Raw genomic sequence first — 46,183 nt, 5'->3', positions numbered from 1 at the left:
ATTTAAGTAATTTTAAGTGATTTAGTATGCTTAGTAGAGAATTAATAGAAAAAAATGTTGATATTGTTTTACAGATGCCAAGCCTTTTTGATAAAGTAGAGCAATGTTTAACTACTGGAGATTTGGTTGCAGCAAGTGCTATTTTGGAAAACACGGCTTCGTTTAGGGTCTATTTTGAATCTGTCTTTAAACGTATTAAGCTTGAAATTTCTTATGATGGCAAAGATATAACAGTAGCAGCAAATATGCTAGGTATCGATCTTTTTAGATCGATCGTGCTTTCTTATTTTATATTTTTAAAATCTCCTAAAACTTACAGGGTATTTAATTTAAAAATTATTGATTTAATCGAGTTTAACTCTAAAATTTTATCTGATTGGATAAGGATAATAAATACTTTTGACGATAAATATCGTAGCTATCTGCCATTCGCTTCTTATTCTTTAGCCTGCTTGATAATTTGCGAAAAAATCTTCTCGATGTATCCATATCCTGTTTCTGATATAGTTTTATATTCTGATGTAAGTTACAATAAAATTTTACAAAAAAGGTATGGCTTTAGCCTTTGGGAGATCATACTAAAAGCGATGAATATGGAGCGAAATTCACTTAGTGAAGATGATCGAAAAATGCTTTACTATTTTAAAATTTTACTTTCTTATGAAGCCAGCAGACCTGAGTTTTATGAGCTTGGCATTGATAAAATTTTAGATGTTAGTGTTCATGCAGATATGCAAAGCATCATATTTATAAAAAAAGCGCTACAAAAATGAAGCTGACATTTAACGGCTCAATAGCCATTGTGAGGCCATTTGGATTTTTAGAAGTAAATATGGCTCCGTTAAAACTAAGCGATGAGCATATTAGTCAAATATCTTCGCGCAATGTTGATACTATATTGCTTTCTTTAAAAAATGTTACTTTTTTTAGCCCTCTTTGGCTTAGCGGAGCTATTGAAAATTTAAGCGAAGAAGCGCAGAAACTTGGTATTACACTTGCTATTTGCGATTACAATGAGATTTTTTACGAGCTAATGATCAAAACTGTAAAAAATATCCTAAACATTTCACTTTTTGAAAGCGAGCTAATTGCTGATTTGTTTCTAAATAAATTTATAAGTGAGATAAATTCTCAAGTGCTTGTTTATAATCCAACTGAGCAGTATAGACACTATCTGGCAGAATATTTAAAAGACCGCACATATGATGTAGTGGAAGCAAAAGATATTAACGAATTTAATAGTAAAAAAAGTTCGTTTACTTGTGTGGTATCGCCACTAACCCATGTTAAACTAAGCCAAAAGCGAATAGATACATTTATAAAAGGCGGGATTGTAATTTACTCTGTACGAGGATTTATCGATTCAGACTTTGTAGAGAATTTTGATCTAGAAATGCATAACATAATGTTAAGAATAGGATATAAATTTTTTATCTTATGGGTAAATATCGCATGTGCTTTAAATATAAGAGGTGCAAATTTTTTAATCAACCTTGCAAATACTGCTCAAAAAAATGGTGCTTTTATATCACTTTGTGGTGTCAATGAAGCAAATTTGTCAAACGAATTGACAACAAATTTGAAGGGCTCAAACATATTAATATATAAAAATTTATATGATTTTTATAAAGATAATTCTGTTTTATATCTTAAAAAGAGAACTTTTGATATAGAGCCAGTAAATATAAGTAAAGCAGCTACACAAATTTCACCTTATGTTATACAATGCGTGAGTAAGACGATTTCGTCTTTGGTTGAACAAGACACTTTGTGCGTAGATACAAAAGCCGGCACCTTTGATATAGAAGACGAGTGCGAATTCTTGCGTGTTTGTGTCCAATTTTATGGCGATATTAATATGAGAATATTGTTTGGAGTAAAAAAACAAAGGCTAGACAAAATTTGTTCTATATTTATGTCAGATAAAGATGATTTAGATGGTTATTTAAGCGGATATTCTCAAATTTTTAGTATCATTACAAATAAAATTTTAGCCCAACTCTGGCAAAAAGAGATAGAAGTAAAAGTTAGCCTACCTAAGTTTCTGACTGATGAAATGTTTTTTGATCGCAGTAGTGTAGGGATTATAACCAGACTAAATGTAAAAGATGGGGAGACGGGCTTTATATTTATAAGCAAATAAGGATTTAAAATGTACGTTGCACCTAGTATTTTGTCGGCTGATTTCGGAAATTTGGCAGCTGAGATAAGAGCCATTTGCGAGGCTGGGTGTGATCTGGTGCATGTTGATGTTATGGATGGGCATTTTGTGCCGAATTTAACCATCGGACCAGTCGTGGTAAATGCTGTTGCAAAGGCTGCTACAAAGCCACTTGATATACATCTAATGGTTGAAAATAACTCATTTTTTGCTGATCTTTTTTTGCCGCTAAAACCAAAATTTCTAACCTTTCACATCGAAGAAGAGAAGCATCCGATGAGACTAATAGATCACATCAGAAAAAACGGCGTTGGCCCTGGTATCGTGCTAAATCCACACACGTCAGTTAGCGCGATCGAGCATATCATAGATGAAGTCGATATGGTGCTATTAATGAGCGTAAATCCTGGCTTTGGCGGTCAGAAATTTATGCCAGTCGTACTTGAGAAAACAAGGGCGCTAAGAGAGCTAATAGAGCGCAAAAACGCCAAGTGTCTCATCGAAGTAGATGGTGGCGTAAATGGACTAAATGCGCCTGATCTTGAAGAGGCCGGGGCTGATGTTTTGGTGGCTGGCAGCTATATCTTTTCATCAAATTCATACGAACAAGCCATTCGCGCCATAAAGCTTGAGTTTTGAAACCAAAAAAACAGCGTTTAGAAAATAGCATTGAAATTTTAGCTAGGCAAAATTTAGGCTATCACGAGTTTATTTTAAAATTTAGCGATATTGAGGAAATTTCATCGCTCATCGACGTGCGTGATCTTGATATGTGGCGAACTCTCGGGCTTGATATCACTAGAAATGAAAGTAACGAGATCGAGCTTGGCACGAGATTTAGAGATATTAGCGAGCAGGAATTTTGCGTCGTAGATATCGAAACGACTGGTGGTACGACAAATGGTCAGATAATAGAAATTGGTGCTATAAAAATGAAAAATGGTGCTGAAATAGGGCGCTTTGAAAGCTTTATAGCAGCTCCTGTGGTACCCGAAAATATCACCGAGCTAACTGGCATAAGAGCGAGCGATCTAGTTGGTGCGCCAAATTTACTAAACGTGCTTGAGCGGTTTAAGATTTTTCTTGGAACTAGCGTCTTTATCGCACACAACGTAAATTTTGACTACGGATTTATCTCACACAGCCTAAATGAGATCGGCCTTGGTATACTGCTAAACAGAAAACTCTGCACCATCGATCTCAGTCGCCGAACCATCGCATCGCAAAAATATGGCCTTGGCTCGCTAAAAGAGCTTCTTGGCATAAACAACACTCACCACAGAGCCCTAAATGACGCAATAGCAGCGGCTAAAATTTTCAAAGTCTGCCTAACTCGCCTACCTTTTAGTATCCAAACTACAGAGGATCTCATAAGCTTTAGTAAAAATGCCCCAAGCGTAAAGCTAAAACCAGAGCCAGTTTTAAAAGCTTTGGAGTAGGGCGGTTTTAAATTTAAGCCACTTGAGTGGAAATTTAGAAATTTGATTTGGCCGAGGACGTTTTAAAAGAAACTATCTATCTTAGCACGGTTTGCAATCATCGTGCTTTAAAAAACGGCGCGATCTATCCGCGCACACGCCGATCTTTACAAAATCCATAAAACAACTTTGCCATTGTGGATAAATTTCTCGTGTTTGCCAGTTTTTGTATGCGCATAGCCAAGCCGTCGCCACCTATGATGCAGTTTTGCTAGGCGGGTTGCTTTTGTGGCAAATTTAGAGCTTGTGTCAATGTGAAAATTTACTTTGGCAAAAACTTTGCAGTAAATTTGGAGTTAAATTTACCCCTGATATTTTAAGCGACGAAGAGCTTTTGGCTAAATTTCAAAGCGTTGTGCCAAATGTTAAGAAAATCCATACATGCTGCTTTGGCGTGTGACAAACAATATAGATGCCTTGCGTGATATCTATATCGATGGCGAAAATTTCTGCGTGGATGCGACGAGCAAGGACGAGCTAGAGAACTATATGCGTGGCTAGCCTATGCAAACTGACTGTTAGCACGAAGTGGTGGCTGAGTTTATTAGGCGTGGCGTGGTAAAAGATGAGCCAGAGCTATTTCATAAATTTGAGATATTTGGGTAGGTTTTTGACTTCTGTAACGTTATAAATTTAAAATTAGGCAAGCATATAGCTTGCCTATACTATAAAAGTTTTTTGATCGCTTCGACTATGAGGTTGCACTTTTTAACAACCGAGTTTATCTCTAGATATTCGTTTTTCGTATGCATGTTGCCGCCAGTTGGACCAAGCCCATCTATCGTAGGACATCCTGCCGATGCGCTGATATTGCCATCACTTAGTCCGCCAGCATCGACCCAAGTGACCTTTGTGCCAGTGGCCTTCGCAGCCTCGTCAAAGACCTTTTTGATATTTGGTAAATTTAGCTCGTCTATCATTGGCCCTTCTTCGTTTATGAGGATGCGCTCACAGCTCACTTCTGGCACTATCGGATGAGATAAAATTTCGTCCATTTTCTTATGTAAAAACTCCACCGAACTAGCGTGGCGATATCTCATCTCAAATGTCACGCTAGCAAAGTCTGGCACGACATTTTGGGCGTGGCCACCTTTTGTCATTATGCTATTAAATGTATGACCTGCCTTAAAATCAGTGAGTTTTGAGAGCTCAACGATGAAATTTGCAGCCTCCACGACAGCCGAACGTCCGCGCTCTGGGTGGTTGCCAGCGTGCGCGCTAACGCCACGGAAATTTAGCACATAAGAGATCACGCCTTTTCTAGTGGCTACCATCGAGCCATCTTCTCTTGCAGGCTCGACAACTAGGGCGTAGCGAGACTTTTTCGCTAGCTCTCTTATTGCGTCTTTGGCGAAATTTGAGCCAGTCTCTTCGTGTGAGTTTAAAAAGAGGCCGATCTTTAGCTTGCTTAAATCAAGCTCTTTGATGACGTAGAGCGAGAGCAGACTGCCGCCTTTATCGTCGATTGCGCCAAGTGCATTTATGCGCTCATCTATCTTGCTAAATGGCACATCAGCCTTTGTACCCACAGGAAAAACGGTGTCCATGTGTCCGATAAATAAAAAGTCGTAGCTTTTTGCCTCAAGATCGTTTGAGATAAAAAGGCAAGGAGCGACCTTGTCGGTGTCAAGCTCTATACTCCTGCTTTTTAATCCTAAAATTTCAGCTCTTTTTTTAAACCAAGCTGCAACTTCATTTACGCCGTTGATGCTCGAAGTTGGGCTTTCGATGTCGGTTAGCTCTTTTAAGTCAGCTAAATATTCATTTATTTCACTATCTTTCATCTTTTATCCTTATACGAGTAAGCTCATCACAAACATCGCTAAATAGGCATTTAGGATGCAAATTCCAAAAAGTACGAGATAGTGTCTGCCTGGTACTTCAAGCACGCCTAAAACTCGTCCCATGTACTGCACAGTCGAGCCAACTAGCGCCATGCCAGGAAGCAAGACAGCGATATCGTTTGCGTTTAGCGTACCATCTCCCACAAGCGCAACCAGCACGCCTGCTGAACCGCCCCAGCTCAAAAATGCAGCCATGAAAACGGCTATCGATTCACCTGGAAGACCAAGTGGGAGCATGATAAATCCTAGAAATTTGCCTATCACGCTAAGTGCGCCAGATACTTTTAAGATATGGATGATGACAAAGGCCATAAGCACGTTTGGGATGGTGTTTTTTACGGCGATGTCCCAGCCTTTTCTAGCGCCCTCTACAAATACGTCGGTTATTAGTTTATTTTCAGTCATCTCTTACTCCTCGTTCTCTTTGACAAATTTTTTGACATAAAGTCTCATCAAATTTGCTCCAAAAACCTTAAATATAAAGACTATGCCAAGCACCATAGCTATGGTAGCAGGGGCTGTGTTGCCAGCTTTGTCGGTAACTAGTAAAACAGGTGCAAATGAAGATAAGAAATTTGTGATCATCGCACCAGCGCTAAACTGAAACGCTGCAAAGATGAGAAGCTCTTTGTGCGTGATGAGGCCATCTTGGCGCAAAAATTTAGCCGTAGAGCTGCCTGCGTCGGTGCTTTGTGTGCTTGCTATCAAAGAGATAGAGCAACATCCTGGTATGCCAATAAGTGGCTTTAAAACAGGCGTTAGCAGTCTTGAAGCTGCGTAAAGCGCATGGTATTTCTCAAAAATAGCGACAAAACCAAGCGCGAGCATGACGGCAGGAGCAAGGCTAAGGGCAAATAAAAAGCCGCCTTTTGCGCTAGTGCCACTTCCTGTTTTAAACCATTCTGGAAATTGACCTGCTAGTTTGCTAAAGTCAAAGATGCCACCATAGGTGTTTTGTAAAAAACCTCCAAAGAAAACGATCGCAATTGCAAGCGTGATCGTACCGATGACGAGTTTTTTAGTATCACTACTCTCTTTCATAAAGCCTCCTTTGATTTGGAATTTGTTTAAATATTATAACGCCTATGCTTATGTAATATTTAAAATATAAAAATACTTACTTGATTGTAACTTTTGTTACCAAATTTACCCATATTAGGTCTTTTGAAGTAATCGAAATAATAAAATTTATTATTAAAATTTGTAATTTTTAGTAGAAATTTGTAGGAAAATGGCTCTTAAACTTAAATTTTAAATTTAAAAGCCATTTGTTTTTAGCTCTCTTTTAAAAGCTTGCTCGCAAGCATATCTGCTTTTGCTTTGTCGGTATCTTTTTTGACGGATTTATAAATTTTAGAGATGTAGTTTTCTAAAACTTCGTGGCAAGAGATCACTTTTTCGCCCTCGCGTCTAGCTACTTTTGCGTATTCGCCGCTGCTTTGTAGCTCAAATGCTAGGTCGTTATCGCTTAGCTGAAGCTCTAAAATTTCAAGTAGTCTCTCTTGAAGTCTTGGCTCAAAAATAGGTGTCATGAGCTCCAAGCGGCGCTCCAAATTTCGTGGCATCCAGTCAGCACTTGAGATGTAAATTTTTGGATCGGCGTGTTTAAAATATAAAATTCTAGCATGCTCTAAGTATTTGCCGATGATCGAGCGAACTCTTATGTTTTCGCTTTTGCCTTTTACACCTGGCCTTAGTCCGCATACACCGCGAACGATGAGATCGATCTTTACGCCTGCGTTTGAGGCGCGGCTAAGCTCGTTTATCACGTCTTCGTCTATTAGTGCGTTCATCTTAGCGATGATCCTGCCCTCACTGCCCTTGCTGGCCTCCACTCTTATCTTTTCGATGATGCGCTCTTTTATCTGAAAGGGCGACATGCTAAGGGCGTTTAGACGGCGGTTTTTGTTATATCCTGATAGGATGTGAAAAAATGAGGTCGTATCTTGGCTAAATTCCTCTTTGCTCGTAAATAGGCTCACGTCAGTGTAAATTTTTGCCGAGCTACCATTGTAGTTGCCAGTGCCAAAGTGCATGTAAAATTTGAGTTTATCGCCGATCTGGCGGATCACTTGGCTAACTTTCGCATGGACTTTAAAGCCTGTGATGCCATATATCACGTGTGCGCCAGCATCTTCAAGCGCCTTTGCCCAGTGCAAGTTATTTTCTTCGTCAAACCTTGCTTTTAGCTCGACCATTACAGTTACTTGTTTGCCGTCGCTTGCAGCGTCTATTAGGCTTTGAATGATCGGCGAGTTTTTATCGACTCTGTAAAGCGTCATGCGTATAGAGATCACCTTTGGATCTTTGCTCGCTTCTCTTATAAAGCTAACGACTGGATCAAAGCTCTCAAATGGATGAACTAGTAGCACGTCCTCTTTGTCTATGGCATCAAAAATCGAGACGCCGTTGCCAAATGGAGGCAGGGTTTTTGGGGCGTAGGGTGGGTTTGCTAGGTGGCTAAAATTTTTACTCCCAGCTATCTCCCAAAGAGAGCTAAGTGTGAGCGGGATGCTTGAAAAGTAGATATCTTTGTGAAAAATTTTCATGTGAAAATTTAAAAACTCTAAGATATCAGCGTCAGCGTCTTTGTCTATCTGCATACGCACAAAAGCCCCTTTTCTACGAAGCTTTAGCCCTTGCTCAAGTATCATCATAAAATCATCCGCCTCTTCTTCTTCGATGACGATATCAGCGTTTCTTGTCACTCTAAAGGCAGCTGAGCTAATGAGCTTATATCCTGGGAAAATTTCTTCTGCGTGGCGGTGAACGATAGTCTCTATTGGCACGAAGACGTTACTGCTTGGCTGGGTAAATCTTGGCAAAACTCTTGAAATTCTTATCATGCCGTATTTTAAAATTTCAGGATGCTCGATGTCAGCAAGCTTAACGGCAAGCGAGAAGCTAAGATTATTTAGGTGCGGAAATGGATGGGTCGCATCAACAGCGATAGGCACGATAACTGGCAGGATGTTTGAGAAAAAGTATTCGTCGCATTTTTGCTTTAAGCTATCATCAAGCTCGTCGTAGTTTTTGATAAAAAGACCCTCTTTACTAAGCGCATCTACAGTGCTTTTGTAGTGGCTTTCAACTAAAATTTGCTCATCTTGAAGATATTTTCTGATCTCTCTTAGCTGATCAAGTGGGCTCATGCCGTCGCTGCTACTTGTAGTCACGCCAGCTGCAAAAAGCTGTTTTAGACCAGCCACCCTTATCATATAAAATTCATCAAGATTTGTCATATAAATGGCTATAAATTTTAACTTTTCAAGTAAAGGTATATCCTTTTCACACTGAGCGAGCACCCTTGAGTTAAAGCGTAGCCAGCTTAATTCGCGGTTGATAAAAAGAGTTTCGTTTTCGCTCATCATTTTCTCCTTATGATTTTTGATTATTTTATGATATGTGCGGTTATAAAGTTCTTATTTTGTTAAAAATTTAGTTACAATAGTGCAAATTTTAAACGTAAAGGTTTTTTATGTCGGATTACATTATATTAGTTGGCATTTTTGTTGTGGCGGTTGTTGTCTTTGCGCTTATCAAAAAGGTCTCTTTTTAGCCTTTAAATTTCTCCCACCACAAGTAAGCAAAGATGAGCCCAAAGCCCTTGACCTTGCTCTCGTCAAAGGCAAATTTCATCATATCTTCTCGTTTTATAAAAACTAGCTCGATATCTTCGCCGTCAATGCCGCCACCTGCATTTACCTTCATGCTCTCATCGATCTTTGCGTAAAACATTGTTTGCATGTTGCCACCAAAGCCAAAAGCGCCATACGTCATCGTGATGCGCTCCATCTCTTTTAGCTCGTATCCGACCTCTTCGACTGCCTCTTCTCTAGCGGTTTGCTCCTCGCTTAGCCCCTTATCCATAAGCCCTGCGCAAAGCTCATAAGTAAAGCCTTGCTCGTTTGTTTTGATGCCTTCTTTTTCTTGCGAGTACCAGACAGCTGGGCGAAACTGCTTGACAAACAAAAATGCATCTTTTTGCTCGTGATATAAAAATATACTAACGCTATTCATCACCTTGACGCAGTCCCAGTCCCTTTGCAGGCCATTTTGTTTAAATTTCATCTTAAATGGCTTTAGATATTTTGACTCACCAAGAGGTAAAATTTCTAAATTTGTTATAGTAGTATCCATTTTGCAAGTCCTAAAAAGCTAAAAAATCCTATCGCATCAGTAAATGTAGTAAGAATGACCGCCGAGCCAACAGCAGGATCGATGTTAAAGCGCCTTAGCGTCAAAGGTATGATCGTGCCAAAAAAGCCAGCGAAGAATAAATTTGTAACCATACTAAGGCTAATGACTACGCCAAGCATGCCTTTGTCAAACCAAACAGCGGCGATTACGCCCATGATAGCGCCAAAGATGAGGCCATTTACGAGTGAGATCGTCACCTCACGCTTTAAAACGCTCTTTGCATCTTTAAATTCTATCTCGCCAAGTGCCAAACGACGAACCGTAACAGCAAGTGCTTGCGTGCCAGTGTTACCACCCATTGAAGCAACTATTGGCATAAGCACGGCAAGTGCGACGTAAGCTGCGATCGTCTCGTCAAAAAGTCCGATGATAGATGAGCTAAAAAGGGCTGTTAGCAAATTTATACCAAGCCAAACCGCACGGCCACGACCCGCTTTAAATAGCGTATCATCCTCTTCTGACTCGTCATCAACGCCGGCTAGGTTATAAATTTGCTCTGTTGCGCTCTCTTGAATGTAGTCGTGGATATCATCATATGTGATACGACCTAGCAAAATTCCAGTGCTACTTGTAACTGCGATAACGTTTAGATCGTATTCTTGAAACATATCAGCGACATCTTGCATGAGATCCATATCGTTTGCCATGTGAGGCTTGTAGTGGTCGATCTGGGTTGATTCGATATTTTGTTTTAGCGTCTTTGTGAAGTCAAAGAGGATGAGATCTTCAAGCGGGATGGCGTATTGCAAGACGCTATTTTTATCGATGATGAAAAGCTGTGAGACGTTTTCTAGTTTGCCTTCTTGCTTCTCTTGTCTTAGTCTTGCAACTGCGCTGCCAAGCTTCTCTTCAAGATGAGCTGAAAATAGCTCTGTTTGCATGTGCGCACCAGCTCTATCCTCATCGTAGCTTCTAAGTCTTAAAATTTCATTTTGATTTTCTTTATCTAGCTCGTTAAAAAGCTCTCTAGCTTTGTCCTCATCGATATCTTCGATGTATTGGAGTAGGTCGGTCGCATCGTCACTCTCTAGCTCTTCGAGCGCTTCTACGATCTTTTCAGCTGGGAGCGTATCGATCACATCTTTTAGCATGTGATCAGGTAATTCTATCGCCACGTCACCCAAAATTTCAGGATCTAGCTTTTCAAGATACTTGGCAAAAAGCTCCTCGTCATGCTTTTTAAGTGTTTTTAGGTGCTGGGCAAGCTCGTATGCAGAGAGCTCGCCGTCTTCTAAATTTTCATCTAAATGCTGATCTATCAGCTCTTTTGCTTCTTCTAGTTCTTGGCTCAAGTTTTACCTTTAAAAGTCTATTACGTTAGGGAAAAATTCCACCTTGTGATACTCTTTGTCGTTGCTTAGAGCTTGTTTTATCAGCTCATCATTTCTATTTATGACTGCTTTAAATTTAGCCGACTCTTTTTTGTCTTCTATATTTTTTACGACCTTGATAGCGCTTTCTGGATTGATCGGTTTGCCACCTAGATAGAGGCCAAAGTGTAGGTGAGGACCAGTGCTCATGCCGCTTGTGCCAACATATGCTATTAGCGTGCCTTGTTTTACTTTAAGACCGCTTCTTATACCCTTTGCAAAGCCGTTTAGGTGGGCATAAAGTGTCTCATAGCCGCCAGCGTGAGAGATGATGACGGTTCTGCCATAGCCGCTCTTTTGTCCGACAAATTTGACCGTGCCATCGCCTGCAGCCTTGATCGGTGTGCCTTTTGGAGCACCATAATCAACCCCAAGGTGCGCTCTATATCTTTGAAGGATCGGATGCCATCTTTTTAGGGTGAAATTTGATGTGATCCTTGCGTTTGCAAGAGGGCGAACGAGCAAAAATTTGTCATTTTTCTTGCCGTTTTTATCATAAAATTTATCTTCAAATTTATACATCACGTAGCGTTTGTTTTTAGTCTCTATCATCGCTGCGTAAATTTCAGGTGTGCCAAAAGAACGTCCCATGCGTAGTTTTTGGTTATAAACAATAGCGATCGTATCGCCTTTGTTTATCTTTTTAAAATCGATCCCGCTGCCGCTAAAAACCTCTTTAAAACCAAGTGCTAGCGTGCCAGAGCCGGTGTAGTCAAAGATATCTTCAGAGACTGATTTATCGACTTTTAGGGCTAAAACTTTATCTTCGCTTTGGTATAAGATCGGGATAAACTCAAGCTGAAATTTACCCTTGTCGTCTCTATAAATATGTATCTGAAGCTCGTCACTAACGGGGATGAGAGCTTGTTTAACCTCGCCGTTATCGTCTTTGTAAATTTGATATTTTGTGCCAGCGATGATCTCTTCTGTTAGCTCTTGATCTTCGCTTGCTAGGTTGTAGTAAAGTGAAAGTGGAATTTTATTTGTTTCAAGGAAATTTAAAAAGCTGCTGCCATTTGGCCAACTAAGCTCATCAACAGTTGGTTTTATGGCATATAAATTTATACATAATATTGCAAAAATCACAAATATACGAGGCATCGATATCCTTTTAAAAAGCTGGGGGGGATTTTAACTAAAACTTGCTTTAATTTTGCAAAAGATAAAGCATTTTAGGCTATAATCGCTCTAAAAATTTAAACTTAGGAGATATTTTTGAAACGTATAATCGTGATTTTATCGCTGTTTTTTGGCTTTGCTTTTGGGGCTGATTTTTCTTTAAACGAGTATAGAACTCCTCTTATTAGCGTCGAGAGTGACGGCACAGCAACGATAGTTGATAGTCCTGAAATTTTGATCGGATCAAGCGGCGTCGTGCTTCATAAATTTGACGTAGATAGCTCTATCATCGCAAGAGTGAGCGTTGTCTCTAAAAATGCTGGCTTTGCGAAGGTTAGATTTGAGGTGTTTGACCTGCTCGAACAAAAGGCTCTTCCACTCCCTGGCATCGCACCTGCAAGTGGCGATATAGTTGTGCTAAACTACCTTTATAACCGCTCGCTAATCGTCGTGCCAAATAAAGAAATTTATGAAGAGGTTTTAGGCGCATTTCCTAATATGATATTTATCCACCCAGACCTTGTTGGAGCATACTTGAGCTACGAATACAAGCCAAATCCAAGCAGAGACGACTTTAGAAAAATGTGCGCTCAAAGTGCAGCTGGTCTTATCTTTGTCGCGATGGATGGAAGAAGCGTTTTTGCTGATTGCCAAAGCTTTAAAGTGCTAAAAGAGTTTAAAACTGGCGAGGTTGAGTATTATCAACTACCATTTTATACAAGAGTTAGCGACATAGACACTGTATTTTGGAAGCTAAATAGCGAGCACATCAACAACTACGACGCTCACTACGAAAAACTTTTTGAAGAAGATAACTGATAAATGAGCCGTTTGTCCTTAAGCAAGAGCGATTTAAAGAGTGGTTTAAATTTGCTAGCTGCTCTTAAGGACAAAGAGCTCTTTCACTACGCAGCAAGCCTTAGTTTTCACACGATCTTATCGATCATTCCGATACTTCTTATATCGTTTTCTATCTTTACAAAACTGCCTAGCTTTGAGGATTATTACGCCAAAATTCAAGACTTTGTCTTCTCAGCTCTTTTGCCAAGCAATCAAGAGATCATCTCAAACTACTTGCAAAATTTCCTCCAAAATAGCGGAAATTTAGGCATAGTTGGCTTTGTGGCGATGATATTTACTTCGGCTATGTTTTTTAGCGATTATGAATACGTAGTCTTAAAAGTGACAAGAGCTAGCAAGGCTAGGGGATTTTGGTCGGCACTTAGCTCGTACTGGACGCTCATCACGCTTGCACCACTAGGACTTGCTGGCAGTTTTTACCTCTCAAACCTTGTGCAAGAGATGCTAAACTCGACTAAATTTACAAGCTGGATAAATTTCTTAAGCATCGTGCCATATCTCATCATTTGGGTGATATTTTGCGTCACCTATCTCATCTCAGTAAATGACGAGATAAAATTTAAAAGCGCGTTTTTTAGCTCGTTTGCCGCCTCACTTGTTTGGTATCTTGGCAAGTCAGCCTTTGTCTATTACGTCCTTTACAACAAGACCTATTTAAGCGTCTATGGCTCATTTTCAGCCGTGCTTTTCTTCTTTGTCTGGATCTATATCTCGTGGATCATCTTTTTATATGGTCTTAAGTTTTGCGCCTATCTCTCAAACAGCTCTAAATTTAAAGGATAAATTTATTGCCAGCTGGCTTTTTAAATTTACCAGCTAGTAGGATATGTAATATTTTACATAAAATTTTATGTATCTAGCGTTTAAACTCGCAAATTTCTATCTTGATATCAAGCTCTTTGCTAAATTTACTAACAGCCTTTTCAAGCTCGTCTTTGTCAAAGCAGATAAGATCAACATAAGAGTGCTTAGTGCCAGTCGCTGCACCCATGCCTTCGCAAAAAGTGCTAGTTTCAAGCTCATCTTCTATCTTAGTTTTGCTATCAATGCCAAACTGCACGTCGCCGCCGTGATACAATACTAAAAAGCAGAAATTTATACCAAGCTCGTAGGCTTCGTTATAGATATCGCTTTTGCCGTCATAGTATTCATTTAGCAGTGAGATTAGGCTTGTATATCCCATAAAAACATCATCTCTTAGCGCGTCTGAGCGAGGTTCGAGCTCGTAAAAGCTAAATTGCTTTAGTGGCTCGCTTGATGCTTCTTTGCCAAATTTATCATCTATAAGATCAGCAAAGTCGGTAAGCGCAACGCCTTTTTCTCTTGGCTCATCTACGATCTCAAAGTCTCCAAGCGTATTTATCATCGCCGTCTCGCCAACAACGTTGTCGCAAAGTATGAAAGCTAGCGTGTAGGCCTTGTTTTCATCTTCACTTTTTAGCTTGCTTAAAGTTTCGTTGTATAGGCACATATCCACGCTTTTTTCTTCAAAATTTGCATAGACCATGACCTCGTTCGCATCAACACTCACGCCATACATCTGTATAGTGGCTACTTCGCGTGGTGCACGTTGCTTGCCAAGCGTGCAAGTAAGCTTTGCCTCATACTCTTTTGGCATGCGTGATTTGATAAATTTAAGCCAAAAAAGCCTATATTTCATCCCTTCTGGAGTGAGTACTAGATCGATCTTGCCATCAACAAGACCTATCATAAAAGTTGGATCGACTAAACATAAATTTAGTGCCTCCTCAGTCATTTTACTTGCAGTTTCGTAATTTTTATCCTCTAAATTACGCTTGATGACGTCTAAATTTTTACCAAGTTCGCTCCAAAATTTATCAACCCTGCTAGCAAAGCTTGAGTTTTTATGATGTGAAAACTCCATATTCTTTCCCCCTTTCAAAAGACTCTACATTTCTTTGCGTATAAATTTTCATCGATGGAAATTCTAACGCACTTAGTTTATCAAAACCAACTTCATTAAAAACGCAGCCTGTGTCGATATCTGCGCTATTTTTATAAAATTTTATCTCTCTTACTGGCGTGTGACCATAGACGTTAAATATGCCACTAACTTGCATCTCGTCGCCTCTGCCTGAGAGCAGGTGTTTTTTAAACTCTTCGCTAGCATATTTGTCATTTCTTAGCTCCCACATATTGCCAACGGCTGAGTGAGAGACGACTAGATGCTCGCCATTTTGGGTTTTATAATCTTTAAATTCCAGATAAACTGGCCTGCTTTCTAAAAAATCCACATGCCTTTGTTTAAACTCCACGCTTTGCCCAAGATATGATCTATACGTCGCTTCTCCGCCGTTTCCAAAGAACCAGCTCCTGTCAAATGGCACTTTGTTGTTTAGAAATTCAAATTTATTGCTAAGTAACCTTCGCTCGTGATTTCCCATTACCATTTTATAGTCATTTTGCATGATAAGCTCGACCACGTCGCAGCTAAAAAGCCCACGATCTATCACGTCGCCAACAAAGCAAATTTGAGATTTTTCTTTGTTTGGAAACTGCTTGATAAGCTCTAAAAGCGTGTTAAAACAGCCGTGAACGTCGCCGATAATGTAAATTTGCTCGCTCAAATTTTCTCCTTTGCACCAAATTTTAGTCTATTAAACTTAAAAATAAAGATTGTTATTTGCTGATAAATTTAGAAAGAAAAATTATTTATGAAATTTAAAGCAGTAGGGGGCAAAACCCCCTAAAATCATTATGCGTAAAAGCCGCTAACCTTGCCGGTTAGATCTATCATGATGTTTTTCATCTGAGTGTAGTGCTCAAGGATGATCTTGTGTGTCTCGCGGCCTATACCTGAGTTTTTATATCCGCCAAATGGGCTGCCTGCTGGGATTTGGTTGTAAGTGTTGATCCAGACCCTGCCAGTCTCCATAGACCTTGCAACGTGAAGTGCTTTTGTGATATCTTGCGTGAAAATTCCACCACCAAGGCCGTATTCGCTGTCATTTACCATTTTGATAAGCTCGGCTTCATCTTTAAATTTGATGACAACGCCAACTGGTCCAAAGATTTCTTCTTGAGCCACTCTCATATCATTTGTCACATCAACTAGCAGCGTTGGCTCGACAAATGCACCCTTGTCGCAACCATTTGCAGTGTAGGCTTTGCCGCCAACTGCTACTTTTGCACCTTCTTTTTTGCCGATCTCGACGTAGTTTAAAATTTGCTCAGCTTGTTTTTTATTGATCTGAGAGCCCATTTGAGTGTTAGGATCGAGCGGATCGCCAACTTTTATAGTGCTAAATTTTTTAACCGCAGCCTCTATAAATTTCTCATAAAAGCTCTCTTCTACGAAAATTCTCGATCCCGCGCAGCAAACTTGACCTTGGTTAAATAAAATTCCAAGCTGAAGGCCGTCAAGCGCCTTGTCTAAATTTGCATCGCTAAAGAAGATGTTTGCGCTCTTGCCGCCAAGCTCAAGTGTGGCTGGGATGATACGGCGAGCTGCAGCTATGGCGATATCACGGCCGATCTCGGTTGAGCCAGTAAATGCTAGCTTGTCAAGGCCTGGGTGGTTTTTGATCCACTCGCCGCTTTTGCTGCCTCTGCCGGTTACTATATTTATCAAACCTGTTGGCAAAATTTTATCTATCAGCCTAAATAGCTCAAGCACGCTTAGGCTTGTCTCGCTTGAAGGTTTAAACACGCTCGCATCGCCCGCTGCGATCACTGGAGCTAGCTTCCAAGCTGCCATTAAAAATGGAAAATTCCAAGGCACGATCTGACCTACGACGCCTAGTGGCTCGCGTAAAACGATAGAGAGTTGTTTCTCGTCAAGAACGTTTGCACTGCCCTCTTCGCCCATAATGACACCTGCAAAGTACCTAAAGTGCTCGGCCGCAAAAGGGATATCAACATTTAGCGTTTCGCGGATCGGCTTGCCGTTGTCCATGCTCTCGACTCTGGCTAAGTGCTCCTTGTTTTCGTCGATAATGTCAGCGATCTTATTTAGCAGCTTTGCACGCTCGCTAATTGTGGTGTGTTTAAATTTCTTAAAAGCTTCACGTGCAGCACGTACAGCGTCATTTACATCATCTTCGGTCGCATCTGCGATCTTTGCAAGGTGCTCGCCGTTTGCTGGATTTTTAGCATCAAGTGTAGCGCCGTCTTTTGCGTCACGCCACTCACCATTTATGAAAAGCCCGTATTTTTCAAGTAGTTTCATACTTTTCTCCTTGATTAAGATTTTGTAAAAGGATTATAATATTAATAAAATTTATCAAAAATAAATTTTGGACATAAATTATCTTTTTTAATAATTTTTATTGTTTAGAGTAGGGTGGTGTTTTAAATTTAGCTCCGCCAAGAGAGTGAAAATGTAGTCTCGCCATCAAGATCTCTTGTGCATTTTACCTCTATATCATTTTTCTTGCAGCACTCTTTTACTAAATTTAGCCCTATGCCAAAGCCACCTTGATCGTCGTTAAATCTCGTGTAGCGATCAAAAATTTTCATCTGCTGCTCTTTACTGATGCCACGCCCAGTGTTGCTTATGCTAAAGAAATTTGGCTCTAAAATGATGCGGACTTTTGAATTTGGCGCTGCATATTTCGAGGCGTTGCTTAAGAGGTTGTCTAAAATTTTGCTCATATCCTCAAGGTCTGCGTTTATAAAGCTAGGCTTTAAACTAGCCTCTATCTTAAGCCTGCGTTTTGCAAAAAATGGCGAGAAGTAGCTCAGTCTTTGCGAGGTTAGCAAATTTAGATCTATTAGCTCTTTTTTGCTTGGCCTATCAAGGTTGAAGCTTAGATGAACAAGTGCGTCGTAGATGCTGCCTAGGCTCTTTGCGGCAAGGCTGATATTGTTAAAACGCTTTAAATTTCGCTCATTTAGGTTTTCAAGATCGGCCGTTTCTATGCTCATCGAGATGACGCTTAGGGGTGTATTTATCTCGTGCGTTGAGTCTTTTATGAAGCGGTTTAGCGTATCTATCTTTTCATAAAGCGGTCTTAGGCTTAGTTTTGCTAGATAAAAGGCGACAAAGAGCAGGGCAAAGAGGAAAAATGCAGCTTTTAGTGTGGTCGAAATTTGCAAGGATAAAATTTCGCCGTTGATATTTTTGCCAACTAGAAAGATGTCTGCGCGTGCGAGCTCGTCTGTGGCGTTGTCCTCCATATACTGGATCTTTTCAAAGATCGCTACCTTGCCGTCTATCAAATTTACATTTTTGCCTTTGTTGATATTTTTGCACTCAAAATCTTTATAAATTTTCTCACCATTCTCCAGCACGATACAAGCATGTACGCCCTTTTCGTTTGTGAGGCTTGAGACCGAGTCTAGGCCATTCATCCTGGCTTTCATATATATGCCCATCTTGATCTCTTTTAGGCTTTTTACCTCGTTTAAGATGAGTGCTTCTTTTTTATTTTGGTAGTCGTGTATAAAAAAATAGCTCAAAAATAGCACAGAGCTAACAAGATAGAGGGATAAAATTTTAAATAAAATTTGCGTCTTTTCAGACATAGATGTAGCCGTCTCCACGCTTGTTTAAAATGGCATCTTTGCCTAAAATTTGGCGTAAATTTTTGATATATACACGAAGGCTAAGCTCGCTTGGCTCCTCGTCAAATTTCCAAATTTTATTAAAAATTTCATCTTTGGTTAAAATTTTGCCCTTGTTTTGCAAAAATAGGGCGAGCAGGTCGCTCTCTTTGCTCGAGATATTTACATTTTCGCCGTTTTTACTTAGAGTTTTGCTCTGTGGGTGAAAGCAAAGATCATCTAAAATTTTGATATCTTCGCCGTTTTGGTGTGAGAAATTTCTTTTTATGAGAGCTTGCATGCGGATAAGTAGCTCTTTTAGCTCAAATGGCTTTTTTAGATAGTCATCGCAGCCGCTTTTGTAGCCTTTTTCAAGGTCGTCTATGGTGTTTAGCGAGGTGGTAAATATGCTAGGTGTTGTGACGCCAAGCTCACGTAGCGATGAAAGTAGGGAGAAGCCGTCGCCTTGCGGGAGTTTGACGTCTAGTATAAGTAGGTCAAAATTTCGCTCGTATGCAAGATCTAGTGCGTCTTTGGCATTGTTTGTAGTGGTGACATCGTAACCATTTTCGCCCAGATACTCGCTTATTAGATCAAGTAATGTTTCATCATCTTCAACAAGCAAAATTCTGACCATTAAGCACCTTTACATGCCTTTTTTCATTTCGTCTTTCATGCCCATGTCGTCTTTTTTCATACCCATGTCGTCTTTTTTCATTTCGTCTTTCATGCCCATGTCTTCTTTTTTAGCTTCGTGTTTTTTGACAGGATGTTTTTTAGACATATCATCTTTCATCATCTGCTCTTTCTTCATCATCTCATCTTTGCCCATCTTGTCCTTTTGCATCATTTCAGTAGCATTTGCAAGACCGCCAAACATAAACATAGCACCAAGTGCAACTAAGATTAACTTTTTCATAAAGTCTCCTTTAAATTAAATTATGTTGCAATTGTAGTCACTTAGTGTGAAATAAGTGTGAATTTACGCAAATACAAAATAGATAACTGGAAGCGTGATAAATGAAAAAAGCACGCCAATAGCAACTGATGAGATGGCTAGTGAGCTATCAAGTCCAGCTTTTATGACCATCGCGCTTGCAAGGGCTGATGTCGGCATCGCACATTGAAAGAGACCAACGACCCAAGTTTTGCTCATCTGGATACCTGAGACTTTTAATATGATGAAAAATACGATAGCTGGCAAGATCATCTTACACAAAAGCACGACACTAACGCCTTTATATGAGCTTGTGATGCTACTAAAGTTAAGACCAACGCCGATCGCAAAAAGTGCGACTGGAGTGACGCTGCCTTCAAACATCCTAAGTGGCGCAAAGATAAAATCTGGAAGTGGGACTTCTTTTAAGATAAGACCCATAATGAGCGCGATAAATGGTGGAAATTTTAAAATTTTCATTGTATTTTGAAATAGCGAAACCTTCTCAGGTGCGGCAAAAGATAGGATGAGCGGCCCAAGGATCGAAAGCGGGATACCAGTGGCTATTTGATCGTAAAAGATGACCTCATTTACCATCGCATCGCCAAAGAAGCCCTGAATGACAGGCATACCGACAAATAGGGTGTTACCAAAAAGGCTTAGCATGACCATACTGACGGTTGTTATTTTGGTAAATTTAAAAACCTTACCTATGACAAATGCCAAAGCAGCGCTAATGGCGGTTGAAGCAAAGCCGATTAGGATCGTGTTTATAAGCGAAGCATCGACATTTACGTGGTAAATTTTGTCAAAGATTAGCGCAGGCATTGCAAAACAAAGGACAAAATCCACAAAGGGGATCGAGTGCTTTTGCTCAACAATGCCGACTTTTTTAGCAAAAAAACCAGTTGCGATTATGAAAAATATTGCAAAAAGTGGTGTGAAATTCATAGCAGTCTCTTTTAAGTTTGGAATTTACAAAAAATTGATTATATGCCCCAAAAGATTAAATTACAATAAACTTTTTTGGATTTTACCCTCAAATTTAAACCCTAGTATCAACCTTTTTGTAAAATTTGTCTCTTTCATCTATCTTTTCTTTATTTTTTAGATCGTTTTCAAGATAGCTGATATTATAAATTTCTCTTGCAGATATGCTTTTGCCACTATTTAGGCTGATTAAAAATTTGCTCTCAAATTTATTTGATAGGTTGATGATAGCGATCGCTCCAGCATCTTTTAGGCTTGTGATCTTGCCATTTTGCATGACGCCGATATCATTGAAATTTAGGCTATTTAGCTGCGCATTGTCCATCTTTTTTGCCTCTAAATTTACGCTAGTTTTTAGCTCGCTTGGCGTATTTAGCTTGCCAGTGTCATTGTAGAGCTCATTTACGTCTAGTTCTCTGCCACTATCAAATTTTAGTCTTATCGTGCCATCTTGATTTAGCTTCATAGCTATGACACTATCGCTATCTCGTAGTGCAGTGGCAGCTGTGGCTTCATTTGATGCAAAAGCCTTTTTTACCTTTTTTAAATTTGAGATACTAAAATCAAGCCCAGTTGCTTGCTTAAATTCATTTTCCATTGCGATCATCTTAGCTGATTTTGTATCTTTGAGCTTTGATATGTAAGCGTCCGCATTTTCGTCAAATTTCTTTAAATTAGCGCTAAGATTTTCTATCGTCTTATTGTGCGCATCAAGCTCAGTGTTGTAGTCATTATAAAATTTCATAAAACTATCTTTTTGAAATTTTGTGTATGAGAAATTTTCATCTTTTTTGTGATCTTTGCTTGGCTCAACAATAGGATTAAACTCGCTTAGTCTTGCGCTCTCATCAAAGCCTATTTTTGTGTAAGCGAAATTTTTAAAAGAGCTATCCTTGCCAAAGATATTATTGTGCCTTAGATCGACCCAGCCGTCATTTTGAGCATATTTTTTGAAGAAATTATTTATATCATTTTTGCCTATCTTTTCATATCTATTTTCAGCAGCAAACAAGGTGTTTGGATCTGAGGCGTAGTAGGAGTGCCTGTGATCGATCTCTTTTGTATCTACGTAAAGATTGGGACTATTTGTGATTATTGCTTTATGGTTTAGCTCTTCTCTTGCTATTTGGTTGTGGTTTATGACATTTGTGCTGATAAACTGCCTAAGATCAACTCTAGCCGTGACGTCACTTAAATTTGCTATTTTTTCATTTCCGTCTTTGTCGTATCCTCTTACTTTTAGCTTGTCAAAGAGCATATCTTTTTGATCTAGTGTGCCGTCATTATTGCTATCAAAGCTAAAAAGTGCGCTGTTGTTTTCTAGCTTTCCAACGCCTAGCTCATCGTTATCGCCGTAAATATCTAAAAAGACTTCCACTTCGCCATAATTTGTCTTTAGTGTGTTTGAATAGGCGTAGTCGTTTAAGTTTTTAAATTTTGTATTTTCTAAGTAGCCACTTTTTAAGACAGGTAGCATGGCGGCATCATCTGTGGCATTTATATTTTTAAAGTAGGCGTTTTTGCTAAAGCCATTAGAAAGTTCGTCTGAGTAAATTTTATTGTTGCTGTTTATTAAATTTTGCGAGTAATCTTTTAAAATTTCTTTTGCTTTTTGTGTTGCTAGACGTTTGTTGTATTCTTTGATATCAGCCTCAGTTATGTAGATGGTATCTGTTTTATTTGCTTCATAAAGCTCGTTAAACTGCCTTAAATTTACTTTTGAGCTATTTTGATTGCCATGATTTGAAAATCTTTTAGAGAGATTTTGCAAATTATCTAAATTTATAAAATCATACTTTTGCGGTGCAACATTCATCTAAAATCCTTTTAAAGAAGTTGCACTCAATATCGGCTAAATTTATAAATTATTTAAATCAACTGATCTTACCTCTATAAAAGAGGCAAATTTATTTATAGATATAGCATCGTCCCAAGGCGGATCATGTTTGAGCCACATTTTATCGCTAGCTCGAAGTCGCTACTCATGCCCATCGAGCAGATAGTTGCGCCTTTTGGTTTTAGGCTCTCATAAATTTTATATGTTAGCTCAAAGCTCTTTTGCACCTCTTTTGGCTCATCCACATGCGCTCCGATGCTCATCACGCCTTTTAAATTTATATTTTTGCACTCGCTTTGGATGCGCTCATAAATTTCAGCCGCATTTGCGACGCTCACACCTTGCTTTGTATCTTCATCGGCCGAGTTTATCTGAAGTAGGGTGTCTAGCTTATAGCTGAGCCTTTTATCGACCTCTAGGGCTCTTTCGAAGCTATCGCAGCTTTGCCAAAGCACTGGTTTTAGGCTTATCATTTGATTGATTTTGTTATTTTGCAAACGCCCTATCATATGCCATTTGATGTCAGTGAAATTTTGCAGCTCTAGCTCTTTTTTGGCTAGCTCCTGGACTCTATTTTCGCCAAAATTTCTTTGCCCTTGTGCGTAAAGCTCCCTTACTTCAGTGCATGTCACGTTTTTGCTAACGGCTATTAGCGTCACATCTTTGCTTAAATTTTCTATCTTTTCGAGTAGATCTTTTAAAACTATCATCATAAACCTCCGCTTAATCTCATAATGTCATTAAAGGTAGCGAGCACCATTATGCCAAGCAGCAGCGCCCAGCCACAGTAGGTAAGCGTAACAAGCACTCGCTCATTTATCTCGCGTCTAAAAATTAGTTCATAAATGTTAAATAAAATGTGCCCGCCATCAAGCGCTGGGATCGGAAAGAGGTTTAGCACGCCTAAATTTACAGAGATGAGCGCCACGATGGTTAGAAGCACGCTAAGGCTGATCTTAGCGGCCTTTGAAGTGACATCGGCGATCTGCACGATGCCTCCGACCTCTTTTAGTGGCACAGCTCCAACAACTAGCTTTTCAAAGCTTTTAAAGATGAGCTTTGAAGCCTCAACTGTCTCGCCAAAGGCAAATTTTAGGCTCTCTAAACCTGTGTGATAAATTTTTACCACTTCGCCATTAGGCTGGATGCCGATCAGTGGGCGCTGCACCTTTTCATTAAATAAATTTATCGTTTCACCTATCTTTGGTGTTAAATTTATAGTTATTGACGAGCCGTTGCGGTCTATCAAAATGGCGCTAGGTTCAAGCTTTACGTTCTTACTGATCTCGTCCCACTCGTTTATTTTTACGTCATTTATAGCTAAAATTTTATCGTTTATTGCTATGCCAGCGCTCGCAGCTGCCGAGCCTTCAGCTATGTGTCCGACACTTGGCGCAAGCCTCTCAACACCGATAAATCCAAGCAAAATGTATATGAAAAATGCCAAGATAAAGTTAAAAAACGGCCCTGCAAAGAGGATGTAGATGCGCTTTATGGGACTTAGCACGTTGTAGCTATCAGCGTCGTAGTTTTTTGCCTTTGGATCGGTGTCGTCTTGCCCTTTTAGCTGCACGTATCCGCCAAGCGGGATAGCGCTTAGGCAGTAGTCGGTGCCGCCAACATTTTTGGTGTAAATTTTCTCGCCAAAGCCGATGCTAAAGGTATTTACTTTGACGCCGAGCATTCTTGCTGCTAAAAAGTGGCCAAGCTCGTGAAAAAATATGAGAAAACTAATGGCTAAAACGGTCACTAAAAAATAAAACGAATACGTATAAAGCCCAAGGCAAAGCAGAGCTAGCGTGAAGAAAATGCCTTTCAAAACTTACCTTTAAATTTGATTTTACCGCTCGAGTTTATTGCTGAGCAAAACGGCGATAAATTTCGTGCTCGGGTTTGCGTCAAGCGCGATCTTTAGGCTCATGGTAAGCGGTACTGCTAAAAACATACCGCCGATGCCGAACAAAAATCCCCAAAAAAGTAGGCTCAAAAGCACCACAAGCGTGCTTATACCAAGGCCTTTGCCTAGAAATTTCGGCTCGATAAAGTTGCCGATGACGATATTTACGGCTAGATATAGCGCCGCAGTCCAAGCACAAGAGGCTGCGTCGTTTAGCAAAAGCGCCATCAAAAGCGCAGGGACGGCCGCGATAATAGAGCCGATCGTCGGGATAAAATTTAGCACGAAAGCTAAAATACCCCAAAGCGGCGCGTAGGGCACGCCGATGAAATTTAGCCCGATAAATATAAAAACGCCCGTCGCAAACGACGCTGCGGACTTGATCGCGAGATAGCGCTTGAGATTTGATATAAACGTATCTACGATCTGGTTCGTTTGCGGATTTTTGCTCGCAAAATACTCGACTTTTTGAGAAAATACCTGCACTTCAAAAAGCATAAAAGTAACGAGCAAAAAGACGAAAAAGCTCTTTGAAACGAGCTCGGTGCCGCTCCTTAAAAATCCGCCCAGCACGGCAAAAATTTTATTTATATCAAAGTCTGCGGGCGCGGCGATGCTCTCGGGATCGATTAGGCCGCGGCTCGCTAGCATCTGGTGGTAATGATCGGCGTGGGCTTTAAATTTGCTCTGAAGCTCGGGCATGTAGCTAACTAGCCCGTTTATCGTCTTTATCACGGTGTTTGCGATAAATCCCAGCGACAAAAACACCACCGCCGTAACTAGCGCGAAGGCTAAAACGCGCGGAAATTTGAGCTTTTCGAGCGCATTTATCTCAGGCGTCGCCACGATAGCGATAAAAACCGCCATCAAAAACGGTAGCACGACGACGCTAGCAGTCTTTAGTCCCGCCGCGACCACGACGAAGCTAGCTAGATAGATTATAGCGTTTCCGGTTCTCAAATTTAACTCTTTTTCATTGCTTTTACGTAGGTAAAAATGTACTCAAACCCAGAATAAAGCGTAAGCGCAACAGCTATCCATAGCAAAAGCTCGCCACCAGGCCAGCTCATCAGTAAAAATCCAACCGCAAACATCTGCGAAACGGTTTTGACCTTGCCAGCCATCGAAGCTGCGACTTCGACGCCGTCACTTGCCATTACGACACGAAAGCCAGTTATAAAAAACTCTCTTACCAAGATAAGATAAACAGCCCAAGCACTCGCTCTACCAAGCATCATAAGGCCTAAAAATGCAGCTAAGATCAGCATCTTATCAGCTAGTGGGTCAAGGATCGCTCCAAGTTTGGTCTTTTGATCCCAGCACCTTGCGATGTAGCCGTCAAAAAAGTCAGTCACCGAGGCGATCACAAAAATAAGAGCTGCGAAGTAGTTTATCCAGCTTATATGAATTTGCACAAAAATTTCTGGCGCATTTACGAGCATAAAAAACATAAGCGGAGCTAGCAGTATCCTAAAAAATGCCAACGCATTTGGTAAATTTAAACTCACAAATATGCCTTTATGCCTAGAAATTTCACTCTCATTTAAAAGTCGTGCCACCATCTATTATAAATGTATGTCCAGTCACCCAGCTAGCCTTAGATGAGCATAAAAATAGACATGCTCCAGCTAGATCAGCAGGCTGTCCCATGCGGTTTAGCGGGCTAAGCTTTGCCGTCATATCGCGCACCTCTTCGTAGTTTGTAAAGGCTCTTAGCGCGTCTGTCTCGATAGGGCCGCCGCTTACGACATTTACGCGGATATTTTTCTCGCCAAGCTCGGTCGCAGCGTATCTTGCCATCGCTTCAACGGCTGCTTTTGCTGTGCCGTGGCCTGCGTAGTTTTCTATATAGACTAAATTTCCAGTTGAGCTTAGGCTAATGATACTGCCGCCGCCCACTTTTTCCATGCGTTTTGCAGCTTCTTGTGCGCCTACAACAAAGGCATTTACGGTTGCTGTGAAGATATTATTTATACCTCTTGGTTTTAGCTTCATAAATTTAGTGTATCCACCAGCCACCGCACGGCCTGAGATGATAGCGTTTGAGATGAAAAAATCAACCCTGTCAAAGTCCTCATCTATCTTTAAAAATAGCTCTTTATATGTTTCTGGCTCAAGGATATTTAGCGCGTAGGCTCTGGCTTTTATCTTGAAATTTGTCTCAAGCTCTTTTGCCTGCTCCTTTGCAAGCTCTTCGTTTGAGTTATAGGTAAATACTATATTGACGCCAGCTTTTGCAAATTCTTCCACTATGGCTCTGCCGATGCCTCTAGTGCCGCCGCTGATGACTAGCGTTTTACCTTTAAATTCGTTTAGAGTGTCCTTCATTAAAATCCCTTTATTTCGTAATTTTTAATAACTTCTTCGATCTTTTTAAAATTTTCTTTGCTCGGTTTGCAAAGTGGCAAGCGGTACTCCAAAGAGTCGATGAGCCCAGCTAGATACATCGCCGCTTTGATCGGTATCGGGTTGCTTTCGCAAAAGAGCGTTTTGTTTATCGTATAGAGGTTGTCATTTATCAGTTTTGCTTTTTTATATTCTTCGTTCATTGCAAGGTGCGTGAGCTGTGAAATTTGATCTGGCAAGAGGTTTGCAGTGACCGAGATGACGCCCTTTCCGCCGTATGATAGGATAGGGTAGTTTATCGCATCTTCGCCGCTGATGACCACTAGATCAGGCTCGTGAGCTAGCAGATCGACACATCTATCGATGCTGCCTGTTGCCTCTTTGATGCCAAAAATATTTTTACAATCTTTAAAAAGTCTAAAAACGGTCGCTGGCAAGATATCTACGCCAACTCTGCCTGGGACGTTGTAAAGAAGCACTGGAATTTCTATGCTATTTGCGATAGCCTTGTAGTGCTCGTAAAGCCCTTCTTGTGTTGGTTTGTTGTAGTAAGGAGCGACTGATAGGATGCCGTGGGCGCCGTGAGCTTGGGCAAATTTAGCGATATCGATGGCCTCGTGAGTGGCGTTGCTGCCAGCACCAGCGAGCACCTTGACATTTGTGCCTTTACATGCATCTACTGCGATCTCGATGCAAATTCTATGCTCATCATGCGTTAGAGTTGCGCTCTCACCAGTTGTTCCCACTGGCACAACGACGTCTATGCCGTTTTTTATCTGTCTTTTTATCAGTTTTTCAAAACTGACTTCGTCTATTTTTTGGTTTTTAAATGGCGTAACTAGTGCTGTCATCGCACCTTGAAGCGAATTTTTCACGTCTATTCCTTTTTTAAGATTATTGTCGTGCTAGTTTTTTCGTTGAAATATCTATTTGCTATCTCTTTTAAAAGCTTGGCATCTATCTTATCTATATTTTTTTCAAGCTCGTAAAGTGGCTTTATATCGCCTCTAGCAAGGTATGAGCCGTATAAATTTGCCACCTTGCTCGCGCTCTCAAATGAGTAGATAAAGTCAGTTTTTATCAAATTTTTAACTCTTAAAACGTCCTCTTTGTCGATTGGCTTTTTCTTTAGATCATCTATGATCTTTAAAATTTCAGTCTCAACCGCGCTAGCCTCGACGTCTGGGTTGCAAACTGCTAAAAATATAAATAAATTTTCATCAACGCAGCTCATATTGTAAGCGTAAATTTGATTTACAAGCATTAGCTCATCGACAAGGCGCTGTTGTAAGATAGAGCTTTTGCCAGTAGCTAGGTATTCGCTTATCGCATTTAGCCCCACTTGATCAGCATGCCTAAAGTCTGGGATCTTATAAGCGATCGCTAGCATTTGCGTTTGGCTATCTTTGTAGATGATAGCCCTTCTTGCGCCGTCTTGCTCAGGCTCTTTGCAATGTAGTTTTGGTATGGCTCTTTTATTTTTTATGCCGCTAAAGTTTTTCTTAGCTAGCTTAAATGCCTCGTCCTTGCCGATGTCGCCGCTTATCATCAAAATGGCGTTTTTTGGCTGATAATATGTAGCGTGAAATTCTTTTATATCAGCGATCTTCCAGTTTTCGATATCTTTTATGAAGCCTATTGGTGTCCAGTGGTATGGGTGGTAGATAAATGCATGGTTGTAGAGCCTAAAGTAGAGATATCCCATAGGGTTGTTGTCTGTTCGCCACCTGCGCTCTTCGTGTACCACCTCGCGCTCTGGCTGAAATTCTTTATCTTTTAGGCTTAAATTTTTCATAAGCTCGGCAAAAAGACCAAGCGTTTTGTCTAAATTTTCATTTGAGGCTTTTATGAAGTAGTGAGTGTAGTCAAAGCCCGTGCTTGCGTTATTTACGCCGCCAAAGCCCTTTACGATCTCATCAAACTCCCCAGCGCGTAAATTTTTGGTTGATTTGAAATTTAGATGCTCTAGCATGTGAGCGATGCCACTTTTGCCCATCACTTCGTTTCTGGAGCCAACTTTATAAAAGACATCGACACTTATCACTTTTGAGCCAGGATTTACTGGCACGTGATAAATTTCAAGTCCATTTTCTAGTTTAAATTTATTAAATTTTATCAATCTCTTGCCCTCTATTTTTTAACATTTGCGCCGACTGCTTCGCTGATAGAGGCAAAGCCATCTCTTTTTAAAAGCTCTAAAATTTCTAAATTTATATCTTTTGCGATCATCGGCCCTTTAAAGATAAAGCTTGTAAAAATTTGCACTAAACTTGCTCCCATTTTTATGCGCTCATAGGCCTCTGTACCGCTATCTATGCCGCCACACGCGATAAGCGTCGTCTTGCCATAAAGCTCATCAGCCACGGCTTTAAAGATATCTTTTGACTTTTTGGCGATCACCTTGCCACTTAGCCCGCCAAAATCCTTTAAATTTGACGAGTGAGAGAGCGAATAATCAACGCTTGTATTTGAAACAAGCACGCCGCTAGCGCCGTTTTCTACCGCGCAGCTACAAAGTTTGATCGCATCTTTGTGGCTCATATCAGGAGCTATCTTAAAGATGATCGGCTTTTTAGTAAGTGGCAAAATGACGCTAAAAAGCTCTTTTATAAAGCTCTCATCTTGAAGTGCTCTTAAATTTGGCGTGTTTGGCGATGAGACATTTATGACAAATGTGTCGCAAATTTCACTAAATTCTTTTACTAAAATTTCATAGTCTTTTATCGCATCTTCGTTTGGTGTAACCTTGTTTTTACCGATGTTTGCCCAGATTGGTATGGTAAAAGGATAGATCTTTTTTACTCTATTTTTGATAGCCTCGCAGCCTTCGTTGTTAAAGCCCATCGCATTTTGAATGCTCTCTTCGTCTATGAGCCTAAAAAGCCTTGGTTTTGCGTTGCCAGGTTGTGGTTTTGGTGTAAATGTGCCAAATTCTAAATGTCCAAACCCAAGAGCTGTGAGCGCTTCAAACATCGTGGCGTTTTTATCAAAGCCGCCAGCTATGCCAACTGGGTTGTGATAGGTGCTTGAGAATAAATTTTGTTTTAGCGCGTTGTCATCGACCACGCATTTGTGTGCCAAAAAGCTTAGCGAGCCAGGGAAAATTTTATTTGCCCCAACCATCGCTACTTCAGCGATCTTGTGGGCGGTTTCAGGATCAAATTTGAAAAATATAGATTTTAAAGTATTGTAGTTTAAGCTCATTTTAACCTCTTTAAAATGCCTAAAATTTCTGCAAATCTTAGCAAAAATCGCCTTAAACTAAGGCTTTGCCCTTAAGCCTTGCATAAATTTCATTTCTCTTGTTAAGCTCCTCGTCGCTTCCACTATCAATGATCTTGCCATCACTCAAAACTGCGATCTTATCGGCATTTTCAACCGTGCTTAAGCGGTGGGCGATGACTAAGATGATCTTTTTGCTTCTTAGATTATTTATCGCTTTTGTGATCTCTTTTTCGCTCTCGTTATCAAGCGCTGAAGTAGCCTCGTCAAAGATGAGGATTTGTGGATTTTGATAAAGCGCTCTAGCTATGGCGATGCGCTGTCTTTGACCACCTGAGAGGTTGGTGCCAAATTCATTTAAGATAGTGTTTATGCCGTTATCTAGCTTGCTTACAAACTCATAGGCATTGGCTAGTTTTAGTGCGTTTATTACGGCATCTTCGTTAAATTCTCTTCCGTAAGCGACATTTTTAGCAACCGTGTCGTTAAAGATATAGACACGCTGGGTTACAAGCCCGATATTTTGGCGAAGTGAGTGAATTTTGATATCTTTTAAATTTGTGCCGTTTATCAAAATTTCTCCGCCATTTACGTCGTAAAATCTCATAAGCAAATTCATAAGCGAGCTTTTTCCGCCACCACTTGAGCCAACAAGGGCTATAAATTCTGACTTATTTGCCTCTAAATTTATCCCTTTTAGGACCTCTTTGTCGCCGTAGCTTAGGCGGACATCGTTAAATTTGATCAAATTTATCTCTTCGTTTAGCTCTTTTTGGCCATCTTTTATCTGGCTTACCTTATCCATCAAGAAAAACGTTCTCTCGCTTGCTGCGATGGCATCTTGCATCTTGTTGTAGATATTTACGATGCGTTTTAGCGGGGTGTAGAGCATGAAAAGCGCTGTTAAAAATGAAAAGAATGCGCCCATATTTATATGCCCGTCGATGACGTCTTTGCCGCCTATGATGATGACTGCTGCTACGCCTATCGAGCCTATGGTCTCCATTAGCGGGCTTACTAGTTGCTCGATCTTGACGCTTTTTAAATTTAGCCTAAAAAATTTGTTGTTTTCATCAACAAAGCGTGAATGCTCGTATTCTTGGGCATTATTTGCTTTGATTATCTCGATATTTGTAAAAATTTCACTAAGCGCAGAGGTGATGTCGGATGTTTTTTCTTGTGACTGCTTTGAAATTTTCTTCATCCTTTTAGCAAGGCGCGAGATCGGATAGATCGCCACTGGCATGACGACAAGGGCGAAAAACGCCAGCTTTGGACTTTGATAGATGACGACGCAAAGAAGTCCTATAATGGTGACTGACTCTCTTGTTAGCTCAGGTATGATGCTTGAGACTATCGATCTTATGCGGTCGATGTCGTTTGTCGTTCTGCTGATTAGTTCGCCGGTTCTAAATTCATTGAAAAAATCCATATCTAAATTTAAAAGGTTTGCAACCATCTTTTCGCGAAATTTTCTAATCGTATCTTGCCCGATATATGCCGTAAAATAGGCCTGCATAAAGGTTCCGATGTTTTTTATAACGTAGATCGCGATGATGGCGCAAGGCAAGATGTAGAGCAGTTTTTCGTTTTTCTCAACGAAAATTTTATTTAGCACAGGCTCCACTAGATAGGCACTTACTGCCGTTCCGCCACTTGCAAGCCCCATGCCGATGATGGCAAAGATGAAGTGTGGGATGTAGTCTTTAAAATATGGACCAAAGCGCTTTAGCACATCTTTTAAGCCAAAATTATTCATTATTTCTCTCCCAAACTGCGCCATTTGGTGTGTCCATGATAGAGATATTCATTTTTGCTAGCTCATCTCTTATCTCATCAGCCCTTGCAAAATTTCTCTCTTTTTTAGCTACCGCGCGCTCATCAAGAAGTTTTTGGATATGCTCTTTTTGCTCGTCACTTACACCAAACTGAAAATACTCCACATAGTTTGTGATAGCAATGCCTAAAATTTCGCCTATTAACTCTAAATTTGCCACCACTTCGGCCTTATATGCTTTATCTTTTGGATTATTATCAAGTCTTTCATTTGCCGTTTTTACAAACTCATCGACGCTTGCAAGCGCTTTTGAAGCGTTTAGATCATCACTTAGCGCCTCAAGTAGCTCATTTTTAAAGCTCTCATTTGCCATGCCAGCTTGCACGCCATCAACTCTTTTTTTGAGGCGGTAAATTTTATCAAGCCTCTTTTTTGAAGCCACTAAGTCTTCATCTGAATAATTAAAATGAGCCCTATAATGGCTTGTAAGCAGATAAAATCTAAGCACCTCACCATGAACGTTTTTTAGGGCGTCTTTTACAAAAAAGCTATTATTTAGGCTCTTGCTCATCTTTTCGTTATTTACTTTTATAAAGCCGTTATGCATCCAGTATTTACTCAAATTTTTATGATAGGCGCATCTGCACTGACTTGCCTCATTTTCGTGGTGCGGAAAGAGCAGGTCGATGCCACCAGCGTGGATGTCGATCTCAAATTTATCATTTTCTTTGTCGCTTAAAAACTCTCTTATCATCGCTACGCACTCGGTGTGCCAGCCAGGGCGACCCTTGCCAAACGGACTCTCGTACCATTTCTCGTCAAATTTCCAAAGCACGAAGTCTTTTTCATCTCTTTTCTCGCTAAAACTTGCCACGCGCGCGATAAGATCGGTGTTATTATCCTTACCGCTGATACTAAAATAGCCACTATCCTTACTCGTATCAAAGTAAATTCCATCGCTCGTCTTATATGCCACACCTCTATCCATAAGCACCTTGATGTAGCTAATGATCGCCTCCAAGCACTGCGTAGCCTTTGGTTTAAAGTCTGGATCAAGCACGTTTAAAGCGTCCATGTCGCTCTCGTAGTGCGCTATATATTTGTTTGTGATCTCCTCTAGGCTTTGACCGGTCTGCGCCATTTTGTTTAAAATTTTATCATCGATATCGGTGTAGTTTCTTGCAAATTTGACCTTGTAGCCAAGCGCTTTTAAGACCCTTCTTAAAAGATCAAAGCTAACGGCTGACTTTGCATGTCCCAAATGCGCGTCGTCATAGACCGTTGGACCGCACAGATAGATGCTAACTTCACCATCTTTAATAGGGCTAAACTCAACCTTTTCTCTTTTAGAAGTATCAAAAATTCGCATTAAATATATCCTTTAAAAATGTTAAACCAAAATAAAGCAAAACCGCCAAAAGTGCGATAGCGGCTATAAATTTAGGCTCGATTATAGCTAAAAATCGCTTAGCTCCAAAGGCTCTTATATATAAAATAAGCTGTAAAAATCCCCCGAGCGAGCTTGCAAATGCAAGGCCAGCAGCTCCAAATTTCTGCATCAAAATGACAGCTAGGATCAAATTTATCATAAGGCAGATGATAGAAATTTTGGCCGCCTCTTTTTGCTTCATATTTGCATAAAGCCAAAGTGAGAAAATTTTAGCCAGTCCAAATGGCGTAAGCCCCACCAAATAAGCACTTAGCACTTTGGCGCATTCAATGGTGTTTGCCCTTACAAAATTCCCTCTCTCAAACAAGAGCCAGATGATAAACTCGCTTAGCACGACGCCTGTGATCGTGGCTGCTAGCAGGGCGCAAAGTAGCAGGTAAAAGCTCTTTTTTGTCCAAACTAGGGCATTTGCCTCATCTTTTTGCTTTAAAAGTCTAGTGATCTTTGGAAAGAGTGCCTGAGAGAGTGCGATCGCAAAGATGGCAAGCGGGAGCTGAAAAATTCTATTTGCATAAAAAAGATAGCTTATCGAGCCACTTACCAAAAAACTAGCCAGCCAAGTGTCCATAAATGCGCTTATCTGCATCGCACTTGAGCCAAGTAAGCCGTGGTAGAAATTTATAAAAAAGCCTTTGCTCTGCGCTCTTTTGCCCTTAAAATATCCGCTTAGACCGCCCCAGAAAATTTTATTTAAGGCGTTAAATTTCATAGCGATTAGATGCACTAAAACCTGCAAGATGCCGCCTGCAACGACGCCAAAGCTAAAATAAAGTGCGACCACGCTCTCGCTCTTGCCACGAGCCAAAAGTAGTGAAGCGATCATGGCTAAATTTAGTAGCGCAGTAGAAAACGCAGTTGTGGCAAAGTGCCCCTTATACTGAAGCAACGCACCCATGAAAGTGACGATATAGACAAGGGCTAGATAGTAGAAATTTATACGCACAAGTGGCACTGCGTCTGTGATATTTTGCTCGCTCAAGCCGCTTGCGATGATCTTTATAAAGTAGGGCGTAAATAAATTTACAAGAAGCGTCAAAATGCCTATAAAAAGTAGAAATTTGATGAAAATTTCAGCTTGAAAGATCGCTTTTTTCTTGCTATTTGCAAAATTTGGCAAAAATGCCTGTGTAAAGGCACCCTCGCCAAAGATACGGCGAAATAAATTTGGTATCTTAAATGCTATGAAAAAGAGGTCGCTAAATATGCCAGCGCCAAGGATAGAAGCCGTTAAAAGATCTCTTATAAGCCCTAAAATCCTTGAAGTCATGATGCCAACTGAGTTTGAAAAAAAGCCTTTTATAAACATCGCCCACCTAGTAAATTTAAAACGCAATAGTAACAAAAGATGCTTTAAAGCTTACATAACCCAAATTTAATAAAGTTTTAGAGATAATAAGAGCCAAAATTTTATGTGAAATGGATCAAATTTGAGCGAGAACGTGCAAGAAAACGAGAGATTTTTACCGCCAACGCAAATTCAAACTTCAACACCTTATCTATCGCTTAAAGAGCTAAGCAAACAATATAGCGTGCCGGTAGAATTTATAGATTACAAACTCTCAAATATTTTAACTTACTACAAAAATAAAGACAACGTCGAGCCAGTTTTTGTCCCTGAAGAAAATTTAAGCTTTTTTGATGACAACACATTTTATCTTGACGAGACGCTAGAGATCGAGCAGGTCTATGACGTGGAGTTTTTTGACGTGAGGCTAAATGCCACGTCAAAGCTACCAAAGATCGATATCGGCGTAAATTCAACCATCACAAAGGTCATCGCAAAGGTTAGAGCGAGCAAAGAGTGCGAATACGAGCAACACTACGAAGACAAGCTTTATGAATACATCGCAAAGCAGCTTATGAAGGCTCAAATTTTAATAGGCATAAGGATCGGCAAGCTAAAAGAGGAGCTAAAACAAATCGCCTCAATAATTCACGTAAAAGGCGAGCTTGACAAGGACTATACGCTAAATTTAACCCAGGGCATCAACCCTAAAAAAGCGATCGACGCAAAGATCATATACTATTATAAAGATAAGCTTGATGGGTTAAAAGACGAGGATAAGGTTGATTACGCCGATAGGGGCTTTGTCTTTGGCGTGGCAAAAGATGAGCTTATCATGGAGGAGAAAAAGTCTCACGAAGGGGCAAATGGACGCGACGTGAGAGGCAAACTTATAGAGGTGCCAAAGCCAAAAGAGGATACTGAAAAAGAGATAAGCATAAGCGAAAATATCGAGCGCGTGGAAAATGATGAGAGTGTAAAATATTTCGCTAAAAAATCAGGCTACGTGGTCGAGAAAAACGGCTCTTTTAATATAGAAGAGCGCATAGAGATAAATGAAGCAAATTTTAAAACGACTGGCTCTATCCAAGCAGGCACCGACACAAATGTCACTTTGGTAGTTCGTGAGACTGACACGATCAAAGACGCTATCGGCACTGGCATCATCGTGGAGGCTGATGAGATCGAGGTAAAAGGAAACGTCGGCGCAAATGCGATGGTCAAGGCAAACGATGTAAATATCGGCGGTCAAACTCACCAAAAGGCTAAAATTTACGCCAAACACGCCAAAATTTCTATCCACATCGGCAAGGTGGAGGCTGAAAGCGTCGAGATAGATAGGCTTGAAGGTGGCACTGTCATAGCAAAAAGAGTAAAAATTAATAGCGTAGTTGGTGGCTCTATAACAGCTCAAAATATCCAGATAGACACGCTTGGCTCAAACTGCACCATCACAGCCTCGCACCTAATCGACGTTAGATATCTAAGAGGCACTGATAATAAATTTATCATTGACGCCAGCAAGATGCCAGAAAGTGCGGAGGCTACGCAAGATCAGCTAAGCAAGATAGAGAGCACCAAGCTTGAACTCTCAACACTTCTTAAAAATATAGAGAGCAAGAAAAATGTCATCAACGAGAACAAAGACTCGATCTATACGATAAAAGCTAAGATCGAGGAGCTCTCAAAAGCCAAGGTGATACCGCCAGTGACATTTATGAAAAAGCTAAAAGAGTATCAAGGGCTAGTTAATGAGTACAACACCTTGCTTAGGATATTTAAAGAGAAAAAGGAGCTTTTGGCTGATCTAAAAGATGAGCTTGAGATCATGCAAAATGGCATATTCTCAGCCAAAGTGATAAACAGAGGCAACTGGATCGAGCTAAATGAGATAAGATTTGTCATAGTCGATCCTCCGCAAAATGTCACCTACGTCTCAAAACAAAACGAGACCGCTCACGTCATCACGCTAGATAAATTTGATAACGGCGGCGAGATCGAATACAAGATCAAAAAGTCAAACAAACTTGAAGACTACGCGGATATAAATTTCATGGAACAAAAGGTTAAATGATGATAAAAGCAATCGAAGGCGTCGTTACAAAAAAAGAGCCTGCATTTGCCATACTTAAGACAAATAGCGGCGTAAGTTATGGGATTTTCATCTCGCTTTTTTGCTCAGCAAAACTTAGTAAAGGAGAAAAGGCCGAGCTCGCCATAACGCAGATCATAAGAGAGGATGCAAATTTACTCTACGGCTTTTTAGACGCAAACGAGCAAAAGATGTTTGAGATGCTCATCAAGCTAAATGGCATAGGCGCTAGCACAGCGATGGCGGTTTGCTCAAGCCTTAGCTCGCAAGCATTTACAAACGCCATAATAAGCGGCGACGCTGACACTTTTAAAAGCGTGCCAGGCATCGGACCAAAGACGGCTAGGCGCATAATAGCCGAGCTAAGTGATGCTAAGCTTATAAGCGATGAGAGCGTGCCAAGCTACCAAAATGAGGCGCTTTTGGCACTTGAGGCGCTTGGCTTTAAGCGTGAGAAGATAGTGAAAATTTTGCCTGATTGTAAGAGTGAAAACACGAGCGATCTTATAAAAGAGGCACTTAAAAAACTAGGATAAGGATAAAAAAGATGAATTTAGGCGTGATATTTGGGGCAAAGAGTTTTGAGCATGAGATAAGCATAGTAAGCGCGATAGTTTTAAAAAACGTCCTAAAACAGGAGCTAAAATTTATATTTTGCGATGCAAATAGGGACTTTTACCTGATCGAGCAAAAAGATATGAGGGCAAATTTCTTTAGCTCTGGCAAATATAAAAACTCAAAGAAGCTATCTTTAGCAAAGGGTGGCTTTTACACGCACTCGCTTTTTGGCGCAAACAAAGTTGAATGCGATGTCATTATAAATTTGATCCACGGCATGGACGGCGAAGATGGCAAGATAGCGGCACTTTTTGACTTTTACGGAGTCAAATACATAGGTCCAAGGCTTGAAGCAAGCGCACTTAGCTATAACAAAGAGCTTACTAAATTTCTAGCGCAAAAGGCTGGTGTAAAGGCGCTTGACTATGAGACGCTAACTCGTCAAAGCGAGCCAAATTTTCACTATCCTATTATATTAAAGCCAGCAAGGCTAGGCAGCAGCATTGGCGTGAGCGTCGTGCATGATGATAGCGAGCTTGCCTACGCAAAAGACGTGGCGTTTGAATTTGACAAAGATGTTTTGGTAGAGCCATTTATAAAAGGCGTCAAAGAGTACAACTTAGCTGGCTGCAGGATCGATGGAAAGATCAAATTTTCTATCATCGAAGAGCCAAAAAAGAAAGAATTTCTTGACTACGAGCAAAAGTATCTTAGTTTTTCAAACGAAAACAAGGTAAAAGAGGCGGAAATTTCAGAAGAGCTAAAGCAAAAGCTTAAATTTAACTTTTCTAAAATTTATGATTGTGGATTTGACGGAGCGATCATTAGATGCGACTTTTTCGTGATAGATGACGAGGTCTATCTAAATGAGATCAATCCAAACCCAGGCAGCCTTGCAAACTATCTGTTTGAGGACTTTGAAAGCACGCTAAATGCCCTTGCAAACTCACTTCCAAAAGAGCGTGATATAAAGATTGATTATAAATTTATAAACTCGATCACTTCGGTAAAAGGTAGCAGCAAGCTCTAGTTTATTTAGCGATATATAAAGTAGTTTGTGATATTTTACGTAAAATTTTACATAAAGAGTGAAAATGGTAACTTTTACAAAAGATGAAATTTATACAGCAACCGAGGTGGTTAGAAATTTTAGCTCAGTGCTTTCACGCGTGGGAGCTAGCGAGCTAAAGCGCGCTGTCATCGTTAAAAACAATAAATTTGAAGCAGTCCTTTTAAATATGGAGGAGTATGAGCGCCTTTGCGAGGCAGTAAGCGTGCTTGAGAGCATTTACGCTGCTAAAAAGAGAGAAAACGATGGCGAGTAGGGCAGTCGAATACGGCTCAGACGAGTACGAGATCAGCTACGAAGTAGTAAATCCAAAATGCAAAAAAATAGTGCTCTTCTTGCACGGCTGGGGTGCAAATAAAGAGATAATGAAAAAGGCCTTTGGGCACTATCTAAATGACTTTTGCCACGTCTATATCGACATGCCAGGCTTTGGCAAAAGCTCCATTTTTAAGCCTTTAAGAACAAGTGACTACGCAAAGATCGTTGCAAATTTTTGCGCTGAGCTTGGCATAAAACCAGACATTATCGCAGGGCATAGCTTTGGCGGCAAGGTCGCAACACTTCTAAAACCACCATATCTAGTGCTTTTAAGCTCAGCTGGTATAGTCGTCAAAAAGTCATTTATCGTGCGAGCAAAGATAGCAATTTTTAAAATTTTAAAGATATTTGGCTTTGGTAAATTTTACAAACTCTTTGCCACAAAAGATGTGAGCGGCATGAGCAGAGTGATGTATGAAACCCTAAAAAATGTCGTTGATGAGGATTTTACAAAGCATTTTGCTGACTTTGGGGGCAGGGCTTTTATATTTTGGGGTGAAAATGACAAGGCAACGCCTGTAACAAGCGGCGAGAGCATAGATAGACTTATCAAAAATAGCTCATTTTTCCCGCTTAGTGGCGATCATTTTTTCTTTTTGCTTCACGCTAAATTTATAAGCGACGAGATAGAAAAAGGGATAAATTTTGAGCCAAATGAGGCAAAAAATGTCGTGCTAGATGACGATGAGAGCGGGATCGAGGAGATAAGATGAGTATATTTTTAAGCATAAGCACAGTTTTATTTATCTTTGCGCTTGCTTTTTATGTGATCACTTGCTTTCAGTGGTTTTCATATAGGCCTGAGCGCGTGCTCTTTCACTTCACAAAGCCCGCTTGGCACGTCTTTTTCTTCATCGTGCCGTTGGTGCTATTTTACACGACTGGCAAGTGGTTTTTTATCTATTTTTACTTTGCGCTTTTGCCAGCTCTTTATCTTTGGCATAAAAAACTTGATAAAAAGCTAGTCTTTACTGGCAGGATCAAGCACTTTTTTGCCATCCTTGCTTGCGCTATCATCTTAAACTACGCTTTAAATTTCATCATCCACAAGGCGTTTTTGGCTCCTATGCCACTTTTTGTCTTGGTTGTGAGCCTATTTTTTAGTGAAATTTTAGAAAAGATCAAATTTCAAGGCTTTAAAAACAATGCGCTTAAAAAACTTGGCGCAAACAAAGAGCTAAAGATCATCCTAATCACCGCAAGCTACGGCAAAACGAGTATCAAAAATTTCTTATTTGAAATTTTAAAAGATAGCTTTGCCTGCTATAAAACGCCTCGCAGCGTAAATACAATGGCTGGCATCATCAAAGATATCAACGAAAACTTAAGCGAGCAAACGCAAATTTACATCGCTGAAGCAGGCGCTAGACTAAAGGGCGACATCCTAGAGATCACTAAATTTCTAAATCCACAAATAGTCATCGTAGGCGAGATCGGCGCTCAGCACATTGAATACTTTAAAACGCTTGATAACATCCGCGCGACAAAGCTCGAGGCGTTGCAAAGCGCTCGCTTGCAAAGGGCATTTTTACATAGCTCGACAAAAAAAGAGCCAAGCCAAAATTTAGAAATTTACGATGAGAACCTAAAAGATATAAACGCAAATTTAGATGGAATTTCATTTACGCTTGATGGCAAAAACTATGCTTCGTCGCTACTTGGCAAATTTAACGCTACAAATTTAGCCGTTTGCATCAAGGTGGCAAGATATCTAAAAATGAGCGATGAAGCGATAAATGGTGCGCTATCTAAGATGAAAAACGTCGAGCACCGCCTAAGCAAGATCGAGGCTGGCGGCAAGCTGATAATAGACGATAGCTTTAATGGAAATTTCTCAGGCATGAGCGCAAGCTACGAGCTAGTGAGCACCTACGCTGGTAGAAAAGTACTGCTTACACCTGGTATCGTCGAGAGCGATGCAGAGCAAAATGCAAATTTAGCCAAAGTGATAAATGAAATTTTTGACCTCGTCATCATCACAAGCTCGCTAAACGCCCAAACTCTGCTAAAACATATCGTAAAGCCAAAGATCATCATCCTAAAGGACAAGAACAAAATGCAAGAAATTTTAGCCCAAAACACGCGTGCTGGCGATCTTATACTATTTTCAAACGACGCACCGAGTTTTATATGAAAAAGATAGTTTTTTTAGCTCTAATCTTAAGCTTAGCCTCAGGCTTTGACATCGATGACTATGACAGGGGCAATGAGGCTAGAAGCGCCGGAGACTACGCAACTGCGTATGAAATTTTTTACGATGGTTGCGAGCAAAAAGACGTGCTTTCGTGTGAGGCTTTGGGCGATATGTTTGTAAATGAAGAGATAAACGAGCAGATGGATAGTGATCTAAAAAAGCACTCAAATATCGAGCTTGGCGTGAGTTATTTTATGAAAAGCTGCGACCTTGGCTATCAAAACGCCTGCGATGACGTCATAAGCCTAAAGGACGATCTAAATATCACCTTGCCATCTGGCGTATACGAAAACGCTAAGGCTAGATATGACGAGCTTTTTGAAGAGTTTAAAGAGCAAGAGGCGAATAAAACGATTGAAGAAGAGGAGCCAAAGGCTAAAAAATAGTCAAATTTGACTTTGCAAGCAGGCTAAATTTTCTCATCAAATTTCAAAATTAAAACCCTAGTATTTTGCTACCTTTACGAAGGTGGCTCATTTAAAAGAGTTGTAAAGACAAGCCGTATCTTGCGTTATAAAACTACGCACTTTTTATATAAGCAGGGTTAAATTTATAGCGCAAGGCAAAGTAGTATTTAGGCTTGCTTCGCCTGTGGATTTTAAATTTTTCTAAATTTTGCTTTCTCACGGCTCTACTGGTTAGAACGATAGGTAATCATCAAATAGTTGCGACAACACCCAAGATACCAACTATAAAATTATTTGTCCAGATTAGTCTAAAGGCATTTTGCAGATCTTTGGTGGTGGCGTTTGTAACTGCGTCAAGTGTCGCACTAATTATGAAAACAAAAAGGGCGGCGTGAGCTAGAAAAATGGCTAGTTTTAGCGCTCCAAGCCAAATTTGCTTTGTTGTAAAGTTGAGAGTGTATAGGCATTTGCCTTTGGATTGCTTGGGCTTTAAGCTAAATTTGTCTCCTATCATAAAGCGATTTATGTCAAGCGCACCAAAGATGAAGCTCCCCACCCAAAAGACAAAGTAAATTTAAGATCGCTATCTTTTTTACGCTAGCTCATCAAGTCTTTTATCTTCAAATTTCTAGCATTTTTAGCAGAGCAAAGCTTGTCTTGCAAAGACGAAACGATAGAATTTATGTTTTTCTCGCTATTAATGAATAAATTTTGATCTAAATTTAAGCTAGTTTGCCAGATCCTCAGCAACTTTGGCGGCTAGTTTTAGCTTGTCACTATCAAAGTGCGTGTAAATTCGCGAGGTATTTAGGCTCGCATGCCCAAGGGCTTCTTGCACTAGCACGAGGTCTTTTTGCTTTTTATAAAGCATAGTTGCAAAGGTGTGGCGCAGCATGTGAGCGCCGTTTTTCTCTTTTCTGATGCCAGCTTTAAACAAAATTTGCTCCACGATACGGCTAACATAAGCCTGCGTGAGCCTTGTGCCTTTTTTATTTATAAAAAGATAGCCCTCTTTGTTTATGTAGTTTATAGCGATTGCGTTTAGATGAGCTTCGATTAGGTGGCGCTTTATCATTACGATGCGGTATTTGTTGCCTTTGCCACGGATCCTAATGATAAAAAGATCGCCATCTTCAGTAATATCTTTTCTCTTTAAATTTAGCGCCTCGCTCACACGAATCCCGGTAAAGATAATGACTTTGATGATGAGCTTGTTGCGGTTTGAGTTTTGCTTAAAGTCGCTTTCCTCGATCGCTTCAAGAAATTTCTTGACCTCCTCCTCGCCCATAAACTCAGGTAGCTTTTGCCCTTTATTGCCACTAACGCCGCCCCAGTTTTTTAAATTTATATCAAAAACATGAGCCTTGCCGTCCTCTTCGTTTTGTTTGTCTAAAAAGGCAAAGAAATTTATCACTGAAATTCTGTAGTTTTTCTTGCTCGCATCGCTTAGTCCGCCAGTGGTGCTTGCTAGAATTTCACTTAATAGCTCTTCATCAATCTGCTTTAGGCTGCTAAGCTCATAAAATTTCATCGTCTCATATATCTTTTTAAGCGGGTTAAAGTAGGTATTTATACCAGTTAGCCCTGCATTTCTTGCGCTTTTTACCAGCCCATCAAGCTGCTCTATGTTTTTTATCTCGCGGCTTAGGGCGAAATTTACACTTGCAAGTGCCTTTGGATCTCTTAGCTCCTTGTTTGAAAGCGAGCTAAGTTTAAATTTGACATATCTTGTTAGCCAAAATATAAATGAGCTTTCAAAACTATCTTTGCAGTCAAGTGGAAATTTCATGCTTAAAACGTTCTCTCTTTTATCACTCTGGCTGTCTCTATGGCGATCTCTAGCTCTTCGTTGGTTGGGATGATGAGAGTTTTTATCTTAGCACCTTCTTCATCTATGCACCTCTCGCCTCTCGCGTCAGAGAAATTTAGCTCGTGGTTGATGTGGATGCCAAGATGTTTTAGATCATCACAAATTTTTTGCCTTGTATTTGGCGCATTTTCGCCGATACCGCCAGTAAATATGAGCGCATCAACACGCCCTAAAATAGCGTAGTATGAGCCGATATACTTTTTCACTCGGTAGCAAAACATCTCAAACGCAAGCTTTGCGCGCTCGTCGTTTTGCATCCTGGCTACGACCTCTCTCATGTCGCTTGAGCCACAAATTCCAAAAAGTCCGCTCTTTTTGTTTAAGAAGTTATCGATCTCGTTCCACTTTAAAACGCCGATATTTAGCAGATATATAACCACGGCTGGGTCCATATCGCCGCTTCTTGTACCCATTATGAGCCCTTCAAGCGGGCTAAGACCCATCGAAGTGTCGATACTTTTGCCATTTTGCACAGCACAAGCTGACGCGCCGTTGCCTAGATGAAGCGAGATAGCGTTAAATTTATCAAACTCTATGCCAAGCATTTTTGCTGCTTGCTTGCAAACATATCTGTGTGAAGTGCCGTGAAAGCCGTATTTTCTGATGTGATGGGTCTTGCAAACGTCGTAGGGTAGGGCGTAGCGGTAGGCGTACTCTGGCATGCTTTGATGAAATACAGTGTCAAAAACGACCACGTGAGGCACGTTTTTGCTCTCTTTCATCGCGTTTTTGATGCCAGCAAGGTGCCCTGGGTTGTGAAGTGGGGCAAGAGGGCTTATCTCCTCGATCTTTTTGATGACGCTCTCATCAACGATCATCGAGCTAAAAAAGCTCTCTCCGCCATGAACTATCCTGTGTCCGATGCCGTCAAGCTCGCTTAGATCGTGCAGCGTATGCGAGGTGGTAAAGAGTTCGTTCATCGCCTCAAGTCCGTCGTGGTGGTCTTTTATGAAGCGTTTTATCTCATAAACTTCGCCATTTGCCTTTAACACCGCCCTTGAGCTAGAGCTACCGATCTGCTCGACTAGACCGCTTGCTAGGCTTGTTTTTGTCTGCATTTCAAAAAGTTGAAATTTTATCGAGCTGCTACCTGAGTTTAAAACTAAAATTCTCATATCACTCTCCTGCTTGTATCGCACTTATTAAGATGGTATTTACGACGTCCTCGACGAGGCAGCCGCGGCTTAGGTCATTTACTGGTTTTTTTAGCCCTTGAAGTATCGGACCCACTGCTAGGGCGTTTGCGCTTCGCTGAACTGCCTTGTAGCAGATGTTTCCGCAGTTTAAATTTGGAAATATAAATACATTTGCCTGCCCAGCGACATCGGAATTTGGCATCTTTTTGCTAGCCACGCTTAGATCAACCGCCGCGTCAAACTGAATTGGTGCTGCGATCTTTAAATTCACATCAAGCTCGCTTGCCTTTTTGGCAGCCTCTTTTACAAACTCCACGTCAGCCCCGCTACCACTATCAGCAGTTGAGTAGCTTAGCATGGCGATCTTTGGGCTAAGTCCAAAGGCACTTGCCGTTTGAGCGCTACTTAGCGTGATGCTAGCTAGCTCATCGCTGCTTGGATTTGGCGTGACGGCGCAGTCTGCAAAGAGTAAAATCTCTTCTTCAAGCGCCATGAAAAATGCCCCGCTTACCACGCTTACATTTGGCTTTGTTTTTATGATCTGAAGGGCTGGGCGGATCGTATCAGCCGTGCTCATCGTAGCGCCACTTACCAAAGCATCAGCTATGCCTTCATGAATTAGCATCGTGGCAAAGTAAATTTTATCTTTTGCAAGTGCGTTTGCCTTGGCTTCATCCACGCCTTTATGTTTTCTAAGCTCATAAATTTTCTTTGCAAATTCGTCTGTTAGCTCGTTTTGCGCAAAGTTTAGCACTTTGGCTTTGCTTAAATTTAGCCCCAAAGTGGCTGCCTTTTTTGAAATTTCACTCTCAAGTCCAAGCAAGATGATATTTGCCGCACCTTTTTCTAGCACGATGTGAGCTGCTTTTAAAATTCTCTCGTCATCACTTTCAGGCAAAACGACTGTTTTGTTTGCCGCTTTGGCTCTTTTTAGAAGCAAGCTTTGAAATTTAAATGGTGTGATGATATCTGCTTTGTAGCTCAAAATTTCATCAAAATTATCGGTGATTAGAAGCTTTGAGTTTGGATTTAGTGCTTTTAGCTCGCTTGCATTTTCATCAAAGACTGGCGTGTTTAAATTTCTAGCTAGCTTTAAATTTAGCTCGCTTTTGCCAAAGACACTAAAGCTCTCACAGCCAAGGACTATGACAAAGTCGCTTTTGGCTTTTAGCTCTTCAAATTTATCAATAAATTTTAGAAAAAATTCTTTTTCATTTGAATTTATTAAGTTATTTTTATCGTTTTCATCTGGGATTATCTTAAAAATCTCAACTTTTTTGAATTTTGTAGCTATAATTTCTTGCAGATGTGCTAAATTTTTGTCTGTAAAAACGTAACAACTTTTCATTTGCGACCTTTTTAGGAACTTAAATTGCTTAATTTTAGCACAAAGATACTTATTTTAAGGCATTTTTTATGAATCATAAAACGATTTGGCTCGTCTTATCTGCGGGCATTATTTGCACTGGCTGCACACCAAGTGCTGATCCTCATATCAATATGAAACCCCCGGTTTATGTCGAGCAACTCCCTTCAAAAGATAGTGGAACCGGACAAAGCAACGCTGGCAGCCTCTTTGGAAAGGGCGAAAATCCTCTTTTTTCAGATAGAAAAGCGATGAATGTAAATGACATCGTGACTATCGTCATCTCAGAAAATGCAAGCCAAACTTCAACTGGTAGCAAAAGTACCAACAAAGATAGCACCATCTCGCTTGGTGGCGGTGTTTTCACAGCTGGGGCTGCACCGCTTTCAACTGTGGCTGATAATCTAAACAAATACGGCGATATCAGCTTTAAAGCAGGTGGTGGCAATAAATTTACAGGAAGTGGCACGAGCAATAGAAGCGAGAAATTTACCGCAACCATTTCAGCTAGGATCATAAAAATACTAAATAACGGCAATTACTTCATAGAAGGTAGCCGCGAGCTACTTATAAATGGCGAAAAGCAGATCATGCAAGTAAGTGGTGTTATCAGACCTTACGACATCTCACAAAATAACGAAATCGACTCAAAATATATAGCTGACGCTAAAATTTTGTATAAAACTGAGGGCGAGCTAGACAAATCTACCAAAAAACCTTGGGGCACAAGGCTTATGGAGGCTATCTGGCCATTTTAATGCAACTTTAAAAGCCTAAATTTCATCCATTTGGGCTTTTAAAAATTCATATCTCAAAAATTTCTCTCGCCTTAAATATGCTAAATTTTTAAAAATCATTAAAAATTATAGTTGATATTTACTTTCAGAATAATAT

Annotated in this window: 46 protein-coding genes and 1 pseudogene; 16 read left to right on the top strand and 31 right to left on the bottom strand. The window is 40.4% G+C overall.

The features are described 5' to 3' along the window. The first annotated feature begins 26 nt into the window (after positions 1-26). From CYO90_RS04630 to CYO90_RS10655, 6 genes and pseudogenes are all read left to right on the top strand, one after another. Entirely contained in the window at positions 27-773 is a 747-nt protein-coding gene (locus CYO90_RS04630; protein ID WP_103578633.1) for a hypothetical protein, read from the top strand. After that, positions 770-2,143 carry a prephenate dehydrogenase gene (locus CYO90_RS04625; RefSeq protein ID WP_103578632.1) on the top strand — a complete coding sequence of 458 codons (1,374 nt, stop codon included), beginning with the start codon at positions 770-772 and terminating at the stop codon, positions 2,141-2,143. Before CYO90_RS04630 ends, CYO90_RS04625 begins: the two co-directional genes overlap by 4 nt. 9 nt (positions 2,144-2,152) lie before the next feature. After that, on the top strand, positions 2,153-2,800 hold the full coding sequence (rpe, locus tag CYO90_RS04620; protein ID WP_103578631.1) for a ribulose-phosphate 3-epimerase: 648 nt from the start codon (positions 2,153-2,155) through the stop codon (positions 2,798-2,800). After that, positions 2,797-3,600, top strand: a complete 804-nt coding sequence (locus CYO90_RS04615; RefSeq protein ID WP_103578630.1) for a 3'-5' exonuclease — start codon at positions 2,797-2,799, stop codon at positions 3,598-3,600. Before rpe ends, CYO90_RS04615 begins: the two co-directional genes overlap by 4 nt. Positions 3,601-3,883: 283 nt before the next feature. Continuing rightward, entirely contained in the window at positions 3,884-4,039 is a 156-nt protein-coding gene (locus CYO90_RS10775; protein ID WP_103578629.1) for a 3-octaprenyl-4-hydroxybenzoate carboxy-lyase, read from the top strand. Then, positions 4,009-4,245: pseudogene (locus CYO90_RS10655) on the top strand (menaquinone biosynthesis decarboxylase); the annotation flags it as partial. The gene CYO90_RS10775 and the pseudogene CYO90_RS10655, both read left to right, overlap by 31 nt. A 59-nt stretch (positions 4,246-4,304) precedes the next feature. Here the strand turns inward: CYO90_RS10655 and CYO90_RS04600 are convergent. From CYO90_RS04600 to CYO90_RS04570, 7 genes are all read right to left on the bottom strand, one after another. Beyond that, positions 4,305-5,423 (bottom strand): M20/M25/M40 family metallo-hydrolase, encoded by a 1,119-nt coding sequence (locus CYO90_RS04600; RefSeq protein WP_103578628.1) that lies wholly within the window; start codon positions 5,421-5,423, stop codon positions 4,305-4,307. Positions 5,424-5,432: 9 nt separating this feature from the next. Continuing rightward, positions 5,433-5,888 (bottom strand): YjiG family protein, encoded by a 456-nt coding sequence (locus CYO90_RS04595; protein ID WP_002942766.1) that lies wholly within the window; start codon positions 5,886-5,888, stop codon positions 5,433-5,435. 3 nt (positions 5,889-5,891) lie between these two features. Next, a complete protein-coding gene (locus CYO90_RS04590; RefSeq protein ID WP_103578627.1) occupies positions 5,892-6,524 on the bottom strand; it encodes a nucleoside recognition domain-containing protein in 633 nt (210 codons plus the stop codon). 233 nt (positions 6,525-6,757) lie between these two features. Then, entirely contained in the window at positions 6,758-8,875 is a 2,118-nt protein-coding gene (locus tag CYO90_RS04585; protein ID WP_258030655.1) for an RNA degradosome polyphosphate kinase, read from the bottom strand. 163 nt (positions 8,876-9,038) lie between these two features. Further along, positions 9,039-9,623, bottom strand: a complete 585-nt coding sequence (locus CYO90_RS04580) for an NUDIX domain-containing protein (protein ID WP_103578625.1) — start codon at positions 9,621-9,623, stop codon at positions 9,039-9,041. Further along, positions 9,608-10,975, bottom strand: coding sequence for a magnesium transporter (gene mgtE, locus CYO90_RS04575; protein WP_103578624.1), 1,368 nt, complete (start codon positions 10,973-10,975; stop codon positions 9,608-9,610). Before mgtE ends, CYO90_RS04580 begins: the two co-directional genes overlap by 16 nt. 9 nt (positions 10,976-10,984) lie before the next feature. Beyond that, on the bottom strand, positions 10,985-12,154 hold the full coding sequence (locus CYO90_RS04570; protein WP_021085605.1) for a peptidoglycan DD-metalloendopeptidase family protein: 1,170 nt from the start codon (positions 12,152-12,154) through the stop codon (positions 10,985-10,987). 114 nt (positions 12,155-12,268) lie between these two features. Here CYO90_RS04570 and CYO90_RS04565 point away from each other — a divergent pair, with 114 nt between their 5' ends. Beyond that, positions 12,269-12,991: a plasminogen-binding N-terminal domain-containing protein gene (locus CYO90_RS04565; protein WP_103567490.1), complete on the top strand. Its 723-nt coding sequence runs from the start codon at positions 12,269-12,271 to the stop codon at positions 12,989-12,991. Between the two features lie 3 nt (positions 12,992-12,994). Beyond that, positions 12,995-13,816 (top strand): YihY family inner membrane protein, encoded by an 822-nt coding sequence (locus CYO90_RS04560; RefSeq protein WP_103578623.1) that lies wholly within the window; start codon positions 12,995-12,997, stop codon positions 13,814-13,816. A 73-nt stretch (positions 13,817-13,889) separates the two neighbouring features. Here CYO90_RS04560 and CYO90_RS04555 read toward each other — a convergent pair whose 3' ends face one another. From CYO90_RS04555 to murJ, 19 genes are all read right to left on the bottom strand, one after another. After that, positions 13,890-14,918 (bottom strand): hypothetical protein, encoded by a 1,029-nt coding sequence (locus CYO90_RS04555; RefSeq protein WP_103578622.1) that lies wholly within the window; start codon positions 14,916-14,918, stop codon positions 13,890-13,892. Then, the gene (locus tag CYO90_RS04550; RefSeq protein WP_103578621.1) at positions 14,899-15,621 is read right to left on the bottom strand and encodes a metallophosphoesterase; all 723 of its coding nucleotides are present in this window, start codon (positions 15,619-15,621) and stop codon (positions 14,899-14,901) included. Before CYO90_RS04550 ends, CYO90_RS04555 begins: the two co-directional genes overlap by 20 nt. A 128-nt stretch (positions 15,622-15,749) precedes the next feature. Continuing rightward, on the bottom strand, positions 15,750-17,222 hold the full coding sequence (locus tag CYO90_RS04545; protein WP_103578620.1) for an aldehyde dehydrogenase family protein: 1,473 nt from the start codon (positions 17,220-17,222) through the stop codon (positions 15,750-15,752). A gap of 128 nt (positions 17,223-17,350) precedes the next feature. Continuing rightward, on the bottom strand, positions 17,351-18,520 hold the full coding sequence (locus CYO90_RS04540; protein ID WP_103578619.1) for a sensor histidine kinase: 1,170 nt from the start codon (positions 18,518-18,520) through the stop codon (positions 17,351-17,353). Next, positions 18,513-19,175 carry a response regulator transcription factor gene (locus tag CYO90_RS04535; RefSeq protein WP_002940533.1) on the bottom strand — a complete coding sequence of 221 codons (663 nt, stop codon included), beginning with the start codon at positions 19,173-19,175 and terminating at the stop codon, positions 18,513-18,515. Before CYO90_RS04535 ends, CYO90_RS04540 begins: the two co-directional genes overlap by 8 nt. A gap of 9 nt (positions 19,176-19,184) precedes the next feature. Next, positions 19,185-19,457: a pyruvate kinase gene (locus CYO90_RS04530; protein ID WP_103578618.1), complete on the bottom strand. Its 273-nt coding sequence runs from the start codon at positions 19,455-19,457 to the stop codon at positions 19,185-19,187. 63 nt (positions 19,458-19,520) lie between these two features. Beyond that, positions 19,521-20,426: an AEC family transporter gene (locus tag CYO90_RS04525; protein ID WP_009293909.1), complete on the bottom strand. Its 906-nt coding sequence runs from the start codon at positions 20,424-20,426 to the stop codon at positions 19,521-19,523. Between the two features lie 94 nt (positions 20,427-20,520). Next, positions 20,521-22,281 carry a response regulator gene (locus CYO90_RS04520; protein WP_103578617.1) on the bottom strand — a complete coding sequence of 587 codons (1,761 nt, stop codon included), beginning with the start codon at positions 22,279-22,281 and terminating at the stop codon, positions 20,521-20,523. Between the two features lie 95 nt (positions 22,282-22,376). Continuing rightward, complete coding sequence (locus CYO90_RS04515; protein WP_181000210.1) at positions 22,377-23,015, bottom strand: YggS family pyridoxal phosphate-dependent enzyme; 639 nt, start codon at positions 23,013-23,015, stop codon at positions 22,377-22,379. Further along, entirely contained in the window at positions 23,012-24,121 is a 1,110-nt protein-coding gene (gene rseP / locus CYO90_RS04510) for an RIP metalloprotease RseP (RefSeq protein ID WP_103578616.1), read from the bottom strand. The genes CYO90_RS04515 and rseP overlap by 4 nt, the downstream gene beginning before the upstream one ends. A gap of 21 nt (positions 24,122-24,142) precedes the next feature. After that, entirely contained in the window at positions 24,143-25,138 is a 996-nt protein-coding gene (locus CYO90_RS04505; RefSeq protein ID WP_429827815.1) for an AI-2E family transporter, read from the bottom strand. Positions 25,139-25,161: 23 nt separating this feature from the next. Continuing rightward, positions 25,162-25,761 (bottom strand): CDP-diacylglycerol--glycerol-3-phosphate 3-phosphatidyltransferase, encoded by a 600-nt coding sequence (pgsA, locus tag CYO90_RS04500; RefSeq protein ID WP_258030653.1) that lies wholly within the window; start codon positions 25,759-25,761, stop codon positions 25,162-25,164. Beyond that, on the bottom strand, positions 25,739-26,527 hold the full coding sequence (locus CYO90_RS04495) for an enoyl-ACP reductase (RefSeq protein WP_103578614.1): 789 nt from the start codon (positions 26,525-26,527) through the stop codon (positions 25,739-25,741). Before CYO90_RS04495 ends, pgsA begins: the two co-directional genes overlap by 23 nt. Next, a complete protein-coding gene (gene dapA, locus CYO90_RS04490; protein ID WP_429827814.1) occupies positions 26,527-27,396 on the bottom strand; it encodes a 4-hydroxy-tetrahydrodipicolinate synthase in 870 nt (289 codons plus the stop codon). The genes CYO90_RS04495 and dapA overlap by 1 nt, the downstream gene beginning before the upstream one ends. Before the next feature lie 26 nt (positions 27,397-27,422). Next, the gene (locus CYO90_RS04485) at positions 27,423-28,664 is read right to left on the bottom strand and encodes a M16 family metallopeptidase (RefSeq protein ID WP_103578613.1); all 1,242 of its coding nucleotides are present in this window, start codon (positions 28,662-28,664) and stop codon (positions 27,423-27,425) included. A gap of 11 nt (positions 28,665-28,675) precedes the next feature. Continuing rightward, a complete protein-coding gene (locus tag CYO90_RS04480) occupies positions 28,676-29,749 on the bottom strand; it encodes a quinone-dependent dihydroorotate dehydrogenase (RefSeq protein ID WP_103578612.1) in 1,074 nt (357 codons plus the stop codon). A gap of 52 nt (positions 29,750-29,801) precedes the next feature. Next, on the bottom strand, positions 29,802-31,526 hold the full coding sequence (locus CYO90_RS04475) for an ABC transporter ATP-binding protein (RefSeq protein WP_103578611.1): 1,725 nt from the start codon (positions 31,524-31,526) through the stop codon (positions 29,802-29,804). Beyond that, positions 31,519-32,913 carry a cysteine--tRNA ligase gene (gene cysS, locus CYO90_RS04470; protein ID WP_103578610.1) on the bottom strand — a complete coding sequence of 465 codons (1,395 nt, stop codon included), beginning with the start codon at positions 32,911-32,913 and terminating at the stop codon, positions 31,519-31,521. The genes CYO90_RS04475 and cysS overlap by 8 nt, the downstream gene beginning before the upstream one ends. Continuing rightward, positions 32,900-34,300, bottom strand: a complete 1,401-nt coding sequence (gene murJ / locus CYO90_RS04465; protein WP_103578609.1) for a murein biosynthesis integral membrane protein MurJ — start codon at positions 34,298-34,300, stop codon at positions 32,900-32,902. The genes cysS and murJ overlap by 14 nt, the downstream gene beginning before the upstream one ends. A gap of 121 nt (positions 34,301-34,421) precedes the next feature. On the opposite strand from murJ, the gene CYO90_RS04460 reads away from it, so the two are divergent. The 7 genes from CYO90_RS04460 (at position 34,422) to CYO90_RS04430 (ending at position 40,896) form a co-directional block, all read left to right on the top strand. Then, positions 34,422-36,353: a flagellar assembly protein A gene (locus tag CYO90_RS04460; protein ID WP_103578608.1), complete on the top strand. Its 1,932-nt coding sequence runs from the start codon at positions 34,422-34,424 to the stop codon at positions 36,351-36,353. Beyond that, complete coding sequence (gene ruvA, locus CYO90_RS04455) at positions 36,353-36,907, top strand: Holliday junction branch migration protein RuvA (protein WP_021087610.1); 555 nt, start codon at positions 36,353-36,355, stop codon at positions 36,905-36,907. The genes CYO90_RS04460 and ruvA overlap by 1 nt, the downstream gene beginning before the upstream one ends. 11 nt (positions 36,908-36,918) lie before the next feature. Continuing rightward, the gene (locus CYO90_RS04450) at positions 36,919-37,959 is read left to right on the top strand and encodes a D-alanine--D-alanine ligase (protein ID WP_103578607.1); all 1,041 of its coding nucleotides are present in this window, start codon (positions 36,919-36,921) and stop codon (positions 37,957-37,959) included. A 64-nt stretch (positions 37,960-38,023) separates the two neighbouring features. Further along, positions 38,024-38,254 (top strand): type II toxin-antitoxin system Phd/YefM family antitoxin, encoded by a 231-nt coding sequence (locus CYO90_RS04445; protein WP_002942153.1) that lies wholly within the window; start codon positions 38,024-38,026, stop codon positions 38,252-38,254. Next, a complete protein-coding gene (locus CYO90_RS04440; RefSeq protein ID WP_103578606.1) occupies positions 38,244-39,029 on the top strand; it encodes an alpha/beta fold hydrolase in 786 nt (261 codons plus the stop codon). Before CYO90_RS04445 ends, CYO90_RS04440 begins: the two co-directional genes overlap by 11 nt. After that, positions 39,026-40,450 carry a UDP-N-acetylmuramoyl-tripeptide--D-alanyl-D-alanine ligase gene (locus tag CYO90_RS04435; protein WP_103578605.1) on the top strand — a complete coding sequence of 475 codons (1,425 nt, stop codon included), beginning with the start codon at positions 39,026-39,028 and terminating at the stop codon, positions 40,448-40,450. Before CYO90_RS04440 ends, CYO90_RS04435 begins: the two co-directional genes overlap by 4 nt. Further along, complete coding sequence (locus CYO90_RS04430; protein ID WP_103578604.1) at positions 40,447-40,896, top strand: hypothetical protein; 450 nt, start codon at positions 40,447-40,449, stop codon at positions 40,894-40,896. The genes CYO90_RS04435 and CYO90_RS04430 overlap by 4 nt, the downstream gene beginning before the upstream one ends. 271 nt (positions 40,897-41,167) lie before the next feature. Here CYO90_RS04430 and CYO90_RS04425 read toward each other — a convergent pair whose 3' ends face one another. The 5 genes from CYO90_RS04425 to pta all read right to left on the bottom strand — a co-directional run bounded on the left by CYO90_RS04425 (position 41,168) and on the right by pta (position 45,271). Further along, positions 41,168-41,431: a hypothetical protein gene (locus tag CYO90_RS04425; RefSeq protein WP_141090537.1), complete on the bottom strand. Its 264-nt coding sequence runs from the start codon at positions 41,429-41,431 to the stop codon at positions 41,168-41,170. An 83-nt stretch (positions 41,432-41,514) separates the two neighbouring features. Continuing rightward, entirely contained in the window at positions 41,515-41,667 is a 153-nt protein-coding gene (locus tag CYO90_RS10205) for a hypothetical protein (protein ID WP_181000209.1), read from the bottom strand. Continuing rightward, positions 41,645-42,706, bottom strand: a complete 1,062-nt coding sequence (locus CYO90_RS04420) for a tyrosine-type recombinase/integrase (RefSeq protein ID WP_103578602.1) — start codon at positions 42,704-42,706, stop codon at positions 41,645-41,647. Before CYO90_RS04420 ends, CYO90_RS10205 begins: the two co-directional genes overlap by 23 nt. 2 nt (positions 42,707-42,708) lie before the next feature. Next, a complete protein-coding gene (locus CYO90_RS04415) occupies positions 42,709-43,902 on the bottom strand; it encodes an acetate kinase (RefSeq protein WP_103578601.1) in 1,194 nt (397 codons plus the stop codon). 1 nt (position 43,903) lies between these two features. Then, positions 43,904-45,271: a phosphate acetyltransferase gene (gene pta, locus CYO90_RS04410; protein ID WP_103578600.1), complete on the bottom strand. Its 1,368-nt coding sequence runs from the start codon at positions 45,269-45,271 to the stop codon at positions 43,904-43,906. Positions 45,272-45,339: 68 nt separating this feature from the next. Here pta and flgH point away from each other — a divergent pair, with 68 nt between their 5' ends. Next, complete coding sequence (gene flgH / locus CYO90_RS04405) at positions 45,340-46,047, top strand: flagellar basal body L-ring protein FlgH (protein WP_103578599.1); 708 nt, start codon at positions 45,340-45,342, stop codon at positions 46,045-46,047. The last annotated feature ends 136 nt before the right edge of the window (positions 46,048-46,183 follow it).

Origin of the sequence: Campylobacter concisus (genome assembly GCF_002913745.1) — a bacterium.
Lineage (GTDB): Bacteria > Campylobacterota > Campylobacteria > Campylobacterales > Campylobacteraceae > Campylobacter_A > Campylobacter_A concisus_R.
This window is presented reverse-complemented; position numbering and strand designations above follow the sequence as displayed.

Bases quoted from the DNA above. Each gene is read 5' to 3' on its own strand.
- CYO90_RS04630 (WP_103578633.1), top strand. From the start codon at position 27: ATGCTTAGTAGAGAATTAATAGAAAAAAATGTTGATATTGTTTTACAG.
- CYO90_RS04625 (WP_103578632.1), top strand. From the start codon at position 770: ATGAAGCTGACATTTAACGGCTCAATAGCCATTGTGAGGCCATTTGGA.
- rpe (WP_103578631.1), top strand. From the start codon at position 2,153: ATGTACGTTGCACCTAGTATTTTGTCGGCTGATTTCGGAAATTTGGCA.
- CYO90_RS04600 (WP_103578628.1), bottom strand. From the start codon at position 5,423: ATGAAAGATAGTGAAATAAATGAATATTTAGCTGACTTAAAAGAGCTA.
- CYO90_RS04595 (WP_002942766.1), bottom strand. From the start codon at position 5,888: ATGACTGAAAATAAACTAATAACCGACGTATTTGTAGAGGGCGCTAGA.
- CYO90_RS04590 (WP_103578627.1), bottom strand. From the start codon at position 6,524: ATGAAAGAGAGTAGTGATACTAAAAAACTCGTCATCGGTACGATCACG.
- CYO90_RS04580 (WP_103578625.1), bottom strand. From the start codon at position 9,623: ATGGATACTACTATAACAAATTTAGAAATTTTACCTCTTGGTGAGTCA.
- CYO90_RS04570 (WP_021085605.1), bottom strand. From the start codon at position 12,154: ATGCCTCGTATATTTGTGATTTTTGCAATATTATGTATAAATTTATAT.
- CYO90_RS04560 (WP_103578623.1), top strand. From the start codon at position 12,995: ATGAGCCGTTTGTCCTTAAGCAAGAGCGATTTAAAGAGTGGTTTAAAT.
- CYO90_RS04555 (WP_103578622.1), bottom strand. From the start codon at position 14,918: ATGGAGTTTTCACATCATAAAAACTCAAGCTTTGCTAGCAGGGTTGAT.
- CYO90_RS04545 (WP_103578620.1), bottom strand. From the start codon at position 17,222: ATGAAACTACTTGAAAAATACGGGCTTTTCATAAATGGTGAGTGGCGT.
- CYO90_RS04540 (WP_103578619.1), bottom strand. From the start codon at position 18,520: ATGTCTGAAAAGACGCAAATTTTATTTAAAATTTTATCCCTCTATCTT.
- CYO90_RS04535 (WP_002940533.1), bottom strand. From the start codon at position 19,175: ATGGTCAGAATTTTGCTTGTTGAAGATGATGAAACATTACTTGATCTA.
- CYO90_RS04530 (WP_103578618.1), bottom strand. From the start codon at position 19,457: ATGAAAAAGTTAATCTTAGTTGCACTTGGTGCTATGTTTATGTTTGGC.
- CYO90_RS04525 (WP_009293909.1), bottom strand. From the start codon at position 20,426: ATGAATTTCACACCACTTTTTGCAATATTTTTCATAATCGCAACTGGT.
- CYO90_RS04520 (WP_103578617.1), bottom strand. From the start codon at position 22,281: ATGAATGTTGCACCGCAAAAGTATGATTTTATAAATTTAGATAATTTG.
- CYO90_RS04515 (WP_181000210.1), bottom strand. From the start codon at position 23,015: ATGATGATAGTTTTAAAAGATCTACTCGAAAAGATAGAAAATTTAAGC.
- pgsA (WP_258030653.1), bottom strand. From the start codon at position 25,761: ATGGTGGCACGACTTTTAAATGAGAGTGAAATTTCTAGGCATAAAGGC.
- CYO90_RS04495 (WP_103578614.1), bottom strand. From the start codon at position 26,527: ATGAAGGACACTCTAAACGAATTTAAAGGTAAAACGCTAGTCATCAGC.
- dapA (WP_429827814.1), bottom strand. From the start codon at position 27,396: ATGACAGCACTAGTTACGCCATTTAAAAACCAAAAAATAGACGAAGTC.
- CYO90_RS04480 (WP_103578612.1), bottom strand. From the start codon at position 29,749: ATGAGCTTAAACTACAATACTTTAAAATCTATATTTTTCAAATTTGAT.
- CYO90_RS04475 (WP_103578611.1), bottom strand. From the start codon at position 31,526: ATGAATAATTTTGGCTTAAAAGATGTGCTAAAGCGCTTTGGTCCATAT.
- cysS (WP_103578610.1), bottom strand. From the start codon at position 32,913: ATGCGAATTTTTGATACTTCTAAAAGAGAAAAGGTTGAGTTTAGCCCT.
- murJ (WP_103578609.1), bottom strand. From the start codon at position 34,300: ATGTTTATAAAAGGCTTTTTTTCAAACTCAGTTGGCATCATGACTTCA.
- ruvA (WP_021087610.1), top strand. From the start codon at position 36,353: ATGATAAAAGCAATCGAAGGCGTCGTTACAAAAAAAGAGCCTGCATTT.
- CYO90_RS04450 (WP_103578607.1), top strand. From the start codon at position 36,919: ATGAATTTAGGCGTGATATTTGGGGCAAAGAGTTTTGAGCATGAGATA.
- CYO90_RS04445 (WP_002942153.1), top strand. From the start codon at position 38,024: ATGGTAACTTTTACAAAAGATGAAATTTATACAGCAACCGAGGTGGTT.
- CYO90_RS04440 (WP_103578606.1), top strand. From the start codon at position 38,244: ATGGCGAGTAGGGCAGTCGAATACGGCTCAGACGAGTACGAGATCAGC.
- CYO90_RS04435 (WP_103578605.1), top strand. From the start codon at position 39,026: ATGAGTATATTTTTAAGCATAAGCACAGTTTTATTTATCTTTGCGCTT.
- CYO90_RS04430 (WP_103578604.1), top strand. From the start codon at position 40,447: ATGAAAAAGATAGTTTTTTTAGCTCTAATCTTAAGCTTAGCCTCAGGC.
- CYO90_RS04425 (WP_141090537.1), bottom strand. From the start codon at position 41,431: ATGATAGGAGACAAATTTAGCTTAAAGCCCAAGCAATCCAAAGGCAAA.
- CYO90_RS04420 (WP_103578602.1), bottom strand. From the start codon at position 42,706: ATGAAATTTCCACTTGACTGCAAAGATAGTTTTGAAAGCTCATTTATA.
- CYO90_RS04415 (WP_103578601.1), bottom strand. From the start codon at position 43,902: ATGAGAATTTTAGTTTTAAACTCAGGTAGCAGCTCGATAAAATTTCAA.
- pta (WP_103578600.1), bottom strand. From the start codon at position 45,271: ATGAAAAGTTGTTACGTTTTTACAGACAAAAATTTAGCACATCTGCAA.
- flgH (WP_103578599.1), top strand. From the start codon at position 45,340: ATGAATCATAAAACGATTTGGCTCGTCTTATCTGCGGGCATTATTTGC.